This is a genomic window from Rhodococcus sp. Chr-9 (assembly GCF_000801125.1).
Taxonomy (GTDB): domain Bacteria; phylum Actinomycetota; class Actinomycetes; order Mycobacteriales; family Mycobacteriaceae; genus Rhodococcus; species Rhodococcus pyridinivorans.
This window is the reverse complement of the sequence record NZ_JTIZ01000118.1, coordinates 114498-170703: the sequence shown is the minus strand read 5'-3', so window position 1 is coordinate 170703 and position 56206 is coordinate 114498. Positions and strand designations below refer to the sequence as shown.

55 protein-coding genes, 1 tRNA gene, 1 other RNA gene and 5 pseudogenes (2 of these 62 only partly in view) are annotated in these 56206 nt (G+C 68.3%); 32 read left to right on the top strand and 30 right to left on the bottom strand.

The features are described 5' to 3' along the window. Positions 1-780: the 3' portion of a tRNA guanosine(34) transglycosylase Tgt gene (tgt, locus tag QR64_RS18795; RefSeq protein WP_200886521.1), read on the top strand. It extends 480 nt beyond the left edge of the window; 780 of the gene's 1260 nt are visible here — the last part of the coding sequence; the start codon falls outside the window, past its left edge; its stop codon occupies positions 778-780. 19 nt (positions 781-799) lie between these two features. On the opposite strand, the gene QR64_RS18790 is transcribed toward tgt, so the two are convergent. The 5 genes from QR64_RS18790 to QR64_RS18770 form a co-directional block, all read right to left on the bottom strand. Further along, positions 800-1531, bottom strand: a complete 732-nt coding sequence (locus QR64_RS18790) for a queuosine precursor transporter (protein ID WP_039586776.1) — start codon at positions 1529-1531, stop codon at positions 800-802. Between the two features lie 125 nt (positions 1532-1656). Beyond that, the gene (locus QR64_RS18785; protein ID WP_006552515.1) at positions 1657-2409 is read right to left on the bottom strand and encodes an RDD family protein; all 753 of its coding nucleotides are present in this window, start codon (positions 2407-2409) and stop codon (positions 1657-1659) included. Positions 2410-2519: 110 nt separating this feature from the next. Further along, a complete protein-coding gene (locus QR64_RS18780) occupies positions 2520-3446 on the bottom strand; it encodes a hypothetical protein (protein ID WP_006552514.1) in 927 nt (308 codons plus the stop codon). An 86-nt stretch (positions 3447-3532) separates the two neighbouring features. Beyond that, entirely contained in the window at positions 3533-4465 is a 933-nt protein-coding gene (gluQRS, locus tag QR64_RS18775) for a tRNA glutamyl-Q(34) synthetase GluQRS (protein ID WP_033097942.1), read from the bottom strand. A gap of 9 nt (positions 4466-4474) precedes the next feature. Then, positions 4475-5374: a LysR family transcriptional regulator gene (locus tag QR64_RS18770; RefSeq protein WP_006552513.1), complete on the bottom strand. Its 900-nt coding sequence runs from the start codon at positions 5372-5374 to the stop codon at positions 4475-4477. A gap of 123 nt (positions 5375-5497) precedes the next feature. Between QR64_RS18770 and QR64_RS18765 the strand changes: the two genes are divergently transcribed. After that, the gene (locus tag QR64_RS18765; protein WP_039586719.1) at positions 5498-6886 is read left to right on the top strand and encodes an MFS transporter; all 1389 of its coding nucleotides are present in this window, start codon (positions 5498-5500) and stop codon (positions 6884-6886) included. Then, on the top strand, positions 6883-7620 hold the full coding sequence (locus QR64_RS18760; RefSeq protein ID WP_006552511.1) for a 3-hydroxybutyrate dehydrogenase: 738 nt from the start codon (positions 6883-6885) through the stop codon (positions 7618-7620). Before QR64_RS18765 ends, QR64_RS18760 begins: the two co-directional genes overlap by 4 nt. Before the next feature lie 53 nt (positions 7621-7673). Here QR64_RS18760 and QR64_RS18755 read toward each other — a convergent pair whose 3' ends face one another. Next, positions 7674-8258: a TetR/AcrR family transcriptional regulator gene (locus QR64_RS18755; protein ID WP_024102753.1), complete on the bottom strand. Its 585-nt coding sequence runs from the start codon at positions 8256-8258 to the stop codon at positions 7674-7676. A gap of 53 nt (positions 8259-8311) precedes the next feature. Beyond that, on the bottom strand, positions 8312-8977 hold the full coding sequence (locus tag QR64_RS18750; RefSeq protein WP_024102754.1) for a YoaK family protein: 666 nt from the start codon (positions 8975-8977) through the stop codon (positions 8312-8314). Positions 8978-9116: 139 nt separating this feature from the next. Between QR64_RS18750 and QR64_RS18745 the strand changes: the two genes are divergently transcribed. Continuing rightward, positions 9117-10166: a DUF1524 domain-containing protein gene (locus QR64_RS18745; protein ID WP_039586774.1), complete on the top strand. Its 1050-nt coding sequence runs from the start codon at positions 9117-9119 to the stop codon at positions 10164-10166. Positions 10167-10210: 44 nt separating this feature from the next. On the opposite strand, the gene QR64_RS18740 is transcribed toward QR64_RS18745, so the two are convergent. From QR64_RS18740 to QR64_RS18730, 3 genes are all read right to left on the bottom strand, one after another. Next, on the bottom strand, positions 10211-10474 hold the full coding sequence (locus tag QR64_RS18740; RefSeq protein WP_006552507.1) for a hypothetical protein: 264 nt from the start codon (positions 10472-10474) through the stop codon (positions 10211-10213). A 251-nt stretch (positions 10475-10725) separates the two neighbouring features. Then, complete coding sequence (locus QR64_RS18735) at positions 10726-11943, bottom strand: tyrosine-type recombinase/integrase (RefSeq protein ID WP_039586717.1); 1218 nt, start codon at positions 11941-11943, stop codon at positions 10726-10728. Then, complete coding sequence (locus tag QR64_RS18730) at positions 11927-12478, bottom strand: hypothetical protein (protein WP_152640977.1); 552 nt, start codon at positions 12476-12478, stop codon at positions 11927-11929. Before QR64_RS18730 ends, QR64_RS18735 begins: the two co-directional genes overlap by 17 nt. 122 nt (positions 12479-12600) lie before the next feature. Here QR64_RS18730 and QR64_RS18725 point away from each other — a divergent pair, with 122 nt between their 5' ends. From QR64_RS18725 to QR64_RS18680, 11 genes are all read left to right on the top strand, one after another. Then, positions 12601-12783 (top strand): excisionase family DNA-binding protein, encoded by a 183-nt coding sequence (locus tag QR64_RS18725; RefSeq protein ID WP_039586713.1) that lies wholly within the window; start codon positions 12601-12603, stop codon positions 12781-12783. Positions 12784-12846: 63 nt separating this feature from the next. Continuing rightward, complete coding sequence (locus QR64_RS18720) at positions 12847-13053, top strand: hypothetical protein (RefSeq protein WP_039586711.1); 207 nt, start codon at positions 12847-12849, stop codon at positions 13051-13053. After that, positions 13050-13289 (top strand): hypothetical protein, encoded by a 240-nt coding sequence (locus QR64_RS18715; RefSeq protein ID WP_152640976.1) that lies wholly within the window; start codon positions 13050-13052, stop codon positions 13287-13289. Before QR64_RS18720 ends, QR64_RS18715 begins: the two co-directional genes overlap by 4 nt. After that, positions 13282-13599 (top strand): hypothetical protein, encoded by a 318-nt coding sequence (locus QR64_RS18710; protein WP_039586706.1) that lies wholly within the window; start codon positions 13282-13284, stop codon positions 13597-13599. Before QR64_RS18715 ends, QR64_RS18710 begins: the two co-directional genes overlap by 8 nt. A gap of 18 nt (positions 13600-13617) precedes the next feature. Beyond that, a complete protein-coding gene (locus QR64_RS18705; RefSeq protein WP_152640975.1) occupies positions 13618-14667 on the top strand; it encodes an AAA family ATPase in 1050 nt (349 codons plus the stop codon). 78 nt (positions 14668-14745) lie between these two features. Then, on the top strand, positions 14746-15108 hold the full coding sequence (locus QR64_RS26615; protein ID WP_152640974.1) for a hypothetical protein: 363 nt from the start codon (positions 14746-14748) through the stop codon (positions 15106-15108). Further along, positions 15105-15725, top strand: a complete 621-nt coding sequence (locus tag QR64_RS18700) for a hypothetical protein (RefSeq protein ID WP_039586704.1) — start codon at positions 15105-15107, stop codon at positions 15723-15725. The genes QR64_RS26615 and QR64_RS18700 overlap by 4 nt, the downstream gene beginning before the upstream one ends. A 3-nt stretch (positions 15726-15728) precedes the next feature. After that, entirely contained in the window at positions 15729-16199 is a 471-nt protein-coding gene (locus QR64_RS18695) for a hypothetical protein (protein WP_039586702.1), read from the top strand. A 327-nt stretch (positions 16200-16526) separates the two neighbouring features. Continuing rightward, entirely contained in the window at positions 16527-17423 is an 897-nt protein-coding gene (locus QR64_RS18690) for a phage major capsid protein (protein ID WP_039586700.1), read from the top strand. 2 nt (positions 17424-17425) lie between these two features. Beyond that, positions 17426-17914, top strand: a complete 489-nt coding sequence (locus QR64_RS18685; RefSeq protein WP_235367228.1) for a P27 family phage terminase small subunit — start codon at positions 17426-17428, stop codon at positions 17912-17914. Continuing rightward, entirely contained in the window at positions 17898-19382 is a 1485-nt protein-coding gene (locus tag QR64_RS18680; RefSeq protein ID WP_052227365.1) for a terminase large subunit domain-containing protein, read from the top strand. Before QR64_RS18685 ends, QR64_RS18680 begins: the two co-directional genes overlap by 17 nt. Before the next feature lie 314 nt (positions 19383-19696). Here QR64_RS18680 and QR64_RS18675 read toward each other — a convergent pair. Continuing rightward, positions 19697-19784: transfer RNA gene (locus tag QR64_RS18675), tRNA-Ser, on the bottom strand. 117 nt (positions 19785-19901) lie between these two features. Here QR64_RS18675 and ffs point away from each other — a divergent pair. The 5 genes from ffs to QR64_RS18655 all read left to right on the top strand — a co-directional run bounded on the left by ffs (position 19902) and on the right by QR64_RS18655 (position 24444). Next, positions 19902-19996: signal recognition particle sRNA small type (gene ffs / locus QR64_RS26110), an RNA gene on the top strand. Positions 19997-20043: 47 nt separating this feature from the next. Then, entirely contained in the window at positions 20044-21336 is a 1293-nt protein-coding gene (locus QR64_RS18670) for an aminotransferase class I/II-fold pyridoxal phosphate-dependent enzyme (RefSeq protein ID WP_033097939.1), read from the top strand. A gap of 309 nt (positions 21337-21645) precedes the next feature. After that, positions 21646-23076, top strand: coding sequence for a hypothetical protein (locus QR64_RS18665; RefSeq protein WP_039586698.1), 1431 nt, complete (start codon positions 21646-21648; stop codon positions 23074-23076). Positions 23077-23098: 22 nt separating this feature from the next. Next, positions 23099-23671, top strand: coding sequence for an HhH-GPD-type base excision DNA repair protein (locus QR64_RS18660; RefSeq protein ID WP_039586768.1), 573 nt, complete (start codon positions 23099-23101; stop codon positions 23669-23671). Further along, complete coding sequence (locus tag QR64_RS18655; RefSeq protein ID WP_006552503.1) at positions 23668-24444, top strand: trypsin-like peptidase domain-containing protein; 777 nt, start codon at positions 23668-23670, stop codon at positions 24442-24444. Before QR64_RS18660 ends, QR64_RS18655 begins: the two co-directional genes overlap by 4 nt. 21 nt (positions 24445-24465) lie before the next feature. On the opposite strand, the gene QR64_RS18650 is transcribed toward QR64_RS18655, so the two are convergent. The 3 genes from QR64_RS18650 to QR64_RS18640 are packed head-to-tail and all read right to left on the bottom strand — an operon-like array spanning position 24466 to position 27373. Then, positions 24466-25572 (bottom strand): LLM class flavin-dependent oxidoreductase, encoded by a 1107-nt coding sequence (locus QR64_RS18650; RefSeq protein WP_039586697.1) that lies wholly within the window; start codon positions 25570-25572, stop codon positions 24466-24468. Beyond that, positions 25572-26417, bottom strand: a complete 846-nt coding sequence (gene thiM / locus QR64_RS18645; protein WP_006552501.1) for a hydroxyethylthiazole kinase — start codon at positions 26415-26417, stop codon at positions 25572-25574. The genes QR64_RS18650 and thiM overlap by 1 nt, the downstream gene beginning before the upstream one ends. Positions 26418-26476: 59 nt before the next feature. After that, positions 26477-27373 (bottom strand): sulfurtransferase, encoded by an 897-nt coding sequence (locus tag QR64_RS18640; protein ID WP_039586692.1) that lies wholly within the window; start codon positions 27371-27373, stop codon positions 26477-26479. 124 nt (positions 27374-27497) lie between these two features. Here QR64_RS18640 and QR64_RS18635 point away from each other — a divergent pair, with 124 nt between their 5' ends. Continuing rightward, entirely contained in the window at positions 27498-28187 is a 690-nt protein-coding gene (locus tag QR64_RS18635; RefSeq protein WP_006552499.1) for a GntR family transcriptional regulator, read from the top strand. Positions 28188-28191: 4 nt separating this feature from the next. On the opposite strand, the gene QR64_RS18630 is transcribed toward QR64_RS18635, so the two are convergent. After that, on the bottom strand, positions 28192-28836 hold the full coding sequence (locus QR64_RS18630) for a PadR family transcriptional regulator (RefSeq protein WP_019290285.1): 645 nt from the start codon (positions 28834-28836) through the stop codon (positions 28192-28194). A gap of 2 nt (positions 28837-28838) precedes the next feature. Here QR64_RS18630 and QR64_RS18625 point away from each other — a divergent pair. Together QR64_RS18625 and QR64_RS28195 are read left to right on the top strand one after the other, a co-directional pair. Next, positions 28839-30912 (top strand): annotated as a pseudogene (locus QR64_RS18625) (DNA polymerase III subunit gamma and tau); the annotation flags it as partial. Position 30913: 1 nt separating this feature from the next. Further along, positions 30914-31192, top strand: a pseudogene (locus QR64_RS28195) (DNA polymerase III subunit gamma/tau); the annotation flags it as partial. Positions 31193-31225: 33 nt separating this feature from the next. Here the strand turns inward: QR64_RS28195 and QR64_RS28190 are convergent. Beyond that, positions 31226-31603 carry a PDDEXK nuclease domain-containing protein gene (locus tag QR64_RS28190; RefSeq protein ID WP_235367227.1) on the bottom strand — a complete coding sequence of 126 codons (378 nt, stop codon included), beginning with the start codon at positions 31601-31603 and terminating at the stop codon, positions 31226-31228. A gap of 34 nt (positions 31604-31637) precedes the next feature. Further along, positions 31638-31817 carry a DUF1016 N-terminal domain-containing protein gene (locus QR64_RS28185; RefSeq protein ID WP_235367226.1) on the bottom strand — a complete coding sequence of 60 codons (180 nt, stop codon included), beginning with the start codon at positions 31815-31817 and terminating at the stop codon, positions 31638-31640. A gap of 130 nt (positions 31818-31947) precedes the next feature. Here QR64_RS28185 and QR64_RS18615 point away from each other — a divergent pair, with 130 nt between their 5' ends. Then, positions 31948-32526: a DUF2231 domain-containing protein gene (locus QR64_RS18615; protein WP_019290281.1), complete on the top strand. Its 579-nt coding sequence runs from the start codon at positions 31948-31950 to the stop codon at positions 32524-32526. A 79-nt stretch (positions 32527-32605) separates the two neighbouring features. Here QR64_RS18615 and QR64_RS18610 read toward each other — a convergent pair whose 3' ends face one another. From QR64_RS18610 to QR64_RS18575, 9 genes and pseudogenes are all read right to left on the bottom strand, one after another. After that, positions 32606-33025 carry a RidA family protein gene (locus QR64_RS18610; protein WP_084222369.1) on the bottom strand — a complete coding sequence of 140 codons (420 nt, stop codon included), beginning with the start codon at positions 33023-33025 and terminating at the stop codon, positions 32606-32608. Positions 33026-33053: 28 nt separating this feature from the next. Next, positions 33054-34267: pseudogene (locus tag QR64_RS18605) on the bottom strand (gamma-glutamyltransferase); the annotation flags it as partial. Position 34268: 1 nt separating this feature from the next. Then, a pseudogene (locus QR64_RS28180) lies at positions 34269-34642 on the bottom strand (gamma-glutamyltransferase); the annotation flags it as partial. After that, complete coding sequence (locus QR64_RS18600) at positions 34639-34995, bottom strand: Rieske (2Fe-2S) protein (protein WP_006552493.1); 357 nt, start codon at positions 34993-34995, stop codon at positions 34639-34641. The pseudogene QR64_RS28180 and the gene QR64_RS18600, both read right to left, overlap by 4 nt. A gap of 39 nt (positions 34996-35034) precedes the next feature. Next, the gene (locus tag QR64_RS18595) at positions 35035-36489 is read right to left on the bottom strand and encodes an aldehyde dehydrogenase family protein (RefSeq protein WP_019290277.1); all 1455 of its coding nucleotides are present in this window, start codon (positions 36487-36489) and stop codon (positions 35035-35037) included. After that, positions 36486-37709 (bottom strand): NAD(P)/FAD-dependent oxidoreductase, encoded by a 1224-nt coding sequence (locus QR64_RS18590; protein WP_039586766.1) that lies wholly within the window; start codon positions 37707-37709, stop codon positions 36486-36488. The genes QR64_RS18595 and QR64_RS18590 overlap by 4 nt, the downstream gene beginning before the upstream one ends. Then, positions 37706-38092, bottom strand: a complete 387-nt coding sequence (locus QR64_RS18585) for a Rieske (2Fe-2S) protein (protein WP_051121625.1) — start codon at positions 38090-38092, stop codon at positions 37706-37708. The genes QR64_RS18590 and QR64_RS18585 overlap by 4 nt, the downstream gene beginning before the upstream one ends. 84 nt (positions 38093-38176) lie before the next feature. Then, positions 38177-38896 (bottom strand): TenA family transcriptional regulator, encoded by a 720-nt coding sequence (locus QR64_RS18580; RefSeq protein WP_006552489.1) that lies wholly within the window; start codon positions 38894-38896, stop codon positions 38177-38179. A 41-nt stretch (positions 38897-38937) separates the two neighbouring features. Next, entirely contained in the window at positions 38938-39387 is a 450-nt protein-coding gene (locus QR64_RS18575; protein ID WP_006552488.1) for a GlcG/HbpS family heme-binding protein, read from the bottom strand. A gap of 328 nt (positions 39388-39715) precedes the next feature. Between QR64_RS18575 and QR64_RS18570 the strand changes: the two genes are divergently transcribed. Beyond that, complete coding sequence (locus QR64_RS18570) at positions 39716-41368, top strand: PucR family transcriptional regulator (RefSeq protein ID WP_039586686.1); 1653 nt, start codon at positions 39716-39718, stop codon at positions 41366-41368. Here the strand turns inward: QR64_RS18570 and QR64_RS18565 are convergent. Continuing rightward, on the bottom strand, positions 41355-42827 hold the full coding sequence (locus tag QR64_RS18565) for an MFS transporter (RefSeq protein WP_039586684.1): 1473 nt from the start codon (positions 42825-42827) through the stop codon (positions 41355-41357). The two genes, QR64_RS18570 and QR64_RS18565, sit on opposite strands and share 14 nt — an antisense overlap. A 326-nt stretch (positions 42828-43153) precedes the next feature. Here QR64_RS18565 and QR64_RS18560 point away from each other — a divergent pair, with 326 nt between their 5' ends. Further along, positions 43154-44776 (top strand): hypothetical protein, encoded by a 1623-nt coding sequence (locus tag QR64_RS18560; protein WP_039586682.1) that lies wholly within the window; start codon positions 43154-43156, stop codon positions 44774-44776. Positions 44777-44816: 40 nt separating this feature from the next. On the opposite strand, the gene QR64_RS18555 is transcribed toward QR64_RS18560, so the two are convergent. Next, on the bottom strand, positions 44817-46415 hold the full coding sequence (locus QR64_RS18555) for an FUSC family protein (protein ID WP_033097930.1): 1599 nt from the start codon (positions 46413-46415) through the stop codon (positions 44817-44819). Positions 46416-47037: 622 nt separating this feature from the next. Here QR64_RS18555 and QR64_RS18550 point away from each other — a divergent pair. The 3 genes from QR64_RS18550 (at position 47038) to QR64_RS18540 (ending at position 50361) form a co-directional block, all read left to right on the top strand. Beyond that, a complete protein-coding gene (locus QR64_RS18550; RefSeq protein WP_052227364.1) occupies positions 47038-47733 on the top strand; it encodes a hypothetical protein in 696 nt (231 codons plus the stop codon). Positions 47734-47811: 78 nt separating this feature from the next. Continuing rightward, positions 47812-49714 (top strand): histidine kinase (locus tag QR64_RS18545; protein ID WP_235367225.1); only part of this gene is annotated, 1903 nt, incomplete at its 5' end. After that, positions 49711-50361: a response regulator gene (locus QR64_RS18540; RefSeq protein WP_039586678.1), complete on the top strand. Its 651-nt coding sequence runs from the start codon at positions 49711-49713 to the stop codon at positions 50359-50361. The genes QR64_RS18545 and QR64_RS18540, both read left to right, overlap by 4 nt. Before the next feature lie 8 nt (positions 50362-50369). Here the strand turns inward: QR64_RS18540 and QR64_RS18535 are convergent, their stop codons facing one another. Continuing rightward, a complete protein-coding gene (locus tag QR64_RS18535; RefSeq protein ID WP_019290267.1) occupies positions 50370-51086 on the bottom strand; it encodes a GntR family transcriptional regulator in 717 nt (238 codons plus the stop codon). A gap of 16 nt (positions 51087-51102) precedes the next feature. Here QR64_RS18535 and QR64_RS18530 point away from each other — a divergent pair. From QR64_RS18530 to QR64_RS18520, 3 genes and pseudogenes are all read left to right on the top strand, one after another. After that, positions 51103-52096, top strand: a pseudogene (locus QR64_RS18530) (FAD-dependent oxidoreductase); the annotation flags it as partial. 609 nt (positions 52097-52705) lie between these two features. Beyond that, positions 52706-53920 carry an acetyl-CoA C-acetyltransferase gene (locus QR64_RS18525; RefSeq protein ID WP_006552477.1) on the top strand — a complete coding sequence of 405 codons (1215 nt, stop codon included), beginning with the start codon at positions 52706-52708 and terminating at the stop codon, positions 53918-53920. 35 nt (positions 53921-53955) lie between these two features. After that, positions 53956-56091: a 3-hydroxyacyl-CoA dehydrogenase NAD-binding domain-containing protein gene (locus QR64_RS18520; protein ID WP_037217286.1), complete on the top strand. Its 2136-nt coding sequence runs from the start codon at positions 53956-53958 to the stop codon at positions 56089-56091. A 93-nt stretch (positions 56092-56184) separates the two neighbouring features. Here the strand turns inward: QR64_RS18520 and QR64_RS18515 are convergent, their stop codons facing one another. Continuing rightward, a protein-coding gene (locus QR64_RS18515) for a class I SAM-dependent methyltransferase (RefSeq protein WP_019290265.1) crosses the window boundary here: on the bottom strand, positions 56185-56206 show its 3' portion. The gene runs 1286 nt beyond the window's last position; the window shows 22 of its 1308 coding nt (coding positions 1287-1308); its start codon lies off the right edge, out of view — the gene reads right to left on this strand; it ends in the stop codon at positions 56185-56187.

The window sequence follows — 56206 nt, the reverse complement described above, 5'->3', positions numbered from 1 at the left end:
ACCCCCGAGGTGTCGATGCGTATCCAGCACGAGCTCGGCGCCGACATCATGTTCGCCTTCGATGAGCTCACGACCCTCATGAACACCCGCGGCTACCAGGAACGCTCCCTCGAACGGACCCAGGCGTGGGCGGTGCGGTGCATCGCCGAGCACGAGAAGCTCACCGCCGAACGCGCTCGCCGCCCCTACCAGGCGTTGTTCGGCGTCGTGCAGGGCGCGCAGTACGAGGACCTGCGACGACAGGCCTGCCGGGGCCTCGAGTCCATCGTCGGCGAGACCGGCCGCGGATTCGACGGGTACGGCATCGGCGGTGCGCTCGAGAAGCACAATCTCGGCACGATCGTGCGGTGGTGCACCGAGGAGCTGCCCGAGCACAAGCCGCGACACCTGTTGGGCATCAGCGAACCCGACGACATCTTCGTCGCGGTCGAGCACGGCGTCGACACCTTCGACTGCGTCAATCCGTCGCGGGTCGCGCGCAACGCCGCGATCTACCACCCCGACGGCCGGTTCAACATCAACACCAGCCGTCACCGGCGCGACTTCACGCCGATCGACGAGAACTGCGACTGCTACACCTGCCGGAACTACACGCGCGCGTACATCCACCACCTGTTCAAGGCGAAGGAGATGCTCGCCTCGACGTTGTGCACGATCCACAACGAACGGTTCACGGTGCGCCTCGTCGACGACATCCGGGCGAACATGGAGAACGGCACGCTTGCCGAGTTCAAGGCCGAGACGCTCGGCCGGTTCTACGCGAGCCGGCGTCGGGCCTGAGTCGTCAGGGCGTGAGTCGTCAGGGGTAGGAGGGTTCGCGCTCCTTGACGTACGCGATCACGCGGTAGGTCACCGGGAGCACGACGATCTCGACCAGCGTCTTCCACAGGAACCCGACGATCACGAAGTTGACGAAGTCGGCCCAGGTCGTGATGCCGATGGCCCCTGCGGCGATCGAGCAGAAGATGAGGGTGTCGGCGAACTCGCCGACGACGGTCGACCCGATCAGCCGCGCCCACAGGTGCTTCTCCCGGGTGCGTTCCTTGATGCGGACGAGCACGTACGAGTTGAGCAACTGCCCGACCGCGTACCCGGCGAGCCCGGCGATCAGCATCCGGGGCACCACACCGAGGACGTTCTCGAAGGACTCCTGACCGGCGTAGAAGTCGGCCGGGGGCAGCTGCTGCGTGATCCAGAAGCACAGCGCGGACAGCGCGACCGCCCCGAAGCCGTAGAAGACGGCGCGGCGGGTGGCCGCGAAGCCGTACACCTCGCTGAGCACGTCGCCGAGGATGTAGGCGAGGGGGAACAGGAAGAACCCGCCGTCGGTGATGATCGGCAGGATCTGCAGCGGCCCGACGGTGAGTTCGGAGCCGGTGAAGAACGCGATGCCCTTCGTCGCGGAGATGTTGGAGATCATCAGCACCGCGGTGAACAGCACGACGATCCCCGTGTACGGGCTGCGTCCCACGCGCGCGAAGGCGGCGTGGTCGAAGAGGGCGGGGGAGGTGTTCGATCCGTGCTCGGTCACCCGGACATCCAAGCATCTCCGCGGGGTGATCACGAAGTTGCGGACCGTCTGTACGTGCGCGAACACCCCATATGCGACGAACGGGTCCCGTCCTGACGAGGACGGGACCCGGAGCGCACGGGAGATCAGGACTTACGTACCTGGGTGCCGCCGGCGAACTTGTCGTGGAAACCCTGCTTGTTGCCGTCCTGCTCGATGGTGACCGCGATACCGATGTATGCGGCGAGCGACAGCAGACCGGCGAGGAAGCCCAGCAGCGGGACGCCGGTGAGGATCTGCAGCGCGACGAAGGCGTTGCGTTTGGCGGCCTGCTCGAGGGTGGGGTTACCACCGGCAGGGCCGGCGACCGACAAGCCGAGGAGCTTCTTGCCGATCGTCGCGCCCCGAGCGGACTCCATGTACGTCCAGTAGCCGAAGGCGACGACACCGCTGACGACCGTCATGAAGAAGTCCACGAAACCGCTTCCACCGCTCGCGAGGATCATGATCGCGCTCAGGATCCCCATGGGGATACCAACGATGAGGCCGTCGATGATGCGGGCGCCGAGACGCGGGAGCAGTTCCCCCGGGGTGCCGGCACCGAAATTCGGATCCGGGCCGGGGAATCCCGGGCCGCCGAACCCACCGTCCTGCGGCGCCCCGTACGGGGGTGCACCGTACTGAGGAGCGCCGAACTGGGGCGCACCGAATTGGGGCGTTCCGTTCTGCGGGGTTCCGTACTGAGGAGCGCCGTACTGGGGGCCACCGTTCTGGGGCGCGCCGTACTGCGGGAACTGCTGGGTGTAATCGGGCGGGGTGGCGCCGTACGAGGGGGCGCCGGGATGACCGCCCGTCGCCCGAGGATCCTGCTGAGGGGGTGGATAGCCACCAGTGGTCACTTATGTCTCCCTTGTCGCGATCGGCATGGCAACGCGCCACGGTACAGCGTGCCGTGGCGCGTCGGTAGATATGCCTACGGATGCGACGGGAGGGTCCCGCCGGGGTTGTGTCAGGCCGCTACGGGACCACCCGTGGTGACCCGGTAGGCGTACGTGACGGCGATGATCGACACCGGCACGGTGACCAGCAGGCCGATCAGGCACAACAGGGCACCGAGGAGATTGATGCCGAGCAGTGCGAGGGCGAGCAACACCAGCGTTCCCGCATTCGATTTGACGGCATTGAAGCTCGACTTGATCGCGGTGACGGCATCCTGATTGCGATCGATGACGAACTGCATCGTCCACCACGCGAAGAACGCGAACACCAGGCCCGGGAGGATGCACAGCACGAGACCGATCGACGTGCCGATGCCCACGAGCAGACCTGCGAGGATGACCGCACCGATCGGGCCGATCTGGAGGAACGTCCCGAAAGCGGGGCGCTGCCCGTCGGTTTCGGCCAGCGCACCGCGCACGAAGGCGGCCTGGATCAGGTATCCGACGATCGCCGAGACGATGCTGCCGATGGCGCTCAGGAAGGTGAAGTCCGTCGCCTCACCGGTGAAGTCGAACCCGTTGAAGATGCCGCTGATCAGGCCCTGGATGACGAACGCAGCAAGCATGAAGACGATCCACACGCCGGCGTTACCGCTGAACTTCGACCAGCCGTAGGAGATCGCGTCGCCGACATTCAGCTGATTCGGAGGCGGACCACCGAAGCTCCCGGCGCCGTACGCACCCGGAGGGGGCGGGTAGTCACCACCCGACGGGGGAGGCGGATAGTTCCCCGGCGGCGGGTAGGACCCACCCGGCGGCGGGTAGTTGCCACCCGAGGGCGGGGGGTAGTTCCCCGGAGGGGGGTAGTTGCCGGGCGGCGGATAGTTCCCACCCGGCGGGGGAGTGCCACCGCCCGAGGGCGGCGGATAGCTTCCGGGTGGCGGATAACCACCCGGGTTCTTCGGATCCTGATTCGGGTCGTAACCACCGGTGGTCATGGCTGCCTCTCGTCTCCGGGATCGGACACTTCCGAGAGAGTACGGACATCACCTCGGGTCCGCATCCGCTATGTCCGCATCGTGTCCTATCGGATGCCTTCCTCCGACGGGGTGAACACCCACGGATCGCGGGGGAGTCTCACGGGATTCCAGCGGTCCAGCAACAGTTCCGGCGACACGGGCTCGCCGGGGTCGGCGAGTCGCAGCGACACGGCGATCGTGCCCAGCACGTCGGCGGCCGTGTGACCGAGCGCGAGCTGATCGGCCAGTGTCACCGCGCCGTCCCGTTTGGCCAGTCGCTTACCCTCCTTGCCGAGCGCGAGCGGCACGTGCGCGTAGACGGGTTCCGACAGTCCGAGAAGGTGTGCGAGACAGGCCTGCCGGGGCGCGGAAGTGAGCAGGTCGTCTCCGCGTACCACCTGATCGATGCCCTGGTCGGCGTCGTCCACCACCACTGCGAGGTTGTACGCGGGGGTTCCGTCGTTGCGGCGCAACACGAGATCGTCGACGATGCCCGTGAAATCTCCGTGCAGCAGGTCGTGGACGGTGAACCACTCCTCGGTCGCCCGCAACCGGATCGCGGGGGCGCGGCCGGAGGCCCGGCGCTCGGCCCGCTGCTCGTCGGTGAGGTTGCGGCAGGTGCCCGGATAGGCGCCCGCAGGGGCGTGGGGTGCGGAGGTGGCCTCGAGGATCTCGCGTCGGGTGCAGTAGCACTCGTAGGTCAGACCGGCCTGCTCGAGCCGCGCGATCGCCTCGTCGTACAGGCGCCGGCGGCGGGACTGGTGGACCACCCGGCCGTCCCAGTCGAGACCGATCGCCGCGAGATCCGCGAGCTGGCGTTGCTCCGCGCCGGGACGCACCCGGTCGAGATCCTCGACGCGGACCAGGAACCGACGGTTGGTCGACCGCGCGAACAACCACGCCAGGACGGCGGTGCGCAGATTGCCCAAGTGCAGGTCGCCGGAGGGACTCGGTGCGAAGCGACCCGCTCCTGCTTCGTCCTCGTCCGAAAGTGACACCCGTGCACTCTATCGAGCGACCCCCAGGAGTACCGCTCGCTGGGCGTGCACGACCTCCCGGATCGCCGCGACCGCGGCCGCGACCTCCGGCTGCCGCAGCGTCTCCGAGCGTGCGACGAGCCAGTAGGCCAGACGCGCCTCGACCTCGCCGGGCAGGACCCGGACGAGATCGGGGTGCCGATCGGCCATGAAGCACGGCAGCAGACCGAGTCCTCCGGCGGCGCGGGTCGCTTCGACGTGCACGAACACGTTCGTCGAGCTGATCGAATCCTGCATGTCGGGGGCGATGCGCCGCGCGACGTCGAGATCGTCGACCTGCAGCATCGAATCGATGAAGTACACGAGGGTGTGCTCACGCAGGTCGCGGACCGACGACGGGGAGCCGTGCGTGGCGAGATAATCGCGCGAGGCATACAGACCCAGGTTGTAGTCGGCGAGACGGTGCGCTTCGGCCCGATGCACCTGCGGGCGTCCCACGACCACCTCGATGTCCATGCCGGACCGCTGCTGTGAGGCGCGACGGGTGGTCGCGACGATCTCGACGGAGATACCTGGATGGCGTTGCCGCACGAGCGCGCCGGCCGGGGCGGCGATGTAGGCGCTGAAGCCGTCGGTGGCGGAGATACGCACGACGCCCTCGAGGCGGCGCTCACCCCGGGGGTTCCGCAGACTTCCGACCGCGGCCTCGATGCGTTCGGCGGCCTCGAGCGCCTCGCGACCGCGGTCGGTCAGTTCCCATCCCGCCGCCGACCGCGTGAGCACGCGACCGCCGAGGCTGCGCTCGAGCGCAGCGATCCGCCGGGAGATCGTGGTGTGGTTGACGCCCAGGTCGTCGGCGGCGCTGGTGAACCTGCCACTGCGCCCGACGGCGAGCAGGACGAGGAGGTCATCGGCCGAGGGCACGCTCATGTGTGCAGTTTTGCAGATCGCATCTGCGAATCGCGTCATTGTGGATGCAAATGTGCGTACCGATACTCGGCATATGTGTTTGGAAGTGTTCCCCGTCACACAGCGTCCCGGGAGGGTGCAGGCATGAGCGTCGAACAGGCACGAACGGATGGACCGGAGGGTTCACCGTCGGCATTGCGCAGGGTCGTCGGTGCGTCCATGGCGGGCACCGTCGTCGAGTGGTACGAGTTCTTCCTCTACGGCACCGCCGCGACCCTCGTCTTCGCCAAAGTCTTCTTCCCCGACGGCGGCAACGAACTCGACGCGATCATCGCGGCGTTCGTCACCTACGCTGTGGGCTTCGTCGCCCGGCCGCTCGGTGGGATCGTCTTCGGCCACTTCGGTGACCGGTTCGGACGCAAGCAGCTGCTGCAGACCAGCATCATCATGGTCGGCGTCGCGACCTTCCTGATGGGCTGCCTGCCGACCTTCGGTGCCATCGGGTACTGGGCGCCGGCACTGCTCGTGACGCTCCGGTTCATCCAGGGCTTCGCGGTCGGCGGCGAGTGGGGCGGCGCGGTACTGCTGGTCGCCGAACACAGCCCCAATCGCTCGCGCGGATTCTGGTCGTCGTGGCCGCAGGCCGGTGTGCCGATGGGCAATCTCCTCGCGACGATCGTCCTGCTCGTCCTCACCACCACGTTGCCCGAATCGGCCTTCCTGTCGTGGGGCTGGCGAGTCGCGTTCTGGCTCTCGGCCGTCATCGTGCTGATCGGCTACTACATCCGCACCAAGGTCACCGACGCCCCGATCTTCCTCGAGGCGCAGCAGGAGGCCGACAAGCTGAAGGAGACGTCGTTCAACGTCTTCGAGGTGCTCGAGCGCTACCCGCGCGGCGTGTTCACGGCCATGGGCCTGCGGTTCGCCGAGAACGTCATGTACTACCTCGTCGTCACCTTCTCGATCACCTATCTGAAGATCGTCGTCGGTGCCGACACCAGCCACATCCTGTGGTGGATGCTCGCCGCGCACGCCGTGCACTTCGTGATCATCCCGATGGTCGGACGACTGTCGGACACGCTGGGACGCCGTCCCGTCTACATGATCGGTGCCGTCACCGCCGGTGCCTGGGGCTTCCTCGCCTTCCCGATGATGGACACCGGCAACAGTGCGTGGATCATCTCGGCGATCGTCATCGGACTCGTCTTCCACTCGTTCATGTATGCGGGGCAGCCGGCGATCATGGCGGAGATGTTCCCGACCCGCATGCGCTACTCGGGCGTCTCCCTCGGCTACCAGGTCACCTCGATCGTCGCAGGGTCGCTCGCCCCGATCATCGCCGCGAGTCTGCTCAGCCGCTTCGAGTCGTCGGTCCCGATCTCCTTCTATCTGCTCGGCTCGTCGCTGATCACGATCGTCGCGGTGATCGTGGCCCGGGAGACGAAGGGCATCTCGCTGCGCGACATCGACGCCGCGGACGCGGAAACGGTCGCCCAGAAGAAGGCCGCCGAGAACGCCAGGATCTCGGCATGAGGGCCCGCACCGCACTCGTGACCGGTGGTGTCGGCGGGATCGGGGCGGCCTGCGCCCGCGCCCTCGCCCGGCAGGGAGTCCGCGTGACCGTCGCCGACGTCGACGAGGTCGCCGCGAAGACGCTCGCCCACGAGATCGGGGGAGAGGCGTGGGGTGTCGACCTGCTCGACACCGACGGCCTCGACGGTCTCCGCCTCGACGTCGACATCCTCGTCAACAACGCCGGCATCCAGGTGGTGCGGCCGGTGGAGGACTTCGCCCTCGCCGACTTCCGCCGCATCCAGACGCTCATGGTCGAGGCGCCCTTCCTGCTCGTGAAGGCCGCGCTGCCCGGCATGTACGAGCGGGGCTTCGGCCGGATCGTGAACATCTCGTCGGTCCATGGGCTGCGGGCGTCGGCGTTCAAGGCCGGGTACGTCACCGCCAAGCACGGCCTCGAGGGGTTCTCCAAGGTCGTCGCGCTCGAAGGCGGTCCCCGTGGCGTGACGAGCAACTGCGTCAATCCGGGTTACGTCCGCACCCCGCTGGTGGAGAAGCAGATCTCGGAACAGGCCCGCGCGCACGACATCCCGGAGGATCGCGTGCTCTCGGATGTGTTGCTCACCGATCAGGCGGTGACCCGGCTGGTCGAGCCGGAGGAGGTGGCCTCGCTCGTGTCGTGGCTGGCCTCCGACGAAGCCGGGATGGTCACCGGCGCGTCGTACACGATGGACGGCGGCTGGTCGGCCCACTGACAGGACGGTCCGACTGCAATCACCGACCCGCGTCCCGGATTCCGGGGCGCGGGTCAGTGCGCGTCGGCGCCGTCGAGGACGAGCTGGACCTGGGCGTGCAGAGCGTGGGTCAGATACTCGCGCGGGTAGAGCTCGGGGCTCGCCGCCGCGTCGAGTGCGAGCCCGTTCGCGGCCGAGAGCAGCAGAGCGGCCCGGGTCTCCGGGTCGGGTGTACCGGCGCGGATCAATACGCGCGCTATGCCCGTGCGGATCGTGAACAGGGTGGCGGTGCGGATGGCGCTCAGCGTGGGGGAGGTGACCGCCCGCACGGCGAACGCCGACATCACGTGCACCTCGCTGCCACGTTCCTCGTCGAGGGGGAGCAGCTGGCTGAGCGCGGAGAACAGGGTGCGCGCCGGATCGATGTCGGGATCGACGTTCGTCAGCCGGTTCAGCACCCGGTCCGAGAGCGTGCGGAACGAGTACGCGAGCATCTCGTCCTTGGTTGGGAAATGGTGCTGCACCGCCCCGATCGAGACCCCTGCCTCGTTGGCCACCTCCCGCACACTCGCCGCGTCGAGACCGTTGCGTGCGGCCACGTCGAGCAGGGCCGCAGCAAGCCTGGTGGGGCTGGTGGTGATGTAGGGGCGCGTGCGCATGGGGAGCACCGTAGCCGAGCTCTCCACCATACGAACGTACGGGGAGGTGGGAATCACACCCCGTCGGTGAGCTCGCGATCTGAGAGGAAACGGACCGACACCGTCAGCGCGGCTGCGAACGCCGCTGCGATCCACAGGGCGTGCAGCCCCAGCACCCGGTGGGCGAGCGCGCCGAGAACGGCGCCCGTCACCAGGCCGCCCCACAGGCCCAGATAGGGCAGCCAGCTCCAGCGCGGACCACCGAAGAACGCCGCCGCGATCCGCTGCCCGATCTTGACCAGCGCACCCGTCATGTAGGTCAGGGCGACGGTCGTCTCCCCGAGCCGCCGGAACACCGAGTTCTCCGTTCCCATGGCCAAGGTCATCGCGATCACGGCGACCGGCGTCCAGTCCACGAAGACGGCCGCGGCGGCGATCGTCAGCAACACGGTCACCGTCGCGAGGACGGCGGTCTTGCGGGTCCGCCGGTCTCGGTCGGTCAGTTCCGCTACCACGCTGCCGAGAATCACTCCGAGCACGAACAGCGCGAGCACACCGCCGATGAGGGTGACCGTCTGCCAAGCACCGTCGGCCGTGCCGACCGCGAAGCGCGTGGAGTTGCCGCTCATGAACGACACGAACACACCGCCCAGGGTGATGAACCCGAGGGCATCGATGAACCCTGCGAGAGAGGACAGCGCGATCGCGAGTCCCTGCAACTGCCTGCCGTAACCGACCACCAGACGATAGTAGGAACCGTTCCCTCCGGGATGCCGACCACGTCGGCTCCCGGATGCTTACGTGGTGTAACGACCGGGCGTCGTGGGCGCGATGGACAAGGGGAGCCGTCCGGCGCCGTCGTTCTCAGGAGTTCCCTCGATGTCCTTGCCCCGCTTGTCGTCCCGGCTGTCCCTGCTCGTCGTCGCGACGGTCGCGGGTCTGACCCTCACCGGTTGTGATTCGACCACCGAGGACACTTCCGTCGCTCCGGCGGCGACTTCCGAACAGTCCCCGGTGCCGAGCTCCGAAACCCCCACGACGACACCGTCCCCCACCACGACGCGCTCCACCTCGACGACCGCACCGAACCCGGCAGCGTCGGCGGATTCGTCGGAGGCCCTGGCCCGGCTGGCGACCCTGCCGATCAAGGGGCGCGCGCCCAAGACCGGGTACAGCCGCGACCTGTTCGGCCAGGCGTGGAGCGACGACGTGTCGGTGGAGTTCGGGGGCAACGGCTGCGACACCCGCAACGACATCCTGCGACGCGACCTCGTCGATATCGTCTACCGGCCCGGTACCCGCGACTGCGTCGTCGCGTCGGGAACCCTGAACGACTTGTACACCGGTACGACGATCGCGTTCACCCGCGGGCAGGACACCTCGACCGCGGTGCAGATCGACCACGTCGTCGCGTTGTCGGACGCGTGGCAGAAGGGCGCGCAGCAACTCGACGCGGGCACCCGGGCCGATTTCGCCAACGACCCGCGCAACCTCCAGGCCGTGGACGGGCCGACCAACCAGCAGAAGAGCGACGGCGACGCCGCCACCTGGCTGCCGCCGAACCGCGCGTACCGCTGCACGTATGTCGCGCGGCAGATCGAGGTCAAGGCGATCTACGGCCTGTGGGTGACGCAGGCCGAGCACGACGCGATGGCGCGGGTCCTCACCGAATGCGGAGGTGGGGCTCCCGCAGCTGCACCCGCGCCCACCACGACGACGCGCCAGGCGCCCGCACCTGCGCCGGCACCCTCGCCGGCTCCTGCACCTGCACCTGCGCTCGCACCCGCCGAGCCGGCCCCTGCTCCGGCGGAGGTGTATTACAAGAACTGCGCGGCGGCCCGGGCCGCGGGAGCCGCACCGCTGTATGTGGGAGAGCCCGGCTACCGGCCGAAGATGGACGGTGACGGGGACGGCGTCGCCTGCGAGTAGCACACTGCAGCGCCTGCGAGTAGCGCACCGCCGTGATCTCTCGGTCAGCTGAAGCGGTGGGTGAGATTGCGGCGCATGCGGTGCAGCTCGCGGAGCTGGGCGCCCAGCCGCTCGACCTCGGCGTCGAACCGGCGCGCCCGGTCCACGGCCCCCACCCGGTGTTCGGCGAGGGCCTTCTGTTCGGTCTTCTCGATGGCTGCGGACACCTCGTCGATCTCCCGGTCCAGCATCTCCACCCAGACCGAAGCCTGCTCGTGGTCGGCGTCGCCGCCGAGCGGGAAATTGTCGTCCGCGGTCACGAGACGCATCGTGCCCGAGATCGGCCCGGTACGCGAACAGGGGGACCGGAAAAGCAGAAACCCCGTGGGACGCTGTGCGCCCCACGGGGTTCCGTGGCGGAGGATAGGGGATTTGAACTGTTGATGGTGGCCCGGCAGGTGGGTCCATCCCGACACCCGAAGTACCGTTCTACCTGCTGTTTCTCATCTCTCTCATGCCCCAAATGAACATCCCGATGCATCCCGATGCAATAGGGCTATTGCATGGACTGTTGCATTGCTCACGAGAGCAGGCCGGCGAACCGATCGGACGCCCCCCGCTGCATAGTCGGTGTCACATGGGAGTAGGTGTCCATAGTCACCGAGATGTGCCGGTGCCCTAGCCGCTCTTGCACCACCTTGGGGTGCTCTCCGTTCGCCAGGAGCAGGGTCGCGTGTGTGTGCCGCAGATCGTGCAGCGTGATCGTGTGGAGCTGCTCGTCGCCCAGGTGCTCCCGGGCCTGCCGTACCCGCGTACGCCACCGCCGCGAGACCTCGTTCGGACTCCGTGTCCCGCCCTCGGGATTGCCGAAGATGTATGCCCCCGGTCGTGCCAGCTCGAGGGAGAGCCGCCCCCTCGCCGCCCGATAGGACCGCAGCACTGCCAGCACCGCATCATCGATATCGACCACCCGTGCACCGCCCGACTTCGTGAGCTTCGTCGTATTGGCGGCTGTGGTGTCCAGGGCGCGACGAATAGCGATCCGCCCACCCTCGGTGTCCACGTCACCCCATCGCAGCGCCAGGGCCTCGCTACGCCTCATGCCGGTGTAGGCGATCGTGAGCCAGAGGGGGTAGAGCTCATCCTTGTGCACGTCCCGGTCCCAGGCGAGGAACCGCCGTAGCTCTTCCGCCGACCAGGTGACCATCTCCGTCTGCTCAGCTCGGATCTGCTTGCCGGTCGGGGCCTTGACGATGCTGCGCTTGCGGGCAGGGTTCACCGCGATGAGGCCATCCTCGCGCGCCGCCTCGAGCATTGCGCCGAGGATGACGTGCACCTTGTTGACCGTGTTCGCCGAGAGGGGTTCGCCGGCATGCTTGCCGTCCCGCCGTCCGGCTGCGGACAGTTCCCGGTAGTGCCGTGCGAGCCGGGTAGCGGTGACCTTGTTCAGTGGCAGGTCTCCGAGTTGGGGAACGATGTGGTTGCGAACGACGCGGCGATACCCGGCGACCGTGGAGGCCGCGAGGGACAGACCCGAAAGCCAACGTTCGCTGTAGACCGCGACCGTGGGCACCGAGCGGACGAACTTCACGTGCTCCCGGAGCTGGCGCTTCGCAGCGTCAAGTCCGTCATCGGCTTCGCTCATGGTGCGGTAGCCGGCCTTGCCGGTCTGCCGTTCGCCTTCATCGGGATTCTCGGGATCGACGGGTACCCAAAGCTGCCACCGCCAGCGCGTGCCGGCCTTCGTCTGATAGCTGGTGATCGAACCTTTGCCAGCCCGCCTACTCCGTCGTGCCATCGCTTCCGTCCTTCACTGCGGGGATGAGGCCAGCGGAGCGAGCGCGTCCGATCCATGCGCCGGCGGTGCTGCGCGAGATCTCGAATGTGTCCTCAACCGCCTTGGTGGGTGCGTCCTCGAGGAACTCTGCGAGGCGGTAGACCAGGGCTACCTGTTCGATTGTCTCGGGTGTCGGACCCTGCCTCTTCAGCCGTCGAGCCTCTTCCGTGGTCAGCAGGCCGTGCGCGGAGACTTCGACCGTCTCCCCGGGGGAAAGTCCGAGCTTCCACCGGAGTTCGTGCTTCACGAACGATCGAACGATGCCCTGAACCGCAATCGACCTCAGTGCGGATCCTGTGACGCGCTCGCCGTCCGGCCGCTTCTTCACGGTGAGCTGAACGACCTCAGCCTTGCCCTGATCTGTTACCTCGACTTCGCCGGTGACGTCGTAGCCGAGGTAATCCTCGTGGACCACCAGTGCCTTTTTGTGTACTTCGACTCCGGGGATCGGCTCGATAAGGCCGCCTTCAAGGGGGTGCACGGATACGTAGACCATGCGCTGAAGGTATCCGGTTCCGCTATGCCGTGTCCAGATGTGTCGGCATGTCTTGACGAAGGGTGCCGACAGTGGTCTACTGAATCGGCACCCGTTGACATGAGGTACCGAAAGGACTTGCAGTGACGAACACAAAGGTTCCGATCACTCTCACGCGGACCGAAGCTGCCGCGAGGGCGCATATCGACAAGCGGACGCTCGACAAGGGCATCGAGGACGGGACCATCCCGTCCGTCCGAATCGGTCGCCGCGTGCTGATTCCGCGCGCACCGTTCCTGGCCCTGTTCGGCATCTCAGAAGAGTGATGCCCCGGCGGCCGCAATCCGCCAGGGCATCGAGAAGAAACCCACCCTCTAAGGAGATCTCTGATGTACGAGGCTATCAGCCTGATCCTCACACTCGCCATGCTGTGCGTGGCCTCTCTCGTCGTCGGCTACAGCCTCGGCTTGATCGCCGTCGCCGTCGACAAGCTGCTCGACACCTGGCGCGAGGCGCGCGAGCTCGACCCGGACGAGCCGATCCCGTTCACCCTCACCGACGAGTCGGACACCGACCGACAGGCGGTGCAGCGATGAGCATGCTCGAGAACTTCGCCGAGCACGAGTTCGAGTTCGACACCGGCGTCGGCTACGTGAAGGTCTGGTCGGGCACGCGAGTGTCGTCGAGCGGACACCGGGAGCACGTGGTCGGTATCGGGGAGACGGACTTCGCCCTGACCGACGCCCCCATGCTCGCCACGGCCCTGCTCACGGTCTACCAGCAGCAGATCGACGCCGAGGGGCTCACCGTGAAGGCGGTGCGCGATGAGTGAGTACACCCGCCGCAGCCAGTGTGCCGACGCCGGCAACGTGGCAGGTCGCAGGCGATTCCATCGCAGCCCGGCATCTCGTCGGCTCGCTCGACGGCCCGACATCCTCGGCTGCACCTGCACCGACCCGTGGTCGCACCACTGCATCGAGCACCCGAATGAGCACGACGTCGACGCCGCTACGGCCGCCGCGGAATGGCTCGACGAGCAGGGAATGAACGCGATCGTCTCCGTCGACGTCGCCCGCCGGATATGGCGTAAGGGCGGGGAGTACCGCGACCTCGCCGTCCGAATCGCACCCCCGCAGAACTAGGAATCGAGGAACTACAGCATGACCACCGACTTCGGCGGGGACGACGAGAACCGCACCTGGCGCGACGAGAATGGAATCATCCACGACAACAACGGTTCTCAGATCGTCGATGGTGCTTGGTTGGATGCCCAGACCTTCCCCGCGTTGCAGTGGGCAATCGAGGGCGTAGTCCCCGAAGGTTTCGGTCTGATCGTCGCCCCGCCGAAGGCCGGCAAGTCGTGGATGGTCGCAGGTTTCGGACTCGGCTGCGCAGGTGGCGGATACGCACTCGGGAAGATCCCCGTCAAGCAACGCCCGGTCCTGTACCTGGCGCTCGAGGATGGACACCGCCGCCTGCAATCCCGGTTCCGCAAGCTCATGGAGGGCCGCCCGATCCCGGCCGGTATCCAGGTCATCATCAAGGCCGAACCCGGCACCGCGATGGGGCAGGTAGCGGCATGGATGGACCGTAACCGCGACGAGGCACCCCTCGTCATGATCGACACGCTCGGACGCATGAAGCCCCCGAAGGCGGCAGGGGAAGAGTCGTACATCTCGGATTACAAGTTCGGCTCTGCGCTCAAGGGCCTTGCCGACGATGTGCCCGGCTCGACTGTGCTCGTGGTGCACCACACCCGCAAGGCCGAATCCACCGACTTCATCGACGCGGTGTCCGGGACACAGGGCATCGCCGGGGCCGCTGACTTCATCCTCGTGCTGGCCCGTCGCCGGCACTCGGACGAGGCAGTCCTCAGCGTGACCGGCCGCGACGTGATGGAGGCCGAGTACGCCCTCGTGATGAATGACGGCCGATGGACTCTCGACGGCATGGATCTGGTCGACGCAGCCGCGACGGCCGAGAAGCGCCGCGAGAAGCCCGAGAACATCGGTGACCGAAGCGCCGAGGTGCTGGCCTACGTGGAGGCTCATCCGGCCGGCGTGACTCCCAGCGAGGTCGACAAGGCGCTGGGGATGACGGCATCCAAGGTCTACCTCTCCCGGCTGTTCGAGGCCGGGCGTATCGAGAAGCCCAAACGGGGCACCTACACCCCTGTTACTTCTGTTCCTTCTGTTACCGATCTCGAATAACCGCAGATCAGCCCTACCAGCAGGAATAGACCGGAAGTAACAGACGCAACGGAAGTAACACCCACTACAGGAGGAACCATGACCGATCAGACCACCCGCAAGCGCGTCATCGAGCACTGGGAAACCGCATCGGTGACGGCACTGCCGCCCGGCTGGGCGAACGCCTACGAGATGACCGGCGAGGACGAGGGCACCACGATGTACGTGCCGTGCCCCGCGCTGCTGCTCCAGAAATTGCGATCGGTCTCGCACTGCACCGACCATCTCGACTACAGCGGCAACGTCGGGCACGTGGAAGTGACCGAGGAGGCTCTCGAGCCGCCCTATCAGACCCGCGTCGAACCGGCCGACTTCGGCGACATGGGAGTCAATGCCGCCACCGACACGAGCAACTACCTATGCACCGTGTACCGGCCCTACATGTTCGCGAGGGCCGAATGAGCGAGTTCGTCGGGTGGCGCACGTGGAACGCCTACATTGGCCGCGGCAGCGTGCTGCATTCGCCGTGGCGGGTCAAGAGCTTGCAGCGGACCCCGCTCGCCCTGTGGGAGAAGCGATACAAGCACGCCGAGTGCTCCCGTCGACGCCTCCCCTGCAAGGAATCGCCCGGTGCCTCGTGTACCTGCGGTATCGGCGTGATCCCCGTGTACGAGGACCTGTGCGAGCGATACCGGGTGTTCTCGCACATGAACGACAATCGGCCGGCTGAACGGCATCTCTACCTCACCCGGCCCGTGATCGTCGTCGGGCGGGTCAAAGCGTTCGGCACGGTCCGCGACGGCGGTCACAAGCAGCCACAGAACATGGACGTGGCCGAGCTGCGAGTCGAGTCCGCGAAGATCCTCGAGTTGTGGGTACCGGGCGAACCGACACGAGACCTCGAGGACTTGGCCGAGTCGTTCGCGCACCGCTACCGGGTGCCGGCACACCTCGGATTCCCCGAGCCGCGCACCGACCCACTCCCGCCCGACGTCCAGGCCCTGACCGACCAGTGGCGCACAGCGGTCCGAAACTCTCCGCGAGACAAGATCCCGACCCCACCACATCAGGAGGCATGAACCATGTCCGAGAACATCGCCGACCTGCCCGACTGGGCACAGAAGCACATCCGCGAACTGCGCGCCGAGGCCGCCGAGAACCGACAGGCCCTCAAGGATGCGACGGCCGAGCGTGACCAGCTCCGTACGACGCTGCACGAGAAGGCCGCGGCCGCCGCCCTCGAGGGGGTGCGCTCGCTCATGGCCGACCCCGAAGACCTCACGCGGTTCGTCGACGCCGCCGAGCTGGTCGGCGACGACGGGGCACCGGACCCCGCGAAGTACGAGGCAAAAGCCAAGGAGCTGATCGAGTCCAAGCCGCACCTGGCAGCGCGTGCAGCCGGCCGATCCGGCAACGCCGTGGGCGGGGATAGGGGCAGGGACTTCGGTCACCCCGTCGGTGGCGGGCGATCGACGGGACAGGGCTACGACACCGATGCGCAGATCGCCGCGGGGCAGCAGGACTTCGTGTCGGTGCTCCGTGGTAGCAGTTAGTCACTGCGTCAACGTCACCCCTTCGGCACGCGCATGGCCGGCAGGGGAGCGAAGGCGGGAAGGGTTTGGTCCCTGGGCGTCGTTGTAGACATTGAATGCCCGCCTGCGCAGAGAACACCCCCGGTGTCCATGCCGGGGGTGTTCGTCGTCTGAGGTAAAGTGTCACGTGACGGAAGGGCCAGGCGCCCGGCAGTCGCACACTCTCGAGGTCCGGCACCTCACGAGACCCGCTCGAGCATGACGCTCGCAGGTCGAATCCCTTGGCGTACAACGCCGTTCACTCGCCGGGCTCTCAGTGTGTCCGGCCGTCTCTCAGGAGCAATCCTCATGGCACTTTCCACCGCGGGCAACGGCCCCATCCTTTCCCCCGAGCAGGTCGCCGGCATCCTCACAGTGCCGCTGCAGAAGGCGTCGATCTTCCTCTCGCTCGGTGTCCGCATCATCGACTCGCACGGCCCGGTCCGTGTCCCCCTGCTCACCGGCTCGGACGAGCCCTCGTGGCACGGGGAGAACGAGAAGATCGATGAGGTCGAGGTCGACTTCGACGAGGTGCTTCTTCTCTCGCCGAACATCAAGAGCATCAAGTCCCTGAACCGCTACAGCAACGAGCTGGCCCGCCAGTCCGTTGCCGATGCGATCACCGCGGTGCAGCAGCGCATGGTGGCCGACGTCGCCGGCAAGATCGACACCACGTTCTTCACCGGTGACGGTGCTGTGGTCGGTGGGCAGCGCACCGAGCCGCTCGGACTGCTCAACTACACGGGCGTGCAGGAGATGACCGCCGTGGGCGCGCCCACCATCGACGACCTGCACGACGCTGAGGGCCTGGCGCTCGGTGCCGAGGTGGACCCGACTGCGCTCGTGTGGGTGATGAACTCGCGCGACTTCGTGAACCTGCGCAAGCTCAAGGACAACGGCGGCCGGTACCTCGTGCAGCCGGACGTGACCGAGTCCGGCCGCTACCAGCTGCTCGGACACCGGGTGTTCGTCACCAACCGTCTGCCGTCCAATCTGGGCACCGGCACGAACGAGTCGAACATCGTGCTGATGGACCCGTCGAAGATCGCCGTAGCCCGCGACCTCGACCCGTCCCTCACGGTCCTTCCCGAGCTGTTCGGTGACTACGACCAGGGCGCGATCCGGGTGGTGTGCCGCTACGACGCCGCACCACTCAACCCCGAGGCCGTGGTGATCCTGCGCGGCGTGACCGCACCGGGAGCGTGATCGTGGCGGGCCGCCCGAAGACGCGCGCCCGCAAAGCTGCGGAGGGGGCCGGCGTCGTGTCGGTCCCCTCCGTGGACTCGTGGCAGCGTCCCCCGTTCGAGAAGGGCAACACCCTCTCCCTGCAACACGGCGCGCACTCCCCGCGCACGGTCGAGCCGATCGCTCAGCAGTGGGTCGACATCGCCCGCGAGCAAGCCCCGTATCTGCGCGATCCCTCCTACGAGCCCGCCCTACTGTCGTGGGCCCGGTTCGAGGCCAAGTGCGACCTGCTGCACGCATGGATCGACGAGCACGGCATGTTCGACACCGAGGGCAACCCCGTCCCGGCAGCGAAGATCCTCGACCGCTACGAGGGCCGCGCCGCCTCCCTGCGCGCCACCCTCGGCATGGACCCGGTCTCGCGCGCCAAGCTCCAGAAGGATGCCGCCGCGACCAAGCTCGACCTTGCCGCCCTCATGGCCCAGGAGACCCACGATGACCGCAACGATTGACCGATCCCTCATCCGGGCCGCCCGCGACGATATCGATGTGTTCGCTCGCGAGATCGCCCGCGCACCCTTGTGGCCCCACCAGCTCGAGCTGGCCCGCTCGTCTGCGAAGATCCGGGCCGTCTGCTCGGGACGGCAGGCCGGCAAGTCCCGCACCCTCGCCGTGCTGGCGCTGCACGAGGCGTTCTCCCGCCCCGGATCCCGCACCCTCGTTCTCTCGGCAGGCGAAGAGGCCGCCAAGCTCGTGCTGGCCTCGATTGCCGAGCTGCTCTCCTCCCCGCTGCTCGCCGGGGCCGCCGTCGAAGAGAACAAGTCCCGCATCCTGCTCTCGACCGGCTCGGAGATCGTCTCCGTGCCCGCCTCCACCCGGCAGGTCCGTGGCCGCTCCATCGACCTGCTGATCCTCGACGAGGCGAACTTCATGGACGAGGCACTGTGGACCGCGGCGAAGTTCACCGTCATCGCCCGGCCCGGCTCACGCATCGTCATGGCCTCGTCTCCGTGGACCACCGACCACTTCTTCCACCGGCAGTGGCAGGCCGGCCGCCTCGACCCGAGCGACCGCGCCGAGTCCTTCCACTGGCCCTCGACCGCCTCCCCGCTCGTCGATGCCGAGCTGCTCGAGGACTTCCGCAAGACCATGACCGCCCGGGAGTACGCCCGCGAGGTGGACGCCGAGTGGATCGACGACGCCGGGTCCTACTTCACCGCGGCCGAGCTTGACGACAACACCGCCGACTACGCCCTCATCCCGCCCGACAAGGCGCACGGGCAGACCGCAGTGGCCGGCGTCGACTGGGGATTCAACGACTCCAACGCCCTCGTGCTGCTCGGCGTCCTCGACGACGGGGAGCTGAACCGGGGCCGGTTCCAGAACGATCTGGTGTACTTCCTGCCCTGGCTCGAGCACCACAGCAAGATGCCCTACTCCACCTTCATCGACCGCATCGCCACCGTGGCCCGGGGGTACGACCTCGTGCGGGTGATCTCCGAGACCAACGGCGTCGGGCAGATGCCCACCCAGGTGCTGCGCAACACCATCGACAAGCAGGAGTGGACCTCGAGCCGCCGACGCACCCAGGTCACTGCAGTCACCACGGACAACCGCCGCAAGACCAGCGGATACGGCGCGCTCAAGGTGCTGCTGCAGCAGGGCCGCATCGTGCTCCCTCGTTATCCCGAGCTGCTCAAGCAGTTGCACTCGCTCACCTACGAGATGACACCCACCGGTGCCGTGCGCATCGAGGTCCCCGAGCACGCCGGGCACGACGACCTCGCCGACGCGCTCATGCAGGTCATGGCCGCGACCGAGTCCGGCATCCAGTCCTGGCGGCCGGACGATCCGAGGCCTCGTCGATGCGAGGTGCTCACGACCGCAGCCGGCACACGCATTCCCTCCGAGCCTCGGTGCTGGGATCTGCCCTACGCCCTCATGCGTGTCAGAGGTAGCGACAAGGGAGACGGCTGGTGATCATCTTGCCGGCGTCGACAACATGATCCCCACCTGCCAGGTTGCCGGCGTCGACAAGCTGGACGATCTGCGGTTCCCGGTTCCGGACCCCCTATGCGGGAACCGGGAACCGCCGCCACATTCGGGGATTGGGGAATGTGGATATGGAGGGGGAGAGGATGAGCCGCAGCCCGTCCGTCCCCTCGACCTCGCGAGGCTGCCAGATCCCCGCGCACACACGCGAGATCTCGAGCCGCTATTGCATATCTTGTTGCATGGCACGAAATGAGAAACGCTCGTGACCACTGTCTTAGCTGGTCACGAGCGTTTCCTCGTGGCGGAGGATAGGGGATTTGAACCCCTGAGGGCGTTAACCCAACCCGCGTTCCAGGCGAGCGCCATAGGCCACTAGGCGAATCCTCCGTGGGGAAGCATACCGAATGGAGACCCCAACTTGCCAAACGGGCACGTCGCACCCTGATTCCAGGGGTGCTGCGGGGGCGGGCTCGCCGCCGAGGCGCTCGTTCCTCTACACTTGCCGATGGATCCCGCGCGGCGCGCATCCTGTGAACTCCCCCAGGGCCGGAAGGCAGCAAGGGTCAACGGGCTCTGCCGGGTGCGCGGGGTCCTCTTAATTTCCGCCGATGCCCGTGTCACCGTGCACGGTGAAAGGTCCCTCCGCATGCCTACGCAGACCCAGTACGGGTTGATGAGCCATGAGGAACTCGTTGCAGAGCACGAGCGCCAGTCCGCCAACTACGAACGGTTGAAGTCGGAGAAGCTGACGCTGGACCTGACCCGCGGCAAGCCCTCGCCCGAGCAGCTCGACCTCTCCGCGGAGTTGCTGTCGCTGCCGGGTGCCGACGACTTCCGCGACGGCAGCGGCACCGACACCCGCAACTACGGCGGCCTCACCGGCCTGCCCGAGCTGCGCGCGATCTTCGCCGAGCTGCTGAACATCCCGGTCGAGAACCTCGTCGCAGGAAATAACGCGAGCCTCGAGATCATGCACGATCTCGTCGTCTGGTCGTTGCTGCACGGCACCGTCGACTCGCCGCGCCCGTGGTCGCAGGAGTCGGTCGTCAAGTTCCTGTGCCCGGCGCCCGGCTACGACCGGCACTTCGCGATCACCGAGTCGCTCGGCATCGAGATGATCCCCGTGCCGCTGCGCGAGGACGGCCCCGACGTGCGGTTCATCGCCGATCTCGTCGCGAACGACCCGCAGATCAAGGGCATGTGGGCTGTGCCGACCTACTCGAACCCCACCGGCGCGGTGTACTCCGAGGAGGTCGCCCGCGAGTTGGTGTCGATACCGACGGCCGCTCCCGACTTCCGCATCTTCTGGGACAATGCCTACGCGGTGCACCCGCTCACCGAGCACCTCGCGCCCGCGATCGACATCCTCGGTCTGGCCGCGCAGGCCGGTCACCCGAACCGCGTGTTCGCGCTGGCGTCCACCTCGAAGATCACCTTCGCCGGTTCGGGCGTGAGCTTCTTCGGCAGCTCCACCGAGAACCTCACCTGGTACCAGAAGTACCTGGGCATCAAGACCATCGGTCCCGACAAGGTCAACCAGCTGCGTCACCTGCGCTTCTTCCGCGACGCCGACGGTGTGCGTGCCCACATGGCCACGCACCGCGAGATCCTCGCGCCGAAGTTCGCGCTCGTGCGCCGCATCCTCGAGGAGCGTCTCGGCACGTCGAAGGTCGCGTCGTGGACCGAGCCCGAGGGCGGCTACTTCATCAGCCTCGATGTCGTCGAGGGCACGGCGGCCCGCGTCATCGCCCTGGCGAAGGAGGCGGGTATCGCGCTGACGGGTGCCGGTTCGGCGTTCCCGTACAAGAAGGACCCCGAGGACAAGAACATCCGCCTCGCACCGAGCTTCCCTTCGCTCGGTGAGCTCGAGAAGGCCATGGACGGTGTCGCGACCTGCGTGCTGCTGGCCGCAGCGGAGAAGGCGCTCGCCGACAAGTAGTGCGTGGGTAGGTACGCAACGCGAGGACGAGGCTCGCAACATCGGCAGTCACTGCCGGCGTTGCGAGCCTCGATTCTTTGTTGCGTACCTCCGTCGACAAGAATCTGCACTCCGGGTGTGAGTTTGTTCCCAGCCTGTGGATAAAGTTGTGCACAACACGTGGACGGGCGGTGGACAACTCGGATCGGCCCTGGTCGGGGCATTCTCGGTGCCCGCCGTCACCGCGACTTGCTTTCCCCTACCGACCTGACATACTCGCTGGTCAGGGTCGCCGCATACCGTGCGGCGGGTTCGGAAGTGGTGAGTGTGATGGAAAACCGCGCTCTCGTGAATTCCGGAGTCGGCGTATCGGCCGTCGGATCTGTCACGGGGTGTCTCGGTGTACTGAAGGTGTTCCTACTGGCGCTCGACATCGAGGCGGCGCCCGAGACGCCCCCGCGGGTCCCACCCGTCGAGAAGGTGGAGCCCTTCCTGCCGGCACGCATCGCCGAGCAGCCCGAGACGGACCACGGTGTGCGTCCGCCGTGCCTGCTCGCGTTCCGGCACGTCGTCGACCCGACACGACCGGAGATCTCGTTCGGTGCGTCGACGGGGTCGCTGCGTGAGGCGCCGGACACGACCCGACCGTATGTGGGACACCCCGCGACGTGCGTGTCGCTGTGGGACGTCCCCGGCCACGGTCTCGTCCTGGCGCTGGAATCGCTGTCGGACCACGGGTCGCCGCTCGTCGACTGGCGCAGCGACCCGCTGCAGGACCGCGACGGCGCCGGTCTGCGCCCGGTGCTCGGCGAGTTCCTCGCGCCCTTCGAACTGACCGCCGACGCCTGCCTGAACGACGTGTTTCCCGGACTGAACAGGCGGTTGTGTGCGCCGACGACCTATCAGCCCCTGCACGAACTCGTCGTCCACCGCCACCGGGGAGTCGGCGATCGCGAGGTCGCCGAGGGCATGGTCGTGGAAGTGGTCTCGAGCGGCGGCGAACGCGTCCGCTCGCTCGTCGACGGCCCGCGCATCGGACCGGAGGCCCGCGCGGCGGCACGGTCCTGGGGTGTGTTGTGGAAGTGGGACCGGGTTCCGCTGGTGGACCGGCCCGTGCAGCCGGGAGCCACCATCGCCGTGCGGGAGGACTCCGGTGCGGTGCTGTTCGACCTCGAGGCCACCGCCCTCGGCAGCGACTATGTCGGGCACGGCACCCGCGAGATGATCTACGGGCTCATCCCGTGGGTGGCGGTGCGGGCTCGGGCCTCCGCCGACTACTGGACGACCATGGAGCATCTGCGCCACCCCGACGGGCTCGGCGGCGATCGGCTGGCCACGGTCCTCGACGACATCGCGATCATGCAGGCGCGCCGGATGGAACGGGCCCTGCTGCGCAAGGAATCGATCCACGACGACCGGTTCCACTCGTGGACGCAACCCACCCAGCTGCGAGCACTCATGGCCGGCCGGGTCGCCGACGAGTTGGCCGAACTCGACGCGGAACTGTCCGAGGCCGTGGACATCGTCGAGCACGCCCTGCTGCGCAGTGCCGAGTTGCGCGGTGCGAGGCATACCCGCTTGGCCAAGGGCTGGTCCGCGGCGGCGTCGGTCATCGCCGTCGTGGCGTTGTTCGCCGCCCTGGCCGCCGTTCCGGACACCTCGCAACCGACGCTGTTCCCGCACTGGCTGCATGCTCTGACCACGTCGATCGCGCTCACCCTGGGCATCGTGATCGCGGTGGTCGTGTGGCGCCGCCCCTGACGCGCAGGGCATGATCGTCTGCATGTCCTCGACGCTGAACCTGGTCGGAGATCCCGACGCCGACGCACTGCTGGCCGAGAACCCGCTGGCGCTTCTCATCGGCATGCTGCTCGACCAGCAGGTGGCGATGGAGGTCGCGTTCGCGGGACCGAAGAAGCTCGCCGACCGTCTCGGCGGTCTCGACGTGTACCGCATCGCGTCGGCCGACCCCGACGAGTTCGTCGCGGTGTGCGCGCAGCAACCGGCCGTCCACCGGTTCCCCAAGTCGATGGGACAGCGGATCCAGGCGCTGTGCGCGGTGATCGTCGAGGACTACGACGGCGACGCCTCCGCACTGTGGACGTCCGGCGACCCGGACGGCAAGGAAGTGCTGCGGCGGCTGAAGAAGCTGCCGGGCTACGGCGACCAGAAGGCACGTATCTTCCTGGCGCTGCTCGGCAAGCAGATGGGTGTGCGGCCCGAGGGATGGCGCGAGGCCGCCGGCGACTATGGGCACGAGGATGCGCGCCGGTCGATCGCCGACGTCGTCGACGAGCAGTCGCTGCGCGAGGTGCGCGAGTTCAAGAAGTCGATGAAGGTAGCGAAGAAGTCATGAGACGCGTCGCAGCGGTGTGCGGCGCCGCCGTCGCCTTCGCCGGGGGAACCGTGGGCGTGGCCTCGGCCGGCGGGGGAGACGACCGGGTCGTCCTCCGGCCCGGCGACGGGATCGTGTTCTCCGCGGAGCCGACACCGGGTTGGTGTTCGGTGGCGGCGGTCGGGCACGACGACGCGGGTCGGCTCGTCGCGATCACGGCGGGGCACTGCTATCAGACGGGATCGTCGCCCGTCTGGAAGGTCGAGGAGCAGCACCGCGGGCCGATCGGAACCGAAACGGATGTCGCGAGTACGGGTTCGGTCGATCAGCTGGGATTTCCCACCGACGAGATCGCCGACTACGCGGTGGTCCTGCTCGACGAGACCCGCGTGCGGGGATCGAACACGTCGGTGCCCAACGACCGGGGAGAGCGAGTCGTGCTCGAATCGGTCGCGGCGTTCGGCGAAGGCGAGCTGCCGGCCGGAACACATTGCGCGGCAGGGCGGAGCACGTCGGTGGCCTGCGCGACCGGCGATGTGCGGGTGGACGGGAACCTGATGTCCTCGCCGCTGCTCATGCGACCGGGCGATTCCGGCGGGCCGCTCGTGCGTACCGAGACGGGCGAATGGATGGGACTGTCGGTGGGTTACCGGTTCCCGCAGACCGCGGTCTCCGACGACCGGCAGGTTCCCGACACGAGGTTCGCCGCCTACCAGCGGGCCGACCGGATCCTCGCCGAGATCGACGCGCGCGACGGGATCGGCTCGGGGTTCCGTCTCGTCGACACCCCCTGACCGATCCCGCCCGCGTTACCGTCAGATCTTCTCGAAACGTGGAATCAGGTGTTCGGCAACGTTTTTCGCCTCGTCGATGAGCGGCCATCCGGCGAGGATGAGGGAGGTCGGTCCGGTCGCGTCGCGCAGGGTGCGCACGTGGCCGGTGATCTCGTCCGGGTCGCCGACGTAGTAGACGGCCGACGATCCCGTGGCGAAGATGTCCAGCGGTGACCACGCGGTGATGCCCGCGTAGAGGCCGTCGCCGAGATACAGGTCCTCGGGTTCGGGCAGCTTGCCGGCGTTGATGGTGTCGACCCAGCCCTGCCGCTGCGCGTCGCGCGCGGTGAAGGTCTTCAGATCCTGCTTGCCGTGCGTGCGGCGGCGCACCGCCCGGTCGAGCACGTCCTGGATCTGCTCGATGCCGGCCTTCTCGAACAGCGACCGGAACCGTTCGAGTGCCTCGTCCCGATTCGGACGCACGATGACGCCGGACAGAGCGCCGAAATCGGTGTACTCGCGCCCCTCCGTTGCAGCGGATTCGCGTGCAGCGGTGAGCTTCTCCGTGACGAACGAGGTCTCGCGCAGCATGATCAGGTAGGCGTCGAGCACCTTGCCGGCGTTCTGCAGACCGGCGGGGGAGTCGCCCGTTCCCCACAGCGGGACCGAGTGGTCCGCAGGAGCATCGATGCGCAGCGGGGTGTTGGGGAAGTTCGACGCGGTGCCCTCGGCATAGATGCGCCGGAACTCCGCCCAGTACTTCTCACCGAGCTCGTACCGACGGTCGTGCTCGACGTTCATGTCGTACTTGGTGAGGATGTTCTCCCGGCCGTTGACCGAGTTGATCATCAGGCGACCGCCGCTGAACGCGTCGAAGGTCAGGGCCTTCTCGGCGAGCAGTCGCGCGGGCGTCATGTTCGCGTAGATCGCGACGAGGAACTTCATCCGGCTGGTGTGCGCCGCAGCCCAGGTCGCCGAGATGAAGGGGTCGTTCGGCCAGGTCGCGACGAGCGCACCTTCGAAGCCGCCGTCGTCGATGGTCTTCGCGAGTTCGATCTGCCGCTGCCCGTCCACCGGGTACAACCCGCCGGGGCTCCAGGGGTAGTCGCCGTCGGCCTGGGTGAGATACCAGAAGGTCTTGATGGGCATTACTTCGTGTCCTTCGAGGGGAGTTCGAACGGTTCGACGCGGGCGCGGGCGCGCAGCGTGCCGGCGTCCACGGCGAACAGGGCGTCGAGGTAGGCGACGGCGAAGGAGCCGGGGCCGGTGGAGTTCTCCTCGGCGATCTCGGACGCCACGGCGACGTGCGTGTGGGCGGCCGCGAGGCCGACGAGAGGGGTCTCCGCGACCGCGAGATAGGCCGCGACGAGTCCACCGAGGGAGCATCCGGTGGAGGTCACGCGCGGCAACATGGCGCTGCCACCGGCGATGCGCAATCCGACGATCCCGCCGTCGCGGTCGCGGCCGACGAGGTAGTCGACGGGACCGGAGGCCGACACGGCGTCCGCGCGGTCGAGCAGCGCGAGCGCGGCAGGCACGGCAGCAGCGGCCTCGTCGGCGCTGTCGACGCCACGCGTGTCACCGCCCAGACCGGCCAGCGCGATGATCTCGGAGGCGTTGCCGCGGATCGCGGTGGGACGGAACTTCAGCAGGTCGGCGGCGAGCGAGGTGCGCCACGCCAGTCCGCCCACGCCCACGGGATCGAGGACCCACGGGGTGCCGGCGTCGTGCGCGGCCTCGGCCGCGCGGGTGAAGGCCACCGAGGTCTCGTCGAAGGGCGTGCCGAGGTTGACGAGCACTCCACCGGCGATGCGCGCGAAATCGCCTGCCTCGTGGGCGTTGTCGATGTGCGCGTTACTGGCGCCTGCGGCGAGCAGCACGTTGGTGAGGAAGTTGGCCGAGACGATGTTGGTCAGCGAGTGCACCAGCGGCGTCTGCGCGCGCAGGGCGTCGAGGGTGACGGCGAGATCATCGACGGTGGGGGTCGTGGTCACGGGAGATCCTGTCGGGAGGAGGGGAGGGGACGAAGCGGGTCAGGATCGCGGACATCGCATCATGCGTCGCCCTTCCCTTCTCCGAGTGTCCGCACGGGGAGTGCGGGGTCGGCGGTCCACTCCTCGAGGGATCCGTCGTAGACGGCGATGTCGTCGTGGCCCGTCCGGACCAGTGCGAGCGCCACCAGGCAGGCCGAGACGCCGCCACCGCAGTAGAGGATCAGGGGCCGGGAGGTATCGGCGAGGGCCTGCTCGGCCAGCTCGGCGATCCGATCGGTGCTCCGCAGGACGCCGTCGGCGAGCAGGCTCTTGGCCGGCAGGTTCCGGCTCCCGCCGATGTGCCCGCGGCGCGTGTAACGAGTGGTGGCGGTGCCTGCGAACTGCTCGGCGTCGAGCGCACAGACGAGGGTGCCCGGTGCGTCACCGGACACCACGGCGAGCACGTCGTCGCGATCGCGCCACAGGCCGTGGTCGGGCAGCCCGGTCCGGGATGTGGTGGCAGTGCGCTCGGCGGCGTCGCCGGTTTCCACGGGCAGGTCGAGTGCGGTCCAACGGGCGTGGCCGCCGTCGAGGACGCGGGCGGAGACACCGATGTTGCGCAGCATCCACCACAGCCGGGACGCCCAGGTCATGCCGCCGTCGTCGTAGATCACGAGGTCGGTGTCGGGGGTCACGCCGAGTTCGGTCAGGGCGGCCGCGAGGTCGTCCGGGGCGGGGCGGGAGAAGTGCAGGTCGGTGCCGGGGGCGCTGAATCCGCCGAGCAGGTCGGCGTGGACGGAGCCCGGGATGTGCGCGGCGCGCCAGGTCGCGTAGCCGGATTCCGGACGGTAGTCGCCGTCGAAACGGGGCTTCGGAAAGGTGACCGTGGCGTGCAGGACCGTGTGGGCGCCGGGGTCGCTCGCGAGCTCTTCGGCGCTGATCAGCACCTGTTCGTCCCGGAAAGCCGCCTCGGTCACGCGTTGGGTCCTCTCGTCGTGTTCGAGGAGCGACGCTAAACGACGAATAACGTATACGCAAGTATTCGTAAGTCCACGGTGGCATAATCGGCGCACGTAAACGGCATGCCTACGGAGGGTGTAGATGACCGAGCAGGACGCGACGGCCGAGCTGGAGAGCTCTCTTCTCGTCGAATCGCCCACCGGGCGCGACGACCAGACCTCCAAGCAGTACCTGCGCCTGCGCTCGGACATCCTGGCGGGGAAGTTCCCACGCGGCGCCGCTCTGCACGAGACCCAGCTCAGCGAGACCTACGGGGCGTCCCGCACCCCCATCCGCGAGGCGCTCAACTGGCTCGCGCACGACGGTCTGCTCGAACGGGCCAGTCGCGGCTTCCGGGTGCGTTCGGGCACCCCCGAGGACGTCATCGAGATCTATGCGGCGCGCGTCGCGCTCGAATCCGAGGCGGCCGGCGCCGCGGCGATCCGGCACACCGATCTCGACATGGCCCGGCTCGAGCGACTGCACGATTCGTGCTGCTCAGCCACCGACGACGGCGCGGTGCGCATCGGGAACTTCCGGTTCCACGAGGCGCTGTGGCAGGCCGCGCACAACACGACGATCACGACATTGCTCGTGCGTCTGACCACCCAGCTGCGGATCTACGACTCCGGGCCGCCGTCCAACTACGGCGAGCCCGATCTGCTCAACCGGGAGCACGCGCAGATCCTCGACGCCTTGCGGGCGCGGAACGAGTCCGCGGCCCGCGAACACATGCGTGCTCATCTCGAGCGCAGCCGCGAGCAGCGCATCCGCCTCTTCGCCCGCGGCTGAGCCTTCACTCCTGATCGGACGTGTCGATGTCGCCGGCGAGGATCCGGTACAGCGACTTCTTGGCTCCGGTGAGGACCGCGTGTGCCGCGGCGACCTCGGCGTCGGAACCGCTCATCGCGACCGACCGCGTCGCGACCTGCAGTTCGCGCAGTGCGAGTCGCAGGTCGGGGGCGTCGGAATCGGGATCGTGAGCGGCGAAGGGGTCGAGGAGCTCGTTTTCCGGATCGTCGATGTACGTGCGGCCCGCATCCGTCAGTGAGACGAGCTTGCGTCCGCCCTCCTTCTCGACGGTGACGAGTCCTTCGTCCTCGAGCTGGGAGATCGTCGGGTAGATCGCGCCGGGGCTGGGGCGCCAGGCGCCGCCTGTCCGTTCGGCGATCGCTTCCATGAGCTGGTAGCCGTGCATCGGTTCGGTGCCGAGCAGGCGCAGCACGGCCGCGCGGACGTCGCCTCGCTGTGCTCGGCCGCGTCGTCCTCCTCGCGGGCCGCCGTGTCCCCGTCCGCCGCCACCGCGGTGCGGGCGGAAGCCGGGTTCGTCGTGCGGGTGGTGTCCGCGACGGCGGGGGCCGTCGGCGCGGAACGGGCCGCCGGGAAGATCTCGATCGTGCATGGCGCGGCGACGGCCGCGGGGATGTTCGTGGGTTCGCATCTGTGCGTCTCCTTCTATGTCGATACGGTCACGATAGATCTCGATATATCGTTAACGCAACAGTGGTCTCGGCCACAGATGTCAACGGACCGACCTCCGTGCATGTCGGGAGCCGCCGGTACGCTCGGCGCGTGGCTCTGTACCGGAAGTATCGACCTGCGACCTTCGCGGAGGTGGTGGGGCAGGAGCACGTCACCGTGCCCCTCAGCACGGCGCTCGACACGGGCCGCATCAACCACGCCTACCTGTTCTCGGGTCCTCGTGGATGCGGCAAGACGTCCTCGGCGCGCATCCTCGCCCGCTCGCTCAACTGCGAGACCGGCCCCACGTCCACGCCGTGCGGAACGTGCCGGTCGTGCGTGTCGCTCGGCCCGGGCGGTGGAGGCAACCTCGACGTCACCGAACTCGACGCCGCGAGCCACGGCGGTGTCGACGACACCCGCGAACTCCGCGACCGCGCGTTCTACGCTCCGGCCGAATCGCGCTACCGCATCTTCATCATCGACGAGGCGCACATGGTCACCACGCAGGGCTTCAACGCCCTGCTCAAGATCGTGGAGGAGCCGCCGGAGCACCTCATCTTCGTCTTCGCGACCACCGAGCCCGAGAAGGTGCTGCCCACCATCCGGTCGCGCACGCACCACTATCCCTTCCGGCTCCTCGCTCCCACGGCGATGCGGGGTCTGCTCGAGCAGATCTGCGGCCAGGAGAACGTGCCCGTCGAGGACGCGGTCTATCCGCTGGTCATCCGTGCCGGCGGTGGATCCCCCCGCGACTCGCTGTCGGTGATGGACCAGCTCCTCGCCGGTGCCGGCCCCGAGGGCGTCACCTACGAGCGCGCCCTGTCGCTGCTCGGCGTCACCGACGTCGCCCTCATCGACGAGGCCGTCGATTCGCTCGCAGCCGGCGACGGCGCGGCGCTGTTCGGCACCGTCGAGAAGGTCATGGACGCCGGGCACGACCCGCGTCGTTTCGCCGTCGACCTTCTCGAACGCCTCCGCGACCTCATCCTCATGAAGTCCGTCCCCGACGCCGCCGAGCGCGGACTCGTCGACGCACCCGGCGACGTCCTCGAGCGGATGCGCGACGAAGCGACCCGCCTGGGCCCGGCCACCCTCACCCGCTACGCCGAGATCGTGCACGCCGGGCTCGGCGAGATGCGCGGTGCGACGTCGCCGCGTCTGCTGCTCGAGGTGATGTGCGCGCGCATGCTGCTCCCCGCGGCGTCCGACGCGGAAACCGCTGTCCTGCAACGCCTCGAACGACTCGAGCAGGGCATCGTCGCAGCCCCGGCGGGAAGTGTCGCGCCGAAGCCGGTGGCAGTACCCGCCGCGCCTGCCGCACCGCCCATCTCGCCCGACGAACCCGCGGCACGTTTCCAGCGTCCCTCCCAGCGCCGGGCAGCGGAGGCGGCGCCTGCCGCACCGTCCAACGAGACTGCTCAGCCCCGCGAGACTGCTCAGCCCCGCGAGGCCGCTCAGCCGCAGCCGGAAGCTGCCCAGCAACCCCCTGCCCAGCAGGCACCGGTGCAGCCCGAACCGGCCCAGCCGGCACCTGCCCCGACACCGCCTCCCGCCGCCGCGCAACCTCCCGTCGTCCCGGAGGCTCCACAGCCGCAGAGTGTGCCCGACGAGGTTGCCGCGCAGGAGGTTCCGCCGCCCGCCCCCGAGGAGCCGGTTGCTCCCGAACCCGAGCCCGAACCCGCCCGCGCGGCAGGCGGTCCCGACGCAGCCCAGATGCGGGGCGTGTGGTCGGAGGTGCGCGCGAAGGTCCGCGAACGCAGCCGCACCGTCGAGGTGATGCTCTCGGGCGCCACGGTCCGATCGGTCGACGGCACCCGCGTCGTTCTCGTGCACGACTCCGCTCCGCTCGCGAAGCGACTCGCCGACGCGCGCAACGCCACGGTCATCGCCGATGCGCTGAAGGCGGTCTTCGGTGGAGAGTTCGAGGTCACCTGCGTCCACGGATCCGCTGCTGCGGAGGCGCCTGCCAGAACCCCGGCACCCGAAAAGAATTCGCGTCCGGCGGGTCAACCGCGTTTCTCCCGGCCGAGCCAGGCGAAGAATGCCGCGCCGCNCCGGCGGCCGCACCGTCGGCTGCCCCGACGTTCACGCGTCCGTCCGTGGAGAGCGTCGACGACATCCCGCCGCCCGAAGCCCCCGATCTTCCCGACGACCCGGGCCCCGGCTACGACGCGCCGCCGCCCGACCCGTCGCAGATGACGGAGGCGGACGTCGAGGAGATGTTCGCCGAGGCCGCCACGCCCGGCGACCCGTCGACGCGCCGCGATCCGGAGGAAGTCGCGATCGAACTGCTCAAGGACGTGCTGGGAGCGAAACCGCTCGACGAGAAGTAGTCGTACCGGGCCTGGAGTTGCCGACGAGCAGTATCAGCTCTGCGGGTAGAAGTCGTCGTGGTCGACGGTGAAGTGGTACTGGCGGCCGACGAACGCGAACCCGTGCCCCAGTTCGAGGAGTACCTGTTCGAGGCGTGTCATCAGTGCCGCTTCGAGTTCTCGTTCCGCGGCCCGCTCGTCGAGATCGAAGAAATCGAAGATGTACGGGCCGCGGACGAGTTGCTGTGCGAGGTCGGAGTCCTGTGGAGGAAGATGGTCCGGAAAATTCGACGGCGCGGCACCTACACGGCGATGTAACTGCCCGACGATCTGATGAGTCAGAACGTGACGCGACCACCCGTGTTCTGCTGCGCGAGCTGCGTACCAGTCGCGAAGCTCTCGGTTGTCGGGCTTCTCGAGAAGGACCGTCACATGTCCCATGGCAATTGTGCGACAGGCTGTTGCACTATTTCCTGGGCCAGGCGTCCGCGAAGGACCGCATGTAGAAGAGATTGCGGCGCGAGAGACCGCGCATGTGTGGAAACTCGGAGCGCAGGTCCCTGGCCAGTTGGTCGACGAACCTGTGCTTCGAGTTCGTCCAGGAATTGCGGATAGTCCTCGGGAAGCCGATGGTCTTCTCGGTCACGGCCACATGGTGCCCTCGGGATACGACAGAAATACGAATGCCGACGTCGTCATGGCCAGCGATCGAAGGGTGCCGTCGCATCGCGCTCACCCGGCGATTCGTATCTGTTGCCGACGGGTATCGCCTCATCATGAACCTGCACGAACTCCTGCGCGCCGTCGAATCGTTCGACGCTGTGGATCGGCCCGCCGAGCGCATCGCGCAGCGCATGCGGCGAGTCCTCGACGGCTCCGTCGTCGACGACCTGCTCCGAGGTTCCTGGCTCGGACACCCCGTCCATCCGCTTCTCGTCACCGTCCCGATCGGGTCGTGGGTGTCCGCGGCGGCGTTGGACGCGCTGCCCGGGCAGCGCACCGCGTCCCGGCGACTCGTCGCGTTGGGACTGGGCGCGGCGGTCCCGACGATCGTCACCGGCTACACCGACTTCTCCACCCTGGAGGATGCCCCTCAGCGCAGGGTCGGTGCGGTGCACGCCGTGTCCAACGCGATCGGGGTGATCTGCATGGCGACGTCCTATCGCGCGCGACGTGCCCGCCACGACCGGGCGGGGACGATGTGGACTTTGATCGGTCTCGGCGCGGTCGGAGTCGGTGGCGCTCTCGGCGGTCACCTCTCCTACGCCCAGGGTGGCGGAGTGTATCGGTGGCAGCGACCGTCCGAGAGTGTCGATCTTGCAGCCGAACTCGAGGACATCGGCGCCAAGCGCTGAGCACTAGTCCCCGAGGTTCACAACCGAGAAACGAGGCTCACAACCCTGATGGTCGACCACCAGGATTGTGAACCTCCGTCTATCCGCACACGGCGGTCAGCGCGATCTCGAGCGGTGCCCCGCCGGGCAGGGTGTGGACGCCGACGGCGGTGCGCGCCGGTAGCGCATCCACACCGAGTTCGCGTTCGATCAGGTCCGACGCGCCGTCCGCGACCACCGACAGATCGACGAAACCGGGCGCGCTCGCGACGTAGACGACCATCTCGACCGGCCGGAACGACGTGGCCTCCGGCAGCGTCGCGCGGATCGCTGCCAACGCGTTGCCCACCGCGACGACCGCGGCGGCCCGGGCCTGTTCGACGGTGACCTCCGCGCCGACCCGTCCGGTGAGGATCAGCTCGCCGTCTCGCCGTGGGGTCATGCCCGCCGTGCGGACGGTGTCGCCGGCCAACACGGCCGGGACGTATCGCCCCTGCGGACGCGGTGCGACAGCGGTCACATCAGTGGACACCCATGGCGAAGCAATGTCAGAGGACACCCAGAGCCACCCCCTCCTGTCGTGGATCGCTGCCGCCGGAGAGCACCCCGCGGTCGTCGATCGAGATCACCTGCGCGCTGCCCTCGGCGTCGAGTGGTTCGAGCACTTCCACCAGGTGGCCGAGTTCGCGCAGTTCGTCGCACACGCCGTCGGCGACGTCGCCTTCGATCCGCAATGCGGTCGGTTCGCCGAGCACGTTGGCGTCCGATCCCGGGAAGACGGTGAAGCGCGGCGCCGAGACCGCCTCCTGGGGGTCGAGACCGTGGTCGAGCAGGTGCGACAGCAACTGCATGTTCCACTGCACCTGGCCGTCGCCACCGGGCGTGTTGCCCACATGCCGCAGCTCACCCGCCGAGTCGGTGACGATCCACGCGTTGAGTGTGTGCAGGGGCTTGCGGCGCGGCGCCACCTCGTTCGGATGCCCGTCGATCAGGTAGGCACCGCGACCGAGCCGGTTGTTGAGCACGATGCCGGTGCCGGGCACGGTGAGCTTCGCTCCGAAGGTGAACGCCAGCGAGTGGATGAACGACACCGCCCGCCCCTCGGAGTCCACGGCGACGAACGACGTCGTGTCCCCGGCGGAGACGGCGAACGCCTCGGCCGGTGCACGCCCGTCGATCCGTGCGCGACCGGCTGCGATGTTCGCGGGATCGAGCACCCGTGCGACCCCGTCGTTGTCCGACGAGCACCAGCGGAGCCTGTCTTCGAAGGCGACGGTGGCCGCGCGGGCCATCCGGTCGATCGATGCCGCGCCGAGCACAGGGTGGGTGCCGAGCGCGTCGTCGCACAGGGCGGCCTGGTGCAGCACCATCCATCCCGGTGTGGGGAGCGGGGTCTGGTGCACGACGTGACCGGCATAGCTGCCGGTGAGCGCCGCCTCCGCGTCCACTGACGCCCCGGCCTGCCATTCGTCGCCGCTGAACGGTGCTCCGCCCCCCTGCAGCGCAGCCACGCAGCGTTCGGCGAGCGTGCCGGTGTAGAACGATGCCGGATCCTCGGCCAGGGCACGGATCGTGCGGGCCAGATCGGGCTGGGGAAGCACGTCGCCGAGGCGCGGGACCCGGTCGCCCGGTGCGTACACCGAGGCGAGTCCGGCGTCGCCGCGGATCGCATGCAGAGCGGTCTGCACGTCGGTTCGGGTCTTCGCCGAGCACGGCAGGCCGCTCTCGGCGATCCGGGCTGCCGGCGCCCACAGTTCGGGCANGCTCCCCGCCGGTGCAGTGCCGCCAGCGCGGCGGGTGCGCCGGGAACGGCGACGGCGAGCGCCCCGTCGAGCGGGATCGTGTCGAGTCCCCGTGCCCGGTAGAAATCCGGTGTACCGCCGTCGGGTCCGTAACCGCTGCCGTTGACGGTCCACACCGACCCGTCGGGCTCGCGGACCACGGCGAACGCGTCGCCGCCGATGCCGCACTGCCCGGGCAGGGTCAGCCACGTGACCGCTGCCATCGCCAGGGCCGCGTCGACGGCGTTGCCACCGTCCTCGAGGACGCGGACCCCGGCGAGGCTCGCGAGCGGATGACTCGACGCGACCATGCCTCCGGTCGCGACCGTCGCCGGTCGTGTCGCGCGCCGACTCATGCCGATCGCATCCGACGTCGACGGGGTCCTTCCGGCGGCTCGGCGGGGTCGATCCCGACGAAGATCTCGCCGTCGCGCTCCTCGCACGGATAGGTCTTGATGGGCTCGGTGGCCGGCGGGCAGATCGGCTCACCGGTCTCGAGGTCGAATGCGCTTCCGTGGCAGGAGCATCCGATGCCGTCCTGGACGAGCTTGCCGGACGACAGCAGGCAGTCGAGGTGTGAGCAGTAGTTGGACGTCGCGTACGCCTTGCCGTCCAGTCGGGAGATGGCGAACTCGTAGTCCTCGGCGTAGAACCGGCGGACGATGCCTTCGGGCACCTGCCCGGATCGGGCCACTCGCTTGAACTCCATGGTCTTTCCTCCAGGCTTGTCGAGGGTCGGTGTCGCCGGTCAGGCGTCGGGGGACAGGTAGACGGTCTTCTCGGACTGGTAGAACTGCATGAGCGTGGGGCCGGCCTGTTCCTTGAAGGTCTGCGTGCTCGACTGCTTGTAGCCGCCGAACGGCGCGTTCATGGCCATTCCCGTCGTGGGCTGGTTGACCTTCACGAGCCCGGTCCGCGACCCGGCGATGAAACGCTGTGCAGCGGACAGACTCCGGGTGACGACCGAGGCGCTGAGCCCGAAGGCGGTGTCATTCGCCAGAGCCAGGGCCTCGTCGAAGGAGCCGGCGCGCTGGAAGGCCAGGACCGGGCCGAAGATCTCGTCGGTGAGCAGGCGCATCCCCGGGGCGGTGTCTGCGAACACTGTGGGCCGCACGAAGAATCCGTCTCGCAGCGCGTCGTCCTCGCATCGCACGCCGCCGCACACGAGCCGTGCGCCTTCGTCCGTGCCGATGGTGACGTACTCGAGGAACTTGTCGAGCTGACCGCGACCCGCGAGCGGGCCGACATCGACGGCGGCACCCGAACCTGGTCCCACCCGCAGTGCGAGGGTGCGTTCGGCGACCTTCTCGAGCAACTCGTCGTGGATTGCGTCGACGGCGACGACCCGGCTGGTGCCGGTGCACGCCTGGCCCGACAACCCGAAGGCGCCCTTGACGATCAGTGCGGCTGCGGCGTCGAGGTCGGCGTCGGCCAGCACGACGACGGGATTCTTGCCGCCCATCTCCAGCTGCACGCGCCGGTCGGGGCCGACGCTGCGGTGGATGGCGCGTCCGACCTCGGTGGAGCCGGTGAAGGTCACGGCCGCGACCCGTTCGTCGCCGGACACGGCCGCGCCTGCCTTGCCGTCGCCCTGGACGAGTGCGATCGCGCCGGGCGGCAGACCACCGGCGAGGAGGGCCTCGACGAGTCGCTGCCCCATCAGCGGGGTGATCTCGGACGGCTTGAACAGCACCGTGTTGCCGGCGGCGAGCGCCGGACCGAGCTTGCGGGAGGGGATGTTGAGCGGGAAGTTCCACGGTGTGATGGCACCGACGATCCCGATCGGTTCGCGCACGGTGTAGATCGTCGTGGATCCGGGGGCCGGGAAGGTCGCACCGGTGGCGCGCAGTGCCTCACCTGCGTAGAAGCGCAGGTTCATGGGGGTGCGAGTCACCTCCATCGACGCCTCGGCGCGGGTCTTGCCCTCTTCGCGGATCAGTTCGTCGACGAGTTCGGCCGAGTGTGCGGCGAGGTGGTCGGCGGCTGCTTCGAGGATCGCGGCGCGGCGTTCGGGCGGGGCGGCGGCCCATTCGGGCGCGGCCTTGTCGAGAGCATCGACCGCGTTGCGGACGTCGATGGCGTCGGAGTCCGGGAAGGTGCCGATCAGATCGGTCTCGTCGGCGGGGTTGCGGCGTTCGAAGACCGCGCCGGAGGCGGCCGGTACCCAGTTGCCGTCGATGTGGTTCAGTCCGGTGATCGTCATGCGGGTTCGACCTCCTCGTACATCTCCCACAGATCGGTGTCCTCGTCGGCGAGCAGCGCTGCGTCGACCCTGCGGCCGATGAGTTCGCGGGCCGCCATGATGTCCTCGCCGCGGTCCATCGCGAAGGCAGCGGTCAGAACGTCGCCGGCGAGGTAGAAGACCGAGAACTCTCCGCTGTCGGTGTCACCGCGGACGACGAGTTCGGTTGTTCCGGAAGCTGATCCGGCGAACTGGATGTTGGTGTCGTACTGATCGGACCAGAACCAGTGCGGGTCGTCGGAGAGCGACTGCCGCCCGACGATCGCGTCGGCGACCACCGCGGCCTGGCGGTTCGCGTTGTCGAAGTGTTCGACGCGCACGTGCCGGCCTTCGCGCGGAAAGAACCGCTTCGCGACATCGCCTGCCGCATAGATGTTCTCGACCGAGGTGCGCCCGGTGGCGTCGACCACGATCCCGCCGTCGACGGCGAGTCCGCTCGCCGCCGCGATGTCGGTGTTGGGGACGATGCCGATGCCGACGACCACGGCGTCGGCCTCGACGATTCCGGTGGTGGTCGCGATCCGCACGCCATCATCGGAGGTGGTCACCGAGGCGACGCCCGTGCCGGCGCGCAGGTCGACACCGTTGCGGTGGTGCAGTTCGGCGCAGTGCCGGCCGACCTGCTCGCCGAGGATGCCTCCGAGGAGGTGTTCGGCCTGTTCGAGGACCGTCACCGTCACGCCGAGAGATCTTGCGGTCGCTGCGATCTCGAGTCCGATGAAGCCCCCGCCGACGATCGCGAGACTCGAGCCCGGGGTCAGGCGGGCTGCGAGGGCGGTCGCGTCGTCGAGGGTGCGCAGGTAGTGGACGAGATCGGGCCGGGATCCGGTGGTGGTGAGGGTGCGGGGGCGTCCGCCCGTGGCGAGGACGATCGCGTCGGCGGCGATCTCGCCGCCGTCGAACTCGACGGTGCGGGTCGCGGTGTCGATGCGCTGAACCGACACACCCTTTCGGATGTCGATGTCGTTGGCGTCGAGCCATTTCCGGGTCAGCAGTGCGAGTGAGTCGACTCCTTCGCGGCCTGCGAGGAATTCCTTCGACAGGGGTGGGCGCTGGTAGGGGGCGTGCTGCTCGTCGCCGAGCAGCACGATACGTCCGTCGAAGCCGCGGCGGCGCAGGGTGCGTGCGGCGACGGCGGCGACCTGGCCGGCGCCCACTGTGACTACGGTGCGAACGGTCATGCCGAGCACTCCTTTCCGGATGCGGCCGGTGCCGGACGCGGGGTGGGGTCGACGAGGACGGTCTCGTCGCGCACGAGGACGGGATAGACCGGCTGGCAGAGGTCCTGGTCCTCTTCGTATCCGGTCTCGAGATCGAAGCGCCACTGGTGGCCGGGGCAGATGACCCGGCCGTGCAGAAGCGTGCCCTTCGCGAGCGAACGGTCCTGGTGGATGCACAGGTCGGCGAAGGCGTAGATGCGGTCGTTCGCATGGAACAGTGCGATCGCGAGGCCGTCGACCTCCACGCGGAGTTTGCGGCGGCGGGTCACCTCTTTCACCGTGGCGACGGCGACCCAGGTCGGGGACTCCGCGGCGGTGTCGGTGCCGGCGGTCCCGCTGCCCATGATTTCGGTGGACATGCTTCTCCTTCGCTCGTGTGCGAGACCGGGAGCGGAAGCCGCGAGCGACTTCCGCTCCCGCGCATCGGATCAGGCGGACGCCAGCTCCAGATCGGGGGCGACGTACGTGTCGTACAGGCCCTTCGTGTACGAGAAACGCATCTCCGCTCCCCAGCGAACGAGCTGCAGGCAGCGCTGCTGCAGCTGCGGGGTGTCGGCGCAGTCGAGGACGATCTGGTAGCCGCGCTCACCGTGCACCACGTCCGAGGTGATGTGCAGGTCGAAGAACTCGATCTCGTCCTCGGTGAAGCCGTACACCTCGCGGAGCGGGACGATCTGCTTCTTGTAGATGCTCGGCACCTGCGATTCGAGGCCCACGACAAGGGCCGCGGTGGCGACGACGAAGTGTTCGCGCTGCGACACCGCGTAGCACCAGGCCTGCAGTCCGCGGGTGACCGCGTTCATGTTGTTCGGATCCTCGACGCGCTCCTTGGTGGTGCCGCACGCCTCGGCGAACTTGATGAGCAGGTCGGTGTGCCGGATGTCGGCCAGCTCCTCCTCGTACATGTTCTGGAGGGTGAAGTCCTTGGCGTCGGTGAAGTGATCGGGGGTGTTGGAGTAGATGTTCGCCAGGTAGTCGGCGAAGGGGCCGACGTAGTGGTAGTGGTTCTCGGCCCACCGGGCGAAGTGGTGCTTCTCGAGCTTGCCCTCGGCCCACGCCTTGCTGAACGATGCGTTCTTCGCTTCGCGTCCCTTGATGGCGTCTTCGAGTGCGGCGCGGAATTCGTCGCGTCCGAGCAGTTCGGTCATGATGATGCCTTTCGATGAGGAGGTCGTGCGGGGGGATGCGATCAGGCGTTGATCGCGGAGGTCAGGGCTTCGAATTCGGCGATCATGGCGGCGCCGACCGCTTTGTCCTGCTCGCCGTTGCCGCCGCTGATGCCGACGGCGCCGACGATCTGTCCGTCGTAGACGAGGGGGAAGCCGCCGACGAAGATCGCGAACTTCCCGGGGAGCATGTGGCTGATGCCGAACGCTTCGTTGCCGGGGAGTGCGGGTCCGTTGGGACCCTCGTTGAACAGGTGGGTGGCGCGCTCGTGGCCGGCGGCGGTGAACGCCTTCGCCATGGCGATCTCGACGCCGGTGAGGCGGGCGCCGGGAAGCCGGTGCAGAGCAATGACGTTCGCGCTCTCGTCGCAGACGCAGAGGGTCTGCTTCACGCCGATCTCCTCGGCCTTCGCGCGGCCGGCGGCCAGCAGGGGGAGTGCGTCGTCGAGGGTGATGCGGTGGATTCGATGCATTGGTCTCCACTTTCGGAGTCGGGTCGGAGAGTCGGACGATTCCTGGTCCGCGTCGGGATCCGTGTGCGTCCCGCCGATGTCGCGTCGCTGAAGTGTCGGCGGGTGCCGGAGCGGTGGAGCGGTGTGTCCGGCGTGGCTCATTTCTAACAGGGCCGTGCGCCGATGGGGACGGTCAGGATCACCGTCGTTTTCGGGATTCGGTGTACACAGTGCACATGCGTCTGGGGCGCATGACTCTGGTATCTGGTGTAGAAAGTGCACACCGCCACGGTGTCGACGGGCCCACCCCCTCACAGCCCGCCGATGCTCCCGATGGAAGCAGGTCCCCATGGAATCGAGCCCGCGTCTGACAGTCCGAGGGCTGCTCGACGAACCGCTCATGGAGGGCGCCCGGGTCGTGGATCGGGAGGCCGATCTCGACCGGGCGCTCACCTGGGTGCTGCCGTTCGGCGAGGTCGTCGGCCGATTCGATGATCTCACCGGCGTCGCCGTGTACATGCGGCCGGAGGCACTGGCCGACAGCGCGCACGCCCTGTCCGCGCTCGCGGCCCGCGACGCGGCGGCCTTGGTCGTCGACGGCGCGGTGCCCGCCGGAATGTCCTTGCCGGCAGGACTGGTGGTGATCGAACTCGACCTGCCCGTCGGATTCGCGGCACTCAACCGGTTGCTCGCCGAGCGGTCGCTGATGCAGGAAGTGCACGTCATGCGCTATTCCGCGCACGTGCACTCGACGCTCGCCGGTCTGCTGCACCGCGGCGCGGGACTGACCCTGCTCGTCAAGGAGGTCTCGGCGCTCGCACAGCATCCGGCGATCGCACTCGATGCACGTGGTCAGGCCGTCGCCTTCCACGGCGTGGATGCCGTTCGGGCGGAAGAGATCTCGACGATACTGCACAAGCAGCTGTCGACGGTGACGGCCGCGGAACGTCACGCCCCCCACGACACCCGCGTGCTGGAGGAGGTCGTCGGAGGCACACCCTGGACGTGCACGGCCAGCACCATCCGGCTCGGCAAACGGTTCGAGGGCTGGGTGGTCGTGCTCGCCTCGGGCGCGTCTCCCGGACCGCACGAGCTGGCCCAGCACGCGGTCGTCACCGAACAGGCGACGGCGATCATCGGATCGGAGATGCTGCGGCAACGCAGTGTCGACGAGGCCGAGGAACGGGCCCGCGGCGATTTCGTGCAGGCGCTGGTGCACGGCAGTTTCACCAGCCAGCACGACATGCAGGCGCGCGCCGAGTACCACGACATCGATCTCACCTCGTCGTTCGCGGTCTTCGTCGCGCCCGGTTACGGGGAGAACCCGGCCGGTCCGGGTGGCGACGAATCCGGTGGACTGTTGCGGTTGGCCCGGTACGCGGCGAGCGTCCTGCCCCACCCGTCGGTGCGCTCGTATGTCACGGTGATCGGCGACGTCCTGGTGGTGGTGCGGTCGCTCCGCTACCGCGACCCGAGCGACGTCGAACTCGAGATCGCCGAATACGCCGACGCGGTGTCGCAGGACCTGTCCCGCCGGCGCGTGCGTCCGGTGCCCGTCGCCCACGGCGCTCCGGCCGTCGGCGTGGACCAGATCCGGGAGAGCTACCGGCAGGCCCGCGTGGCGCTCGGCATCGGGCAGCGGCTCGGGATGTCGGGTTCGGTGGCCTACCGCGACCTGCGGGGTTACGGTGTGCTCGAGCTGGTCGCCGAGACCGATCGCAGCCGCAGATTCGTCGGCGACGTATTCGGGACGCTCAAGCCCGGCACCGACCTGTACGACACCCTGCTGGCCTATCTCGCGGCCGGCGGGAACGTCAACGCGGCGGCGCGGGAGCTGTCGGTCCACCGCAACACGATGCTGTCGAAGCTGGACCGGATCTCCCGTGCGATGGGGATGGACGTCCGGCTGCCGGAGAACCAGTTCACGGCCTGGCTCGCCGTCCGCCTCGAGCTTCTCGACCGGTTGCGCACCTCGGTCGAGAACGAGATCAACTACCGCTGAGAGCGGTCGACTCGGAGCCGGTCGGTGCGTGATCCTCGGGGTCGGCCCCCAGGAACGACGCGGCGAACCCCGCGCACACGACCACGGCGCACACCGCGAAGAGCGGTCCGACCGTCCACGAACCGAGCGCGACGGTCACCCACGCGGCCCCGACGGCGGAGCCGCCGAAGCGGATCAGGTTGAACACCCCCAGGCCCGTCCCGCGCTCGCCCGCCGGGGACCGCGTCGAGCCGGCCGCCGCGGGGGTCTGCACGGCGGCGATGCCGGCACCGGTGATCGCCAGGACGGTCGCGACGAGCCACAGCCGCGGTTCGTCCGCCGAGAGGACGACGGCAAGCGCGATCTGACCGACGAGCAGCACCACCAGTCCCGCCCGCAACATGTGCCGTCCGCCGACGCGATCGACAGTGCGGCCGACCACCGGTGCGAGGACCGCCATGACTGCGGGCAGTGCGAACAGGATCGCCCCGGCCGTGGCCGTCGACGCGCCCGTCGCGTGCAACCGCAGCGGCACCGCCAGCAGAGCGGCGCCCAGGCAGAACATCTGCGCGAAGGCGGCGGCCGCGCTCCGCGCGAATCTGCTCTCGACCAACAGTCGGACGTCGACGAACGGCACGTCCGCGCGTAGGCAGTGCACGACGAAACCGACCAGTACGACGATCGAGACCGCCAGGGCGATCCCCGCGACGGACGTGGGAACACCTGCTTGTCCGAACATGCTCAGTCCCAGCACGACTCCGGCGGAACCGAGGGTCAGTGCGATCGCACCGGGCACGTCGAGGGTCATCCGGCGGCCGGGGAAGATCGGGATCCAGCGCAACGTCCCGGCAAGACCGATCAGTGCAATCGGGATCATCGGGACGAATACCCATCGCCAACCCCAATGTCCCGCAACGAAACCGCCGAGGGTGGGGCCGATGGCCTGACCGAGTCCGTTCACGGTGGCCCACGCGCCCACCGCGCGTGCGCGTCGATGCGCGCCGAACAGCCACGCGATCAACCCCATGACAGCAGGCGCAAATGCAGCCGCCGCGACTCCGCCGAGGGCGCGCCAGACCACGAGGATCTCGAGGGTCGGCGCCGTCGCCGCTCCGGCCGCACAGATCGCGGTGCCGAGCAGGGCACCGCAGTAGACGCGACGCCGACCGTATCGGTCACCGATGTACCCTGCAAAGGGCATTGTCGCAGCAAAAGTGAGAAGGAAGCCGACGGCCAGGAGTGCGCCGTCTTCGAGGCTCGCGTCGAAGTCGGAAAGTATCTGTGGCAGTGGGACATTGATGATGTTGTTGCTCAATGTCCCGACGAGGGTTCCGGCGAGCAGGGCGGACAGGGCCAGGGGAGTGCCCGTATCCGTCTCGGCTGCCGGCGCTGCCGGTGTATCGGTGCGAGTGGTCATCGAACTCTCCGGAACCTCGGGGAACTGCGCGGCACGGTTCGTACCGTCGAACCACTTTCGCACTGCGCTACCGTCGGATGCATCGCCATCGCGGAGTGAAGGTGCACATCGGATCCGCGTGAGCCGGTGCAGGGTGCATATTCGACGACGTCATGAGGGCGGCGCGGGGCGCGCGACACATGTTCGTAGCAATATTTCACACCGGAGCGCTTCGTCGTCACGAAATCGCAAAAGTGGAACACAGTGCACAACTAGCGTGGCGGGCACTGTGCACCGTTCTCGTTGACCGAGCACGGGCCGTAGCGGAAAGTTCCCCCAATACATCGAGTTCCCATTCACCGTCCACGAACACAGCCCGACTCGTTCCACCCCCTGTCGAAGGAATCGCCTTGGACGTACAACTCACCGCCGCGCACTGGGTCTACCTGGCCGGCATCCTCGTCATCCTGGCCACCATGGCCCTGCGGAAGAACATCGTCGTTCCTGCAGTCGTCGCAACCTTCCTGACCGCACTGACGTTCTCCGGCAGCATCGTCACGGGACTGTCGGCCATCTTCAATGCGAGCCTCGTCGCGGCGAAGGAACTGTTCAACATCTTCCTCATCATCGCGATGGTCACGGCCATGCTCGGCGCGCTGCGCCAGCTCGGCGCCGACCGGATGATGGTCGCGCCGTTCCGGCGGGTCATGCGTGCGGGCACCAGCAGCTTCCTCGTCCTCGCCGCGGTCACCTACGTGATCTCCCTGTTCTTCTGGCCCACCCCGGCCGTGCCCCTCGTCGGCGCGGTGCTCATCCCCGTCGCGATCCGCGCGGGCATGTCCCCGCTGTCGGTGGGCATGGTCATCGCGATCTGCGGCCAGGGCATGGCGCTGTCCTCGGACTACATCATCAAGGTGGCGCCCGGTATCTCCGCATCGGCGGCCGGCGTCGAGGCCGACGCCGTGGCGGACAAAGCCATGGTCCTGTCCCTGATCGTCGGCGGCACGGCTCTGCTGATCACCTACCTCGTGCAGAAGCGGCATTGGCGTGCACCGTCCCCCGACCTCCTCGTCGAGTGGGAGGCCGCAGCCGACCGCGGCATCGGTGACACAGCCGACCGCGGCATCGGTGACACAGCCGACCGCGGCATCGGCGAGACCCGTGACGACTCCTCGGGCGACGGGGGTGGCTCCCGTCCTCCGCGTCGGCCGGAACCCGCCGGTGGCCCCAGCGGCGGCGGAGAGCAGGCGGCGACGGCCACGGCGGTGCTCGTGGCGCCGTCCGACCCGATCGCCGACCCCGACTCCGCGGCGGAGAAGGAACGCCGCGGTACCGCGAAGGCGTTCGCGATGCTCGTGCCGCTCGCCTACCTCGCGTTCATCGTCTACTTGATGCTGGGCAAGTTCACCGAGGTCGTGCCGCCACTGCAGGGTGGTGACGCCGCCGCGATCGTGGGTGGGATCGCAGCGCTGATCCTGTTCGCCGCCGCAGCGTCGACCGACCGCGGAGGTTTCCTCGAGACCACCTCGGACCATCTCGTCGACGGCCTGGTCTTCGCCTTCAAGGCCATGGGCTGCGTCCTCCCGATCGCCGGCTTCTTCTTCATCGGCAATCCGGAGTTCGCGGGACCGATCCTCGGCATCTCCGCCGACGCCGCAGGCCCGGCTATCCTGTTCGACCTCGTGACCACGGTGCAGTCGCACCTTCCGCAGAACGCCTTCATCACGTCCTTCGGCATCCTGCTCATCGGCCTCGTCGCCGGGCTCGACGGGTCCGGATTCAGCGGACTGCCCCTCACCGGTGCGCTGTCGGGTGCTCTCGGACCGGCCGTCGACGTCGACCCCTCGACGCTCGCGGCGATCGGTCAGATGGGCAACATCTGGGCCGGTGGCGGCGTCATCATCGCCTGGTCCTCGCTGGTCGCGGTGGCCGGTTTCGCCCGGGTGCCCGTGCTCGATCTCGCCCGCAAGTGCTTCCTGCCGGTGATGGCGGGGCTGATCCTCTCGACCGTCTTCGCAGTCCTGGTGTTCTGACGACGGCGCGTATTCCGACGGAAGCGACCGGGTCCCTGCTTCAGGGGCCCGGTCGTTCCGGGAGGGTCAGGATCCGGTAGCCGAGTTCGTGGAGACGGCGGTGCTCGATCCAGCGTTCCCGGGTCCACGCCGGCTCGGTGTGCGCGGCGATGACGGCCGCGGTGGTGGATGCGTGGAGGTCGAACTCGAGGTCGCGGCGCAGTTCGGGCAGCTCGCGGACGTCCGTCGACGCGGCGATTCTCGTGACGGCGTCGCGGACGCGGCCGTCGGCGAAGTCGAGGACGCGACGGTGGGCCCGGGGAAGTACGCCCCACAGCACCGCGAGCGCGACGAGGACGCCGACAACGGTCTCGAGGAAGCGGTCGCGCGCGACCGTCACCAGATCGCCGGGGGCACCCAACCCGCCGAGGACGACGACGAGTGGGGTGATGAAGACCATCGCCAGGCCGTAGTTCCGCACCAGGAACATTTCCGTGCCGGCCATCACCGCGGCCAGCACCACGACGAGGGCGACACCACCGGGATGGAAAGGCGTCAGGCAGGCCACCAGGACGAGTCCGAGCACGGTGCCGAGGAAGCGGTGCGCCGCCCGGTAGGAGCCGAGGATCCGATCCGGTCCCTGATGCAGGATCATCGCGGCCGTGATGACCGCCCAGTCGGGACGTCCGACGCCCAGCGCGATGGCGATCGTCCCGGCGAGAGGTCCCGCGACGAGCAGGCGCACCGCGATCGTCGCCGACCGGCTGCGCAGGTGCGCGGCGCGCGCGAGGCGGTACCGCACGGAGGGGCGTCGCAGCGGGGTCCGCAGTCGCAGATCGTCCTCGGGAACTGCCTCGTCCCGCGGACGCTCGTCCAGTGTCTCCGCGCATCGGAGGTGCGCCGCGCGCAGCGTCTGCTCCAGCGGATGCCCCGAATCGATGAGTCCGGCGTCGTGCAGGCACTGCCAGGCCGCGTGCAGATCGTGGACCGCGGCGCGGCGATTGCCGGGTGAGTTCTCCTCGAAGACCGCGTCGACGGCAGCGACCGCCGCGGCCACGGCGGTGCGTTCCGGGGTTCGCGGCCGGAACGGGGCACCGGACATGGAGGCCACGACGGCCGTTCCGGCGCCGATCGCGGTCCACGCCGAGACCGTCGGGACGGACACTCCCAGCGCGGGGAGAGCGGATGCGATCTCGAGGGACAGCAACATCAGGAAGGCGCCGGGCGCACCCATCCGCAGGGCGTCGACGACGAAGGCGCACACCGCGACGGTCGCGGTCATCGCCGCGACGACCACCAGGTACCACCACGCCGACCCGCCCGCGGCCAGTTCGTGGTGGACGACCGAACCTGCGAGGGCACCGATCGTCGCCAGTGTCACGAGCACCGTCCCGATGACGGCGACCGCTCGGGCACGGACGCGATAGGGGCGTTGCTCGCCGTAGACGACGGCGAAAGCGCCGAGTGTGGCGATGGCGGAGACGGCGCCGAATCCGAGAGCGACGCCCACGAGACCGGGCACCGCGACCGTGGCGGCTGCGCGCGCGGCGCCGGGCCACCGGCGTCCTTGCCGGGGAACCGACAGCATCGCCGTCCGCAACGGGGCGGGGGTGGGCAGCGGAAGGTCGACGACCCGATGATCTCCGCTCGCTTCCGCCACGTCGTACCACCCTAGGAACCGACGGGGCACTGCTTACCGCCGGCAGGCGCACATGAGGCGCAGGTCACTGGGCTGATCCGCCGTACTTCCCACGAAATATCCGACCCGGAATTCCGCGGCGTGCGAATTACGAACGTATCGAATTCGCCGGTGGAAAATGCGTCGACTCGCATATTTCTCGTAAATAGGATAGAAGAGGGGAGCGCCTGTTTCGAAGTCGGGAGAAATTCACCCGGCCCCGTGAAAGGACATTCCATGGCACTCAATGTTGTGTTGTTGTTACTGGTACTGGCTGCGGCCTTCGCGTCCGTCGCCGCTCTTCATTCGGCGGACGAGCGCCGCACCCGAAATCCCTGAGTGAATTCGGGGCGACGCGGATCCGGCAGCCCACGGAAATATCCGCGTCGGCATCCTCGGTCGTGGGGGAGGTTGTGTGCGTTTCCGTCGGGAGAATCGCACACAACCTCCCCTCGGTTGTGGTAGGTGCACGACGTCTGCCCGACGAGGGACGCCGGCGGCGATCCCGGAAGGTCGGGACAGTCGTCCCTTCCACCCGGGACATCGGGCACCGGATCGTTCCTTTACGACGCGCAGGGCGTCGCATCGATCCGAAGGGACCTTCATGAACACTCTCGGCACCGAGACCGAACCCCTCGCGCCGATCGCTCCCGATCGTCGTGGCCCCGGTTCGCTCTGGGCGTGGACGGGTGCGGTCGCCGGCCTCGCCGGCGTCGTGGGCATCCAGGCGAGCATGGCGATGAGCGCGGCATACAACGAGCGCACCGCCGGCAACGCGGTGGCGATCATGACCGAGTTCGCCGGGCAGCACACGCCCATGCTCGTCATGCACCTGACGCTGATGGTGTCGACGACGCTGCTGCTCGTCTTCGCCGCCGGACTGCAGCGCCGACTGCGCGCAGGCACTCCGGAATTCAGCCTCGTGCCGACGGTCGCGGCATTCGGTCTCGTGCTCACCTCGGTCGCGACCCTCATGGGCACCGGACTCGACACCGAGTTGCTGTTCGGCCTCGGCAACACCGATCAGATGGTGCCCGAGGTGGCGGTCTTCGCCTCGCATTGGATGGGCACCATCCCATGGCTGTGGGTCGGTGCCGGTGTCAGCGGCGTCGCGGTCGCGGTCGCGGTCCTGCATCACCGCGCGGCGCCCCGGTGGATCGGTTGGGCGAGCATCGTTCTCGGTGGTCTGACACTGCTCCTCGGCATCTCCCCACTGCAGTACATGGCCGGCTTCACCGGCCCGGTGTGGGTGCTGGTGGCCGGAGTCGGCTTCGCCCTCGCGGACCGGCGTGCACGTTAGTGCCACTGCGAGCGGCCCAGCGGCGTATACCTGCCGCGTCAAGGACACGGCGGTGCATACTCACCGCACCATGAAGGNGGCGGGTACCGGGGCTCCGGTACCCGCCGCAGTCGTGGCCGTCGTCTCCTGGCTGCTCGCCGTGGCGGCCGTCGTCGTGTTCGTCGCGGCACGGCCCGCGCTCGATTCCGACCAGCTGTTCTTCCTCGTCGACGTCGTCGGAGCCGCCGTCTACGGGACGGTCGCCGGGGTGATCCTCGCCCGCCGGATCCACGCCGTGCCGATCCTGCTGGCCGTCGCGTCGATCGGCGTCGGTGTGGCAGCGATGTCCTACAGCTGGACCCAGCTCGCCCTCGTCCGCCCCGAACTGCCCGTCGGATTCCTCGGTCCGCTGCAGAACACCACCTGGATCCCCGGGACACTCGCGTTGTTCCTGGTGGTGCCGTGGCTCGTCCGCGACCGCCCGGCCGATCCCGCGGTGCGGGCCGGGATCGGCGTCGGTGTCCTGACGATCGCCTGGTTCTTCTGGGCGCGCACCTTCACCGACATCGCCGACATCTGGTTCGTCGGACCCGTTGTGGCCGTGGGTTTCCTGACCTCCGGGCACGTCGAGTGGCGTCGCCGTCACGCCTCGGCGGGCGAACGATCCGGGACGGGATGGCTCGCGCTCGGCAGTGCCCTGATGACAGCCTCGTACATCCCGTTGGCGGTCCCGGACGTGCCGTGGATGCTCACACCGCTGCTCCACCTCGCGACGCAGGCCTTCTATCCCGTCGCGATCCTTGCCGTCGTGCTGCGCCAACGACTCTGGGGCATCGACCTCGCGGTGGGTCGCGCCGCGCTCGCCGGCAGTCTCACCGCCGTGCTCGTCACCTCCTATCTCGCGGTGACGGTCGCGGTGTCGCTGGTGCTCCCGAACGAATCGGTCTTCGCCCAGGCGGTCGCCGCCACCGCCGTCGCCCTGGCCGTGCAGCCGGTGCGGATGTGGCTCGGCCGGAAGGTGCACCGCCTCGTCTACGGCGACGGCGTCGACCCGGCACGCGCCGTCCGGATCCTCGGGCGGCACTTCGCCGGTGCCGATTCGCCCGACCTGCTGTTGGGCGAACTCGCCGCCGGAATCGGCATCGCACTGCGTCTCGAATCGGTCGAGGTGCGCCGCGGCGGCGACGTGATCGCACGCTGGGGGACCGCGACCGGACCCGTCGAGGAGGTTCCGGTCGGTAACGGCGACGCCACCCTCGCCGTCACCGCACCTCCGGGCGAATCGCTCGGGGCACGCAGCCGGCGGGCGCTCACCGAACTCGCGACCGTCGTCGACGCCGGGCTCGTCGTACTGCGGTCGGCGGAGGACCTCGAAAACGCGCGTCGCCGCCTCACCGAGGTGAGACTCGAGGAACGCCGCACCATCCGCCGCGAACTGCACGACGGTCTCGGCCCGTCGCTCGCCGGGGTGCGGCTCGGCCTGCAGGGCGCACGCAATCTCGTCACCACCGACCCGGACGCCGCGGCCGGACTCGTCGACGAACTGCTCCGCGAACTCGATCGGCAAGTCGACGGTGTCCGCGAGCTCTCGCGCAGTCTGCTGCCCCCGGTTCTCGACGAACTCGGCCTCACCGCCGCACTCGATGAACTCGTGATCACCCACGCCCGCGCGGGATTCCGCGTCGACCTGCGGTCCGACCTCCCCGCCGGGATGTCCGGGCCGATCGCGTGGGCCGCCTACGGCATCACCTCCGAGGCGGTCATCAACGCGCGACGGCATTCCGGTGCCGACGAATGCACGGTGCGGGTCGCGGCGGAGGGCGACGTGCTGGCCCTCGACATCGTCGACGACGGACGAGGACTCGCGACCGACGCACGAATCGGTGTGGGGACGCAGAGCATGCGGGAACGGGCCCGGGAGGTCGGCGGAACGGTGGGCATCGAACCCGGCGACCCGTGCGGTGTCGTGGTGCGGGCGCGGCTACCCTGGTCCGAATCATGAGCGACAACGGAGCGATACGCGTTGCGGTCGTCGACGACCATCCCGTCTTCCGCCTCGGTATGGCGGCACTGCTGGGCACTCTCGACGGGATCGACGTCGTGTGCCAGGCGAGTTCGGTGGGGGAGGCCCTCGAGGTCGTGACCGGCGATGTCGACGTCGTGCTCATGGACATCGAACTCGGCGACGGATCGGGGATCGACGCGGCCCGCAGCATCCTCCGGAAGTCGCCGGGCACCCGCATCCTGATGGTCACGATGCACGAGGACGAGGACATTCTCATCGCCTCCATCCGTGCCGGTGCCTCGGGTTATCTCGTCAAAGGGGCCGATCCGTCGGGGGTCGAACGGGCGATCCGGGCCGTGGCCGACGGTGAGATGATCGTCGGTGCGGCGGTCGCGGCGAAAGCCCTTGCGGCGGTCGCGACCTCCCGCAACACGTCGGCGGTCTTCCCGTATCTGACCGAACGGGAGCGGGAGATCCTCGACCTCGTGGCCCGCGGACTCGACAACGCCGCGATCTCCCGCCGACTCGTGCTCAGCCAGAAGACGGTGCGCAACCACGTGTCCAACATCCTCGGCAAGATCGGTGCAGCCGACCGGGCGAGCGCGATCGTCCGTGCGCGGGAAGCAGGCCTGGGCGTCGACTGACCTGCTGCTCAGGGAGTGACGGTCGTGACGAACGACATCCGGTCGCCGCGGTAGAGCGACCGGCGATGCTCGATCGGGACGTCGTTCTCGTCGTAGGAGATCCGCTCGAGCAGCAGCATCGGTGTGCGGGTGTCGGCGTCGAGCAGCGCCGCCTCGCGCGCATCCGGCAGCGTGGTCTCGATCCGCTCGACCGCCCGCGCGAACGTGATCCCGTAGGAACGGATCGCGGCGTACAGCGACGACGACGGATCGAGCGTCCGGCGCAGATCCGGAAAGCGGTGTGCGGGAAGGCGCGTGCGTTCGAGTCCGACATGCACTCCGTCGGCGAGCAGGACACGTTCGAGTTCGAGGACGGGATCGCCGGGTTCGAGACCGAGGCGGCAGGCCAGTTCGTCGTCGGCGACGAGGTCGGTCCACGCGACGAGCACACGCCCAGCGCTGCGCCCTTCGAGCAGGGCGGCTTCGGTATAGGAACCGATGACGAGGGGCTGGACGATCTTCGGGCCGGCGACGACGGTGCTGCGGCCCCGCCGTTCGATGCGGCCGTCGACGAGCAGTTCTCGCAGTGCCTGGCGGACGGTTTCGCGGGCGACGTCGAACCGGGTGGCGAGATCGCGTTCGGAGGGGACCTGATCTCCCACGCTGAGCTGGTCGAGGAGGCACTCGACCTGGCGGCGCACTATCTGGTGCTTGAGGGTGCGCGCTTCGCGAACGACGGTGGCCACACATCCAGCGTAACCGAATTCCGGTCTACACCAACTGTTTCACCGGGAGTTCGACGAACCGGCCCTAACCCTGCGGTCCCGCGAGCTGTGGGAGGACCTCGGCGCCCGCGTTTCCGACGTCGGTTTCCGCGCGAACGGTTCGCTGACGCTGCTGCGCACCGCCGCCGAGATCGCCGTCGCGGAGGAAGCGGTCGCACGCGACGACGCGCAGCGACGGGGATTCGCCCTGCTCGATGCGGACGAGACGCGCCGCCGTAACCCCGCGCTACGCGGTAACTTCCTCGCGGCACTGCACTGCAGCACGGACGCTGCCGTCGAATCCCGCATCGCGCTCCCGGCGATCCGGCAACATCTCGCCATCTCGGGCCGCTACCGGTTCCTGCTGTCCACAGAGGCCCGGGACGTCTCCCGCACGGCCCGCGGGACCGTGCAGTGCGCGACGACCACGGCACCGTGCACGAGACCGACCTCGTTCTCGTCTGTCCCGGCGCGACACTCGGTGGCCTCGCCCGCGACCTGCCATTGCGCAGGGTCCGGCTGCAGATGATGCAGACCGCACCGCTCGGCGAAGACCTCACCACGTCGATCGCCGACGGCGACAGCCTGCGCTACTACCCGGGATTCGCCGGTACCGCCCTCGACGAGCTCACCGCCTCCGAGGAGCAACGACCCGTCGCCGCGCAGCATCGCATGCAGTTGCTGTGCGTCCAGCGTCTGCACGGCGGCCTCACCATCGGCGACACCCACGCCTACGACGAACCGTTCGACTTCGACGTCGACGAAGAACCCTACGACCACCTCGTCGCAGTGACGGAGGAGTTCCTCGGCCGCCGACTGCCGCGCGTCGTCCGGCGCTGGGCCGGGGTGTACAGCCAGTGCATCGACCCCACGCGCTCGTGCACCGCGCGGAGGCCGACGAAGACGTATGGGTCGTCGCCGGCCCGGGTGGCCGCGGTATGACCCTCGGCCTCTATCTCGGCGAGGAGACCGCCGACCTGCTCGGCCTCTGACATCCCGGAACCGGACGCCCCGATTCGTCGACCAGGGCGACGTCGCCGCCGCCCCCGGCACGGGCACCGGCAAGGCGATCACGCAGCTGCGTGAGGCCGGCGTGAAAGTCGTACTCACCACAGGATTCAGCCGATCCACCCAGGTCAGGCTGCTCGATGTACTCGGCTGGCACGACCTCGCCGACCTCGCCGACCTCGCTCTCACACCCGCCGGCGCCGGTCGCGGATGCCCCTACCCCGACATGATCCTCACCGCCCTGCTGCGCACGGGTACCGACGACGTCCGTCTCGACTTCTCGGGTTCGGCGGATGCGATCGCGTCGCTGGTGTCGCGCCTCGATGTGGGCGGGCGCCTCGTGCTCGCGGGCTCGTCGGCACCCCTGTCCCCCTCGATGCGCTGCGAGAAGTCCTGTATGCGGCGCCGCGCCTGCGGGCGGCGGTGGTCCCGTAAGGGGTTTGCGGACGTTCGGTTCGGTCACGGACACCGATCGCTTCGGTCCTTACGGCCGAGGGGTGCCCGCTTCTATCGTAGGAGAGGTTGGGCACGGCGGCCCTCTGCAGGGCCGTGGGTGCTGTCGCTCCGCAAGCACGGGAAGGAACCTGCGCACTGTGACCACCGAGGCATTCATCTATGAAGCCATCCGAACACCACGCGGCCGAGGCAAGAAGACGGGCTCTTTGCACTCCGTCAAGCCGATCTCCCTGGTTACGGGCCTGATCGACGAGCTGCGTGTTCGATTCCCCGATCTCGACGAGAACCGTATCTCCGACCTGATCCTCGGTGTCGTCAGCCCCGTCGGCGATCAGGGTGCCGACATCGCCCGCACCGCTGTCACCATCGCGAACCTGCCGGCCACCACGGGCGGCGTGCAGATCAACCGGTTCTGCGCGTCGGGCCTCGAAGCCGTCAACATGGCTGCGCAGAAGGTCCGCTCCGGCTGGGACGAGCTCGTTCTCGCCGGCGGCGTCGAGTCCATGTCGCGTGTCTCCATGGGCTCCGACGGTGGCGCGTGGATGCTCGATCCCGCCACCAACTACGACAGCTACCTGGTTCCCCAGGGCATCTCCGCCGATCTCATCGCGACCATCGAGGGCTTCACCCGCGAGGACGTCGACGCCTACGCACTGCGTTCGCAGCAGCTCGCGGCGGCAGCCTGGTCGGGCGGCTACTTCTCCAAGTCGGTCGTGCCGGTCAAGGACCAGAACGGCCTGACCATCCTCGATCAGGACGAGCACATGCGTCCGGACACGACCCTCGAGGGTCTGGCCAAGCTGCAGCCGTCGTTCGCGACCATCGGTGAGATGGGCGGCTTCGACGCCGTGGCGCAGCAGAAGTACCACTTCGTCGAGAAGATCGATCACGTCCACCACGGCGGCAACAGCTCGGGCATCGTCGACGGCGCGGCACTCGTGCTCGTCGGTTCCGAGCAGGCCGGCAAGGACCTCGGTCTGACCCCGCGTGCCCGCGTCGTCGCCACGGCCACCTCCGGTGCCGACTCGACGATCATGCTCACCGGCCCCACGCCGGCCGCGCACAAGGTTCTCGCTTCGGCGGGCCTGACGGTCGACGACATCGACCTGTTCGAGATCAACGAGGCGTTCGCCTCCGTCGTCCTGAAGTTCCAGAAGGACCTGAACATCCCGGACGAGAAGCTCAACGTCAACGGCGGCGCCATCGCGATGGGCCACCCGCTCGGCGCCACCGGCGCCATGATCACCGGCACCATGATCGACGAGCTCGAGCGCCGCGGAGCCAAGCGCGCCCTCGTCACCCTGTGCATCGGTGGCGGCATGGGTGTGGCCACCATCATCGAGCGCGTCTGACACCGGAAGGAATTCGAAAAACAGTGAGCGACAACATGATTTCCTGGGATAAGGACGCCGACGGCATCGTTGTGCTGACACTCGACGATCCGAACCAGGGCGCCAACACGATGAACGAGCTGTACAAGGCGTCGATGAAGGCCACCGTCGACCGTCTGTACGAGGAGCAGGACTCCATCACCGGTGTGGTGATCACCTCCGCGAAGAAGACCTTCTTCGCCGGCGGCGACCTGCGCAACATCATCGCGATCGGCCCCGACGACGCGCAGGTCGCGTTCGACGAGGTTCAGGGCATCAAGGCCGACCTGCGTCGTCTCGAGACCCTCGGTAAGCCCGTCGTCGCCGCCATCAACGGCGCGGCTCTCGGTGGCGGCCTCGAAATCGCCCTCGCGACGCATCGCCGCATCGCTGCCGATGTCAAGGGCGTGCAGATCGGTCTGCCCGAGGTCAGCCTCGGCCTGCTCCCCGGTGGCGGTGGCATCACCCGCACCGTGCGCCTGCTCGGCATCCAGACGGCGCTGCTCTCGGTTCTGCTGCAGGGCAACAAGTACAACGCGGTCAAGGCCAAGGAGATCGGCCTGGTCCACGACGTCGTGGGTAGCGTCGAGGAACTCGTTCCGGCCGCCAAGGAATGGATCAAGGCCAACCCCGAGGGCGGCATCCAGCCGTGGGATGTCAAGGGCTACAAGATCCCCGGCGGCACCCCTTCCAGCCCGGCCTTCGCCGCGAACCTTCCGGCCTTCCCCGCGAACCTGCGCAAGCAGATCAAGGGCGCCCCGATGCCGGCTCCGCGCGCCATCATGGCCGCCGCCGTCGAGGGCTCGCAGGTGGACTTCGACAATGCGTCGACCATCGAGTCGCGGTACTTCGTCGAACTCGCCACCGGCCAGGTCGCGAAGAACATGATCCAGGCGTTCTTCTTCGACATGCAGTCCATCAACTCGGGCGCTTCGCGTCCGAAGGACGTGCCGAAGCGCGAGATCAAGAAGATCGGCGTTCTCGGTGCGGGCATGATGGGCGCCGGCATCGCCTACGTCTCCGCCAAGGCCGGTTACGAGGTCGTCCTCAAGGACGTCACCCTCGAGGCCGCCGAGCGTGGCAAGAACTACTCGGAGAAGATCGAGACGAAGGCTCTCTCGCGTGGCAAGACCACCGAGGAGAAGTCGAAGGCTCTGCTCGACCGCATCACGCCGACGGCCGACCCCGCCGACTTCGCGGGCGTCGACTTCGTCATCGAGGCAGTGTTCGAGAACACCGAGCTCAAGCACAAGGTGTTCCAGGAGATCGAAGACATCGTCGATCCCGACGCGCTGCTCGGCTCGAACACCTCGACGCTGCCCATCACCGGTCTCGCGACCGGCGTCAAGCGTCCCGAGGACTTCATCGGTATCCACTTCTTCTCGCCGGTCGACAAGATGCCTCTGGTCGAGATCATCAAGGGTGAGAAGACCTCCGACGAGGCCCTGGCCCGCGTGTTCGACTACACGCTCGCGATCCGCAAGACTCCGATCGTCGTCAACGACAGTCGCGGCTTCTTCACCTCGCGTGTGATCGGCACCTTCGTCAACGAGGCCATCGCCATGCTCGGCGAGGGCATCGAGCCCGCGACCATCGAGCAGGCCGGTTCGCAGGCGGGTTACCCGGCTCCGCCGCTGCAGCTGACCGACGAGCTGAACATGAAGCTCATGCAGAAGATCGCGAAGGAATCCGAGGAGGCCGCCAAGCAGGGCGACACCAAGCTCGGCACCACGCGTCATCCCGCACTCGACGTGGTCGACTGGATGGTCGAGCAGGGTCGTCCGGGTCGTCTCGAGAAGGCCGGCTTCTACGAGTACGACGAGAACGGCAAGCGTCAGGGCATCTGGCAGGGTGTGCGCGATCACTTCAAGACCGAGGCGACCCTCGATGTGCCGCTGCAGGATCTGATCGACCGCATGCTCTTCGCCGAGGCGATCGAGACCCAGAAGTGCTTCGACGAGGGTGTTCTCGAGACCACCGCCGACGCCAACATCGGCTCGATCTTCGGCATCGGCTTCCCGGCCTGGACCGGTGGTGTCGCTCAGTACATCGTCGGCTACCCGGGTGGCAAGGAAGGCTTCGTCAAGCGCGCCGAGGAACTCGCCGCCAAGTACGGCGAGCGCTTCAACCCGCCGGCGTCGCTGCGCAGCTGACGCACACGACGGTTGCACGGAAGGGCTCCCGACGCCACGGCGTCGGGAGCCCTTCCCGTTCGCGCTCTTCTGTTTTCGTGCCGATGGGGTCGGCTAGGCGACCCACCAGGGGCGC

Excerpts from the sequence above, each read along its gene's own strand:
- QR64_RS18585 (WP_051121625.1), bottom strand. The coding sequence starts at position 38,092 with ATGGGCAGCGGGACCGCCGGCACCGACACCGCCGCGGAGTCCCCGACC.
- QR64_RS18760 (WP_006552511.1), top strand. The coding sequence starts at position 6,883 with ATGAGGGCCCGCACCGCACTCGTGACCGGTGGTGTCGGCGGGATCGGG.
- QR64_RS18635 (WP_006552499.1), top strand. The coding sequence starts at position 27,498 with ATGACCGAGCAGGACGCGACGGCCGAGCTGGAGAGCTCTCTTCTCGTC.
- QR64_RS18690 (WP_039586700.1), top strand. The coding sequence starts at position 16,527 with ATGGCACTTTCCACCGCGGGCAACGGCCCCATCCTTTCCCCCGAGCAG.
- QR64_RS18755 (WP_024102753.1), bottom strand. The coding sequence starts at position 8,258 with ATGCGCACGCGCCCCTACATCACCACCAGCCCCACCAGGCTTGCTGCG.
- QR64_RS18680 (WP_052227365.1), top strand. The coding sequence starts at position 17,898 with ATGACCGCAACGATTGACCGATCCCTCATCCGGGCCGCCCGCGACGAT.
- QR64_RS18615 (WP_019290281.1), top strand. The coding sequence starts at position 31,948 with ATGAACCTGCACGAACTCCTGCGCGCCGTCGAATCGTTCGACGCTGTG.
- QR64_RS18700 (WP_039586704.1), top strand. The coding sequence starts at position 15,105 with ATGAGCGAGTTCGTCGGGTGGCGCACGTGGAACGCCTACATTGGCCGC.
- QR64_RS18670 (WP_033097939.1), top strand. The coding sequence starts at position 20,044 with ATGCCTACGCAGACCCAGTACGGGTTGATGAGCCATGAGGAACTCGTT.
- QR64_RS18520 (WP_037217286.1), top strand. The coding sequence starts at position 53,956 with ATGATTTCCTGGGATAAGGACGCCGACGGCATCGTTGTGCTGACACTC.
- QR64_RS18740 (WP_006552507.1), bottom strand. The coding sequence starts at position 10,474 with ATGCGTCTCGTGACCGCGGACGACAATTTCCCGCTCGGCGGCGACGCC.
- QR64_RS18575 (WP_006552488.1), bottom strand. The coding sequence starts at position 39,387 with ATGCATCGAATCCACCGCATCACCCTCGACGACGCACTCCCCCTGCTG.
- QR64_RS18630 (WP_019290285.1), bottom strand. The coding sequence starts at position 28,836 with ATGCGAACCCACGAACATCCCCGCGGCCGTCGCCGCGCCATGCACGAT.
- QR64_RS18550 (WP_052227364.1), top strand. The coding sequence starts at position 47,038 with ATGAACACTCTCGGCACCGAGACCGAACCCCTCGCGCCGATCGCTCCC.
- QR64_RS18695 (WP_039586702.1), top strand. The coding sequence starts at position 15,729 with ATGTCCGAGAACATCGCCGACCTGCCCGACTGGGCACAGAAGCACATC.
- QR64_RS18580 (WP_006552489.1), bottom strand. The coding sequence starts at position 38,896 with ATGACCGAACTGCTCGGACGCGACGAATTCCGCGCCGCACTCGAAGAC.
- QR64_RS18715 (WP_152640976.1), top strand. The coding sequence starts at position 13,050 with ATGAGCATGCTCGAGAACTTCGCCGAGCACGAGTTCGAGTTCGACACC.
- QR64_RS18730 (WP_152640977.1), bottom strand. The coding sequence starts at position 12,478 with ATGGTCTACGTATCCGTGCACCCCCTTGAAGGCGGCCTTATCGAGCCG.
- QR64_RS18720 (WP_039586711.1), top strand. The coding sequence starts at position 12,847 with ATGTACGAGGCTATCAGCCTGATCCTCACACTCGCCATGCTGTGCGTG.
- QR64_RS18540 (WP_039586678.1), top strand. The coding sequence starts at position 49,711 with ATGAGCGACAACGGAGCGATACGCGTTGCGGTCGTCGACGACCATCCC.
- QR64_RS18780 (WP_006552514.1), bottom strand. The coding sequence starts at position 3,446 with ATGACCACCGGTGGTTACGACCCGAATCAGGATCCGAAGAACCCGGGT.
- QR64_RS18745 (WP_039586774.1), top strand. The coding sequence starts at position 9,117 with ATGTCCTTGCCCCGCTTGTCGTCCCGGCTGTCCCTGCTCGTCGTCGCG.
- QR64_RS18600 (WP_006552493.1), bottom strand. The coding sequence starts at position 34,995 with ATGGAGTTCAAGCGAGTGGCCCGATCCGGGCAGGTGCCCGAAGGCATC.
- QR64_RS18660 (WP_039586768.1), top strand. The coding sequence starts at position 23,099 with ATGTCCTCGACGCTGAACCTGGTCGGAGATCCCGACGCCGACGCACTG.
- QR64_RS18710 (WP_039586706.1), top strand. The coding sequence starts at position 13,282 with ATGAGTGAGTACACCCGCCGCAGCCAGTGTGCCGACGCCGGCAACGTG.
- QR64_RS18655 (WP_006552503.1), top strand. The coding sequence starts at position 23,668 with ATGAGACGCGTCGCAGCGGTGTGCGGCGCCGCCGTCGCCTTCGCCGGG.
- QR64_RS18570 (WP_039586686.1), top strand. The coding sequence starts at position 39,716 with ATGGAATCGAGCCCGCGTCTGACAGTCCGAGGGCTGCTCGACGAACCG.
- QR64_RS18705 (WP_152640975.1), top strand. The coding sequence starts at position 13,618 with ATGACCACCGACTTCGGCGGGGACGACGAGAACCGCACCTGGCGCGAC.
- QR64_RS18650 (WP_039586697.1), bottom strand. The coding sequence starts at position 25,572 with ATGCCCATCAAGACCTTCTGGTATCTCACCCAGGCCGACGGCGACTAC.
- QR64_RS18770 (WP_006552513.1), bottom strand. The coding sequence starts at position 5,374 with ATGAGCGTGCCCTCGGCCGATGACCTCCTCGTCCTGCTCGCCGTCGGG.
- QR64_RS18595 (WP_019290277.1), bottom strand. The coding sequence starts at position 36,489 with ATGACGATCACCGGACTGAACCACATCGACGGCAACTGGGTACCGGCC.
- QR64_RS18590 (WP_039586766.1), bottom strand. The coding sequence starts at position 37,709 with ATGACCGTTCGCACCGTAGTCACAGTGGGCGCCGGCCAGGTCGCCGCC.
- QR64_RS18665 (WP_039586698.1), top strand. The coding sequence starts at position 21,646 with ATGGAAAACCGCGCTCTCGTGAATTCCGGAGTCGGCGTATCGGCCGTC.
- QR64_RS18735 (WP_039586717.1), bottom strand. The coding sequence starts at position 11,943 with ATGGCACGACGGAGTAGGCGGGCTGGCAAAGGTTCGATCACCAGCTAT.
- QR64_RS26615 (WP_152640974.1), top strand. The coding sequence starts at position 14,746 with ATGACCGATCAGACCACCCGCAAGCGCGTCATCGAGCACTGGGAAACC.
- QR64_RS18765 (WP_039586719.1), top strand. The coding sequence starts at position 5,498 with ATGAGCGTCGAACAGGCACGAACGGATGGACCGGAGGGTTCACCGTCG.